The 57671-nt window shown below is 59.8% G+C and carries 52 protein-coding genes (1 of these 52 running past the window's edge); 40 read left to right on the forward strand and 12 right to left on the reverse strand.

The genetic code is table 11. The annotated features are described in order from the left end of the window. Positions 1-303 precede the first annotated feature (303 nt). Genes QVF59_RS18390 through QVF59_RS18400 form a run of 3 tightly spaced genes read left to right on the forward strand, consistent with a single transcriptional unit; the run spans position 304 to position 4009 of the window. Complete coding sequence (locus tag QVF59_RS18390; protein ID WP_287881715.1) at positions 304-2010, forward strand: proline--tRNA ligase; 1707 nt, start codon at positions 304-306, stop codon at positions 2008-2010. Further along, entirely contained in the window at positions 2010-2648 is a 639-nt protein-coding gene (locus tag QVF59_RS18395; protein ID WP_287881717.1) for a lytic transglycosylase domain-containing protein, read from the forward strand. Before QVF59_RS18390 ends, QVF59_RS18395 begins: the two co-directional genes overlap by 1 nt. 53 nt (positions 2649-2701) lie before the next feature. Then, positions 2702-4009, forward strand: a complete 1308-nt coding sequence (locus tag QVF59_RS18400) for an Nramp family divalent metal transporter (protein ID WP_287881719.1) — start codon at positions 2702-2704, stop codon at positions 4007-4009. A gap of 249 nt (positions 4010-4258) precedes the next feature. Here the strand turns inward: QVF59_RS18400 and QVF59_RS18405 are convergent, their stop codons facing one another. The 5 genes from QVF59_RS18405 to QVF59_RS18425 form a co-directional block, all read right to left on the reverse strand. After that, on the reverse strand, positions 4259-4756 hold the full coding sequence (locus tag QVF59_RS18405) for a MarR family winged helix-turn-helix transcriptional regulator (RefSeq protein ID WP_159874625.1): 498 nt from the start codon (positions 4754-4756) through the stop codon (positions 4259-4261). A gap of 238 nt (positions 4757-4994) precedes the next feature. Continuing rightward, positions 4995-5534, reverse strand: coding sequence for an RDD family protein (locus QVF59_RS18410; protein WP_159874626.1), 540 nt, complete (start codon positions 5532-5534; stop codon positions 4995-4997). A 22-nt stretch (positions 5535-5556) separates the two neighbouring features. After that, positions 5557-5946 carry a DUF3106 domain-containing protein gene (locus QVF59_RS18415; RefSeq protein ID WP_287881729.1) on the reverse strand — a complete coding sequence of 130 codons (390 nt, stop codon included), beginning with the start codon at positions 5944-5946 and terminating at the stop codon, positions 5557-5559. Further along, positions 5939-6325: a DUF3619 family protein gene (locus QVF59_RS18420; RefSeq protein ID WP_287881731.1), complete on the reverse strand. Its 387-nt coding sequence runs from the start codon at positions 6323-6325 to the stop codon at positions 5939-5941. The genes QVF59_RS18415 and QVF59_RS18420 overlap by 8 nt, the downstream gene beginning before the upstream one ends. Further along, positions 6322-6888, reverse strand: coding sequence for an RNA polymerase sigma factor (locus QVF59_RS18425; protein WP_287881733.1), 567 nt, complete (start codon positions 6886-6888; stop codon positions 6322-6324). The genes QVF59_RS18420 and QVF59_RS18425 overlap by 4 nt, the downstream gene beginning before the upstream one ends. A 225-nt stretch (positions 6889-7113) precedes the next feature. Between QVF59_RS18425 and ilvB the strand changes: the two genes are divergently transcribed. The 6 genes from ilvB to bioD all read left to right on the forward strand — a co-directional run bounded on the left by ilvB (position 7114) and on the right by bioD (position 14503). Continuing rightward, the gene (gene ilvB, locus QVF59_RS18430) at positions 7114-8880 is read left to right on the forward strand and encodes a biosynthetic-type acetolactate synthase large subunit (protein ID WP_287881735.1); all 1767 of its coding nucleotides are present in this window, start codon (positions 7114-7116) and stop codon (positions 8878-8880) included. A 10-nt stretch (positions 8881-8890) separates the two neighbouring features. Beyond that, the gene (gene ilvN / locus QVF59_RS18435; RefSeq protein ID WP_059284698.1) at positions 8891-9382 is read left to right on the forward strand and encodes an acetolactate synthase small subunit; all 492 of its coding nucleotides are present in this window, start codon (positions 8891-8893) and stop codon (positions 9380-9382) included. Positions 9383-9446: 64 nt separating this feature from the next. Further along, the gene (gene ilvC / locus QVF59_RS18440; protein WP_159874631.1) at positions 9447-10463 is read left to right on the forward strand and encodes a ketol-acid reductoisomerase; all 1017 of its coding nucleotides are present in this window, start codon (positions 9447-9449) and stop codon (positions 10461-10463) included. A gap of 229 nt (positions 10464-10692) precedes the next feature. Continuing rightward, the gene (gene pssA / locus QVF59_RS18445; RefSeq protein ID WP_159874632.1) at positions 10693-11445 is read left to right on the forward strand and encodes a CDP-diacylglycerol--serine O-phosphatidyltransferase; all 753 of its coding nucleotides are present in this window, start codon (positions 10693-10695) and stop codon (positions 11443-11445) included. A 305-nt stretch (positions 11446-11750) separates the two neighbouring features. Next, positions 11751-13547 (forward strand): 2-isopropylmalate synthase, encoded by a 1797-nt coding sequence (locus QVF59_RS18450; protein WP_287881742.1) that lies wholly within the window; start codon positions 11751-11753, stop codon positions 13545-13547. A 314-nt stretch (positions 13548-13861) separates the two neighbouring features. Next, positions 13862-14503: a dethiobiotin synthase gene (bioD, locus tag QVF59_RS18455; RefSeq protein ID WP_287881744.1), complete on the forward strand. Its 642-nt coding sequence runs from the start codon at positions 13862-13864 to the stop codon at positions 14501-14503. Positions 14504-14524: 21 nt separating this feature from the next. Here bioD and QVF59_RS18460 read toward each other — a convergent pair whose 3' ends face one another. Beyond that, positions 14525-15736, reverse strand: coding sequence for an HD-GYP domain-containing protein (locus QVF59_RS18460; RefSeq protein ID WP_287881746.1), 1212 nt, complete (start codon positions 15734-15736; stop codon positions 14525-14527). A gap of 310 nt (positions 15737-16046) precedes the next feature. On the opposite strand from QVF59_RS18460, the gene coxB reads away from it, so the two are divergent. Genes coxB through QVF59_RS18485 form a run of 5 tightly spaced genes read left to right on the forward strand, consistent with a single transcriptional unit; the run spans position 16047 to position 20423 of the window. Next, positions 16047-17180 (forward strand): cytochrome c oxidase subunit II, encoded by a 1134-nt coding sequence (coxB, locus tag QVF59_RS18465; RefSeq protein WP_287881748.1) that lies wholly within the window; start codon positions 16047-16049, stop codon positions 17178-17180. A 10-nt stretch (positions 17181-17190) separates the two neighbouring features. Beyond that, positions 17191-18819, forward strand: coding sequence for a cytochrome c oxidase subunit I (gene ctaD / locus QVF59_RS18470; protein ID WP_287881750.1), 1629 nt, complete (start codon positions 17191-17193; stop codon positions 18817-18819). Between the two features lie 12 nt (positions 18820-18831). Next, positions 18832-19374 carry a cytochrome c oxidase assembly protein gene (locus QVF59_RS18475; protein WP_159874636.1) on the forward strand — a complete coding sequence of 181 codons (543 nt, stop codon included), beginning with the start codon at positions 18832-18834 and terminating at the stop codon, positions 19372-19374. Beyond that, positions 19371-19547, forward strand: coding sequence for a DUF2970 domain-containing protein (locus tag QVF59_RS18480; protein ID WP_287881752.1), 177 nt, complete (start codon positions 19371-19373; stop codon positions 19545-19547). Before QVF59_RS18475 ends, QVF59_RS18480 begins: the two co-directional genes overlap by 4 nt. Before the next feature lie 12 nt (positions 19548-19559). After that, a complete protein-coding gene (locus QVF59_RS18485; protein ID WP_287881754.1) occupies positions 19560-20423 on the forward strand; it encodes a cytochrome c oxidase subunit 3 in 864 nt (287 codons plus the stop codon). Between the two features lie 7 nt (positions 20424-20430). Here the strand turns inward: QVF59_RS18485 and QVF59_RS18490 are convergent, their stop codons facing one another. Continuing rightward, positions 20431-20631 carry a DUF2909 domain-containing protein gene (locus QVF59_RS18490; protein ID WP_159874639.1) on the reverse strand — a complete coding sequence of 67 codons (201 nt, stop codon included), beginning with the start codon at positions 20629-20631 and terminating at the stop codon, positions 20431-20433. A gap of 91 nt (positions 20632-20722) precedes the next feature. Between QVF59_RS18490 and QVF59_RS18495 the strand changes: the two genes are divergently transcribed. The 24 genes from QVF59_RS18495 (at position 20723) to QVF59_RS18610 (ending at position 45383) form a co-directional block, all read left to right on the forward strand. Beyond that, a complete protein-coding gene (locus QVF59_RS18495; protein WP_287881756.1) occupies positions 20723-21331 on the forward strand; it encodes an SURF1 family cytochrome oxidase biogenesis protein in 609 nt (202 codons plus the stop codon). Continuing rightward, a complete protein-coding gene (locus QVF59_RS18500; RefSeq protein WP_159874641.1) occupies positions 21328-21831 on the forward strand; it encodes a redox-active disulfide-containing membrane protein in 504 nt (167 codons plus the stop codon). Before QVF59_RS18495 ends, QVF59_RS18500 begins: the two co-directional genes overlap by 4 nt. A gap of 55 nt (positions 21832-21886) precedes the next feature. Next, entirely contained in the window at positions 21887-22933 is a 1047-nt protein-coding gene (locus QVF59_RS18505) for a COX15/CtaA family protein (protein WP_287881758.1), read from the forward strand. Between the two features lie 13 nt (positions 22934-22946). Beyond that, entirely contained in the window at positions 22947-23849 is a 903-nt protein-coding gene (locus QVF59_RS18510) for a heme o synthase (protein ID WP_159874643.1), read from the forward strand. Between the two features lie 23 nt (positions 23850-23872). After that, positions 23873-24439, forward strand: a complete 567-nt coding sequence (locus QVF59_RS18515; RefSeq protein WP_287881760.1) for an SCO family protein — start codon at positions 23873-23875, stop codon at positions 24437-24439. Positions 24440-24484: 45 nt separating this feature from the next. Beyond that, positions 24485-25249: a flagellar brake protein gene (locus QVF59_RS18520; RefSeq protein ID WP_240902566.1), complete on the forward strand. Its 765-nt coding sequence runs from the start codon at positions 24485-24487 to the stop codon at positions 25247-25249. Positions 25250-25288: 39 nt separating this feature from the next. Further along, a complete protein-coding gene (gene hisG, locus QVF59_RS18525) occupies positions 25289-25930 on the forward strand; it encodes an ATP phosphoribosyltransferase (protein ID WP_287881763.1) in 642 nt (213 codons plus the stop codon). Between the two features lie 16 nt (positions 25931-25946). After that, a complete protein-coding gene (gene hisD, locus QVF59_RS18530) occupies positions 25947-27239 on the forward strand; it encodes a histidinol dehydrogenase (protein WP_287881765.1) in 1293 nt (430 codons plus the stop codon). Positions 27240-27468: 229 nt separating this feature from the next. Continuing rightward, positions 27469-28539, forward strand: coding sequence for a histidinol-phosphate transaminase (gene hisC, locus QVF59_RS18535; RefSeq protein WP_287881767.1), 1071 nt, complete (start codon positions 27469-27471; stop codon positions 28537-28539). A 4-nt stretch (positions 28540-28543) separates the two neighbouring features. Beyond that, positions 28544-29137 carry an imidazoleglycerol-phosphate dehydratase HisB gene (hisB, locus tag QVF59_RS18540; protein ID WP_287881769.1) on the forward strand — a complete coding sequence of 198 codons (594 nt, stop codon included), beginning with the start codon at positions 28544-28546 and terminating at the stop codon, positions 29135-29137. 37 nt (positions 29138-29174) lie between these two features. Continuing rightward, positions 29175-29816, forward strand: a complete 642-nt coding sequence (gene hisH, locus QVF59_RS18545; RefSeq protein ID WP_159874648.1) for an imidazole glycerol phosphate synthase subunit HisH — start codon at positions 29175-29177, stop codon at positions 29814-29816. Between the two features lie 19 nt (positions 29817-29835). After that, on the forward strand, positions 29836-30579 hold the full coding sequence (hisA, locus tag QVF59_RS18550; protein WP_159874649.1) for a 1-(5-phosphoribosyl)-5-[(5-phosphoribosylamino)methylideneamino]imidazole-4-carboxamide isomerase: 744 nt from the start codon (positions 29836-29838) through the stop codon (positions 30577-30579). Positions 30580-30641: 62 nt separating this feature from the next. Then, positions 30642-31409: an imidazole glycerol phosphate synthase subunit HisF gene (hisF, locus tag QVF59_RS18555; RefSeq protein WP_045845852.1), complete on the forward strand. Its 768-nt coding sequence runs from the start codon at positions 30642-30644 to the stop codon at positions 31407-31409. Then, positions 31406-31798, forward strand: coding sequence for a phosphoribosyl-AMP cyclohydrolase (gene hisI, locus QVF59_RS18560; RefSeq protein ID WP_287881773.1), 393 nt, complete (start codon positions 31406-31408; stop codon positions 31796-31798). Before hisF ends, hisI begins: the two co-directional genes overlap by 4 nt. Positions 31799-31922: 124 nt before the next feature. Beyond that, entirely contained in the window at positions 31923-32243 is a 321-nt protein-coding gene (locus tag QVF59_RS18565; protein ID WP_159874651.1) for a phosphoribosyl-ATP diphosphatase, read from the forward strand. A gap of 22 nt (positions 32244-32265) precedes the next feature. After that, a complete protein-coding gene (locus QVF59_RS18570; protein WP_159874652.1) occupies positions 32266-32589 on the forward strand; it encodes a histidine triad nucleotide-binding protein in 324 nt (107 codons plus the stop codon). 57 nt (positions 32590-32646) lie between these two features. After that, on the forward strand, positions 32647-32850 hold the full coding sequence (gene tatA / locus QVF59_RS18575; protein ID WP_089082610.1) for a Sec-independent protein translocase subunit TatA: 204 nt from the start codon (positions 32647-32649) through the stop codon (positions 32848-32850). Between the two features lie 15 nt (positions 32851-32865). Then, positions 32866-33378: a Sec-independent protein translocase protein TatB gene (gene tatB, locus QVF59_RS18580; protein WP_287881778.1), complete on the forward strand. Its 513-nt coding sequence runs from the start codon at positions 32866-32868 to the stop codon at positions 33376-33378. Next, complete coding sequence (tatC, locus tag QVF59_RS18585; RefSeq protein ID WP_287881780.1) at positions 33375-34118, forward strand: twin-arginine translocase subunit TatC; 744 nt, start codon at positions 33375-33377, stop codon at positions 34116-34118. Before tatB ends, tatC begins: the two co-directional genes overlap by 4 nt. Next, entirely contained in the window at positions 34115-34462 is a 348-nt protein-coding gene (locus tag QVF59_RS18590) for a DUF2069 domain-containing protein (protein WP_159874655.1), read from the forward strand. The genes tatC and QVF59_RS18590 overlap by 4 nt, the downstream gene beginning before the upstream one ends. A 231-nt stretch (positions 34463-34693) precedes the next feature. Then, positions 34694-36862: a type I secretion system permease/ATPase gene (locus QVF59_RS18595; protein WP_287881782.1), complete on the forward strand. Its 2169-nt coding sequence runs from the start codon at positions 34694-34696 to the stop codon at positions 36860-36862. Next, on the forward strand, positions 36862-38271 hold the full coding sequence (locus QVF59_RS18600; RefSeq protein WP_287881784.1) for an HlyD family type I secretion periplasmic adaptor subunit: 1410 nt from the start codon (positions 36862-36864) through the stop codon (positions 38269-38271). Before QVF59_RS18595 ends, QVF59_RS18600 begins: the two co-directional genes overlap by 1 nt. Before the next feature lie 5 nt (positions 38272-38276). Continuing rightward, the gene (locus tag QVF59_RS18605) at positions 38277-38876 is read left to right on the forward strand and encodes a helix-turn-helix transcriptional regulator (protein WP_287881786.1); all 600 of its coding nucleotides are present in this window, start codon (positions 38277-38279) and stop codon (positions 38874-38876) included. Positions 38877-39053: 177 nt separating this feature from the next. Continuing rightward, positions 39054-45383: a retention module-containing protein gene (locus QVF59_RS18610; protein WP_287881788.1), complete on the forward strand. Its 6330-nt coding sequence runs from the start codon at positions 39054-39056 to the stop codon at positions 45381-45383. Positions 45384-45512: 129 nt separating this feature from the next. Here the strand turns inward: QVF59_RS18610 and QVF59_RS18615 are convergent, their stop codons facing one another. Further along, on the reverse strand, positions 45513-47429 hold the full coding sequence (locus QVF59_RS18615; protein ID WP_287881790.1) for a bifunctional diguanylate cyclase/phosphodiesterase: 1917 nt from the start codon (positions 47427-47429) through the stop codon (positions 45513-45515). Between the two features lie 8 nt (positions 47430-47437). Then, positions 47438-48106, reverse strand: a complete 669-nt coding sequence (locus tag QVF59_RS18620) for a transglutaminase-like cysteine peptidase (RefSeq protein WP_287881792.1) — start codon at positions 48104-48106, stop codon at positions 47438-47440. A 163-nt stretch (positions 48107-48269) separates the two neighbouring features. Between QVF59_RS18620 and QVF59_RS18625 the strand changes: the two genes are divergently transcribed. Next, positions 48270-49802 (forward strand): TolC family outer membrane protein, encoded by a 1533-nt coding sequence (locus QVF59_RS18625; protein WP_159874661.1) that lies wholly within the window; start codon positions 48270-48272, stop codon positions 49800-49802. Between the two features lie 63 nt (positions 49803-49865). On the opposite strand, the gene QVF59_RS18630 is transcribed toward QVF59_RS18625, so the two are convergent. The 3 genes from QVF59_RS18630 to QVF59_RS18640 form a co-directional block, all read right to left on the reverse strand. Beyond that, entirely contained in the window at positions 49866-51515 is a 1650-nt protein-coding gene (locus QVF59_RS18630) for a methyl-accepting chemotaxis protein (RefSeq protein WP_287881794.1), read from the reverse strand. 203 nt (positions 51516-51718) lie between these two features. Continuing rightward, complete coding sequence (locus QVF59_RS18635; protein WP_287881796.1) at positions 51719-52513, reverse strand: TatD family hydrolase; 795 nt, start codon at positions 52511-52513, stop codon at positions 51719-51721. Between the two features lie 31 nt (positions 52514-52544). Next, positions 52545-55523, reverse strand: a complete 2979-nt coding sequence (locus tag QVF59_RS18640; RefSeq protein ID WP_287881798.1) for a bifunctional diguanylate cyclase/phosphodiesterase — start codon at positions 55521-55523, stop codon at positions 52545-52547. 420 nt (positions 55524-55943) lie between these two features. On the opposite strand from QVF59_RS18640, the gene QVF59_RS18645 reads away from it, so the two are divergent. Next, positions 55944-57671 carry the 5' portion of a TonB-dependent receptor gene (locus QVF59_RS18645; RefSeq protein WP_287881800.1) on the forward strand. The gene runs 483 nt beyond the window's last position, so 1728 of the gene's 2211 nt are visible here — the first part of the coding sequence; the start codon lies at positions 55944-55946; the stop codon falls past the right edge of the window.

Below are 57671 nucleotides of genomic sequence, written 5' to 3' on the forward strand. Positions count from 1 at the left end.
CATGATTTGTGTGTGCATTCTTTATGTAGTTAAGCATGCATGCCATTCGTCTTCCGTGATTGTTGCGGCGCAAGAAAACGGAATGGCCTGTGAGCGCGAAGGTTACTACTGTGTCAGTACAGCGCCAAGCTAATGCTGTAGCGCTGCGTGTTTTCTTTTCGGCCCTGTCGGGGGAAAACGACAAACTCACACATGGTAGCCCATGCGTGAACGGGCAATAGCAGGCCTCCGACAGGATGCTTTCCCGTCACCCGTGCAAACCGCTACAATCAACCCCATTTAGCCGAATACCAAGGACGCATCATGCGCGCATCGCAGTTTTTCATTTCCACCCTGAAAGAAGCCCCCGCCGACGCTGACATCACCAGCCAGAAGCTGATGATTCGTGCCGGATTCATCCGCAAGGTTGCTGCCGGTATCTATTCCTGGATGCCGATGGGCCTGCGCGTGGTGCGCAAGGTGGAAAACATCGTGCGCGAAGAAATGAACCGTGCCGGTGCCATCGAAGTCTCGCTGCCGGTGGTACAGCCGGCCGGACTGTGGCAGGAGTCTGGTCGTTGGGACACCATGGGCGAGGAGATGCTGCGCTTCAAGGATCGTCACGAGCGTGACTTCGCCCTGCAGCCCACCGCCGAAGAAGTGATTACCGACATCGCCCGCAGCGAGCTGCGCAGCTATCGCGCCTTGCCGAAAAACTTTTACCAGATCCAGACCAAGTTCCGCGACGAGCGCCGCCCGCGCTTTGGCGTGATGCGTGGCCGCGAGTTCACCATGAAGGATGCCTACTCCTTCGATCGCAGCGCCGAAGCCGCCGGCGTCAGCTACGACAATATGTACCAGGCCTACTGCCGCATCTTTGATCGCCTGGGCCTGACTTACCGCGCCGTGGCGGCCGATACCGGTGCCATCGGCGGTGACCGCTCGCACGAATTCCAGGTGATTGCCGATACCGGTGAAGATGCCATCATCTACTGCCCGGATTCCGACTACGCCGCCAATATCGAACTGGCCGAAGCCGTGGCCCCGGTTGGTGAGCGCCCGGCCGCCAGCGCCGCGCTGACCAAGGTGCATACCCCCAAAGTCAAGACCATTGCCGATCTGGTCGGCTTCCTCGACATCGACATCAAGAGCACCGTCAAGGCGCTGGTGGTGGAAGGCAGCGAAGGCGAGGCCGTGTTGATGCTGGTGCGTGGTGACCACGAACTAAATGAAGTGAAGGCAGAAAAAGTGGCCGGCATCAAAAAGCCGCTGACCATGGCTGCGCCGGCCATCATCCGTGAGGCTTTTGGCGCCAATCCGGGTTCGCTGGGTCCGGTGGGCTTCAAGGGCCGCATCATTGCCGACCGTACTGTGGCCAAGATGGCCGACTTTGTCATCGGTGCCAACGAAGATGACCAGCACTACACCGGCGCTAACTTTGGCCGCGACTGTGCCGAGCCGGAAGTGGCCGACATCCGCAACGTAGTGGCTGGCGACCCCAGCCCGGACGGCAAGGGCGTGCTGGCCATCCAGCGCGGCATCGAAGTGGGCCATGTGTTCTATCTGGGCACCAAGTACTCGCTGGCCATGAACGCCACCTTCCTGGATGAAGACGGTAAGCCGAAACCTTTCGAAATGGGCTGCTACGGCATTGGTGTCACCCGTATTCTGGGTGCCGCCATCGAGCAGAATCATGACGACAAGGGCATGATCTGGCCGGACAATATCGCACCGTTTGCCGTAGCCATCTGCCCGGTTGGCTATGACCGTTCTGCCGAAGTGAAGGCTGCGGCAGACAGCCTGTACGCCGAGCTACTGGCCAAGGGCGTGGATGTCATCCTCGACGACCGTGGCGAGCGCCCGGGTGCCATGTTTGCCGACTGGGAGCTGATTGGTGCCCCGCACCGCGTCACCATTGGCGACCGCGGCCTGAAGGAAGGCAAGGTCGAGTACCAGCAGCGTCGTGATGCTGCGGCAACAGCCGTTGCCGCAGATGCTATTCTGGAACATCTGCTCGCCAAACTGTCCTGATGAAAATCCTCCTGTCGCTGCTTGCCCTTACCACCATGCTGGCCTGGTCGCCAGCATGGGCTGGTGCGCAGCGTGAGGAGGCGCTGGCTGCCAATGTGGCATCGGCAATGAGCCGTACCATTGCCGATGTCAACGCCCCGCGGCTGGTGTTTGACGCCCCGCAGGAGGGGCAGGCCTGGCTGGCCGAGATGTCGCGCCGTTTGCAAAAACGCATTCCCGACAGCTGGATGCGTGAACGCCTGCTTACCGCCATCCAGTATGAGTCCACCCGTGCCGGGCTGGACCCGCAAATGGTGCTGGGGCTGATTCAGGTGGAAAGCGGCTTCAACAAATACGCCATTTCACCGGTTGGCGCACGTGGACTGATGCAGGTGATGCCTTTCTGGGTAAGGCAGATTGGCAATCCGCAGCATAATCTGTTCGAACTCACCCTGAACCTGCGCTACGGCTGTACCATCCTGCGCCATTATCTGGACATGGAGCGGGGCAATCTCTACCGTGCGCTGGGCCGCTATAACGGCAGCCTGGGCCGTCCCGAATATCCTAATCTGGTGATTGGTGCATGGAAAAAACAATGGGCGTGGACCGCGCCAGTACCAGTCAGAGTGGCAGGCAATAGCCTGCCTTTAGGCCAGTAGATATTGCACGCTATCTGCGTGCATTTTTTTGCCTTTCCGCTTGAGGATGTTGCATGTTTTCCCTCCCCCGCAAGGCAACCGCCCCGTTTTGTCCCGCTGAAGTCCAGGGCAGTATCCGTATCGACGCCCGCGCGCCCTGGTGGCAGCGGCTGCGTCGCTTTGCCGGCCCCGGTCTGCTGGTGGCCGTCGGCTATATGGACCCCGGCAACTGGGCGACCGATATCGAGGCCGGTTCACGCTTTGGCTATGGCCTGCTGTGGATTGTTGTCCTCTCAAGCCTGGTAGCCATTGCCCTGCAGTTGATGGCCGCACGGCTGGGGCTGGTAACAGGACTGGATCTGGCACAGGCCAGCCGGGCTCGTTATGGCCCGCTTGGCCGCTACTTGCAGTGGCTGAGCGCCGAGCTGTCCATCATTGCCTGCGATGTCGCCGAGGTGCTTGGCTGTGCCTTGGCCTTCAAGTTGCTGTTTGGCATTCCGCTGGCTTGGGGCGTCGTGCTGACTGCCTTTGATACCGTGATCGTGCTGGGCATGAAGGGCAAGGGTTTCCGGCAGATCGAGGCCGTGGTGCTGGGCCTGATCGCTACCATCGCCCTGTGCTTTGCCATCCAGGTGTTCATGGTGGGGCCGGACTGGCAGGCAGTTGCCCGCGGCCTGCTGCCGTCCAGTCCGGGGGACGATCTGCACCAGGCCGTGGTGCTGGGGTTGGGTATCGTGGGGGCCACCATCATGCCGCACAATCTCTATCTGCATTCTTCGGTGGTGCAGACGCGCAAGGTGGAGGGTGGTCAGCATGGTCTGCGCGACACGCTGGCCTTGTGTCGTATTGATACCGTGCTGTCCCTGTTGCTGGCCATGCTGGTGAACGGTGCCATTCTGGTACTGGCCGGCTCGGCGTTTCATGCGGTGGGGCAGCCGGTGGTGGATGACATCGAACAGGCCTACCGGTTGATCACCCCGCTGGCCGGTGGTGCGGCGGCTTTGCTGTTTGGCCTTGCCTTGCTGGCATCGGGCCAGAGTTCCACCCTCACCGGCACGGTGGCCGGACAGGTGATCATGGATGGATTCTTGCAAATCCGCATTCCCTGCTATCAGCGGCGGTTGATCACGCGCGGTCTGGCTTTGCTGCCAGCCTTGCTAGGTGTACTGCTACTGGGCGAAGGGGCAGTCGGGCGTATGCTGGTGTGGAGCCAGGTGGTGCTCAGCCTGCAACTGCCGCTGGCGATGTGGCCGCTGCTGCGCATGACGGCCAGTCGGCAACTGATGGGGGAGTTTGTCCTGTCTCCGCTGATGCAGCTGGTGGGCTGGCTGTTGTTTGTGCTGATCTGTGGGGCAAACCTGTTATTGATCATCGGCCTGTAAACGGCAATAAAAAAGCCGCCATAAGGCGGCTTTCAGGCTGCTGAGCAAGTGATTTGGTGCGATTGCTCTGGCCCCGGCAAAGCCGGGCCTTTCGATGAAGTGACTGATTCCGCAGCCTTCCCATCTATTCCCTATCCCCCCGCCCTTAGCCTGTAAGGGAGCCTCGCTTTCTTTTCAGAAAGCGAGAGGGGGTTGTCCAAAATTAGAAAGCCGCCATCCGGCGGCTTTTTTATTGAGTGGGCGTGGTGTTCAGTCTTCCTGGGTTTGCAGTAGCTTTTTCAGCAAACCGGCCAGCTGGATCTTCTCGGCTTCGTCCAGGTTCTCCATCAGTTCAGCCTCTGCGGCCAGGTGATTGACCACGGCCTCTTCAATGACGGCAAAGCCCTTGGCGCTGAGGGTGACGATCACACCGCGGCGGTCTTCCGGGTCGGGCGAACGGTTTACCAGGCCGGCTTCTTCCAGACGGTTGATGCGGTTGGTCAGCGCACCAGAAGAAATCAGCACCATACCTTGCAACTGGTTGGGCGATAGCTGGTAGGGCTCACCACGGCGGCGCAGTGCCGCCAGCACGTCAAACTCGCCGACATTCAGGTTGTAGCGGGCCAGATCCTGCAACACGCGGCGGGTAATGAAATATTCCATCCGCACGATGCGGCCGATAACGTGGGTCGACGAGGGATCGAGGTCGGGGCGTACTTCATTCCAGAGGGCGACGATGCGGTCGATCTGATCAGGCTGTTGATGCATTCTGCGATATTCCAGGTAAGGGAGGGGCATGGCTTTCCGTTCCGGGCGCAAAGCGTATCATGAGTTGTCGGTGAAGTATCTTTCCATGAAGAGATAAGTCTGAGGGCATGTAGCGTGTAAACGGGTCGGCAAGCCAGCAATAGCTGGCCTGGGTGCCGATTTTTCAGATCAAGATACCGTCTGCCTGTTGTCGACTGCCTGTGGGTAAACTTGCGACAGTAGCCGGGCTGAATCGGATTCAGCTGCGGCTTTTCCCCTTGCCTGGATGAGGTGCCTTGGGCAGGGCAATCTGGCGGGTACGGGCCAGCCTATCGTGCAGAAACAGCCGGTCCTTGTCGTAAAAGGCGGCCAGGTAGGGCAGGGCGCACCAGGCGAGAGAGATCAGCAACGCTTCGCGGCCATGCCCCAGATTGCGCGACCAGGCCAGATAAGAAATGGCCGGCATGCCGACGAACAGCAGCAGCCCCACCACATAACGAAAGCCGGCCTGCCGCCAGTCAATCAGTTCCATATTGTCTTGTCTGACCAGTTTCAGCCGCCATGCTTTCATGGCCACGGTCTGGCCGGACTTGACCCAACTGCTACCAAAATAACCGAACAGGCTGCCGGCCAGTGCCAGCTGGGTAAGTACATCCAGTAACAGCGAACGGCCCAGCCAGGCTTGCAGGCCGGTCATCAGGGCGGAAACGGTAAGCAACAGGGCTGCAATCAGCAGCAGTTCGTAAAACTGGCTGCACAGTCGGCGGCCAATACTGGCGTCGGTAAAGGATGAAGACATGAAATGGCGGGCTAGTTGACGGTCAGCCGGAAGCCTGTGGCTTGAGCTGGCCTTGTTTCAGGCGCTGGATGGCTTTTTCCCGGTCGGCCGGAGGTAGGCTTTGCAGCGTTTTCCAATTGTTGCGGATTTGCTGGCGTTGTTCCAGCGTCAGGTCGGACCAGATCTTCAGCTTGCTTTGCAGGCGCAATCTGCCGGCGGCATCCAGGCTGCGGTATTCCGGTACGATGGCCAGCAGGTTTTTCTTCTTTTCCGGCGCGTAGCGATCCCATTCCCCGGCCAGCGGGGCCATCACGATCTGCTGTTCGCTATCCAGCTGATCCCAGCGCGGGTTGGTGAGCGGGCTGGCTGCTGCCGGCAGGGCCAGCAGGCTGCCCAGCAGCAGTACGGGCAGAAGGCGGCGTAGACTAGTCATGCATGCTCCCGGAGAAGTGCGGCTCCATCAGCACCTCCAGCGGCAGCTCGTGCGACAGGATGGCGGCATCGACTGCCTCTTCCTCCACGAGCAAGCCTTCTGCCAGCCACACGCCGGTACCGGCGGCCATGGCAAAACTGAGGGCCAGCATGCTGCGGCGCAGTGCCTGGGTATGACGCAGCAGCCACAGCGCCAGCCGTTCACCATGACCGGCTGGCTGGCGGATGCGCTCGTCAAAGCGGCCCAGCGCCTGTTCGCGCGCCTGCTGCAGGCGTTGCAGCACGGCGGGGTCGGGATCCTGACCTGCCTTGTCGAGTATGGTGGTTACGGTGCGGCTCAGTTTGTCTTCGGTAGCAAGCGCTTTGTTCGAGGGTTTCATAGCACCACTCCTTTTTGCTGCAGGATGGCGGCCAGGGTATGGGTGGCGCGCGAGCAATGTGTCTTGACGCTGCCTTCCGAGCAGCCCATCACCCTTGCCGTCTCGGCAACGTCCAGTCCTTCCCAGTAACGCAGCAGGAAGGCTTCGCGTTGACGGTTGGGCAGTAGTTGCACGGCACCATCAATCAGTTGGGCAACTTCCTTGCGGGCATACCATTTTTCGGGATTGCTGCTGGCTTCATCGGCAGTGATGTTGAGGACTTCCAGCGGATCTGCCGTTTCGTCTTCCTCACGAGTGGGCAGCAGCGAGGACAGCAGGGTGCCAAAGAAATTTCTTACCTTGGCGCGGCGGAAGTGATCGCGAATGGTGTTTTGCAGGATGCGCTGAAAAATCAGCGGCAATTCTGCCGCCGGTGCATGGGCGTAGCGGTCTGCCAGTTTCATCATGGAGTCCTGCACGATATCCAGTGCGTTTTCTTCATTGCGCACGGCGTACAGGGCTTGCTTGAAGGCGCGACGTTCCGCCGACAGCAAAAAGTCGGCCATTTCCTTGCGGCTTGCCATGAGAGAGGGGGATTCGGGTTGATGCCAACGGGAGATAGTAGCAGAGCCTCGACGCCAAGACCACCCTGCGGATTTCCCTGTTTTTACCGTGGCTTAGCGTGTTTTTGCACCTGCACAAAAGCCTTGACCGCTATTTGAGGGATACGCTAAGGTCTTTCATCACAACGGGATGAAACACAAGTCAATTGCCAAGATTGACTGCAAGACAAGACAAAGAGGCAAAAGATGCAGATATCGGGCGCGGAAATCCTGGTCCGTTGCCTGCAGGAAGAAGGAGTCGAATTTCTGTTCGGCTACCCTGGTGGCGCAGTTCTGGAAATTTATGATGCCATCTTCCGGCAGGACAAGTTCAAGCACGTTCTGGTACGCCATGAGCAGGCCGCAGTGCATGCAGCCGATGCTTATTCGCGTTCCAGCGACAAGGTGGGCGTTGCACTGGTGACCTCGGGTCCCGGTGCCACCAATGCCGTTACCGGCATTGCCACCGCCTATATGGATTCGATTCCGATGGTGGTGATCTCTGGCCAGGTGGCCACGCCGGCCATCGGTCTGGATGCCTTCCAGGAAGTGGACATGGTGGGTATTACCCGCCCGTGCGTGAAGCACAACTTCCTGGTCAAGGACATCAACGACCTGGCGGAAACCATCAAGAAAGCCTTTTACATCGCCAAGAGCGGTCGTCCAGGCCCCGTGGTGGTGGATATTCCCAAGGATGTCACCCAGCAAAGTGCCGAATTCCACTACCCGGAAAGCGTGCACATTCGTTCCTATGTGCCTGCCACCCGCGGCCATCCGGGACAGATAAAGAAGGCCATCAACCTTCTGCTGGAAGCCAAGCGTCCCTACATTTATGTCGGTGGCGGTGCCGTACAGGGCAATGCCGCGGCCGAAGTCACCGAGCTGGTGAAATCGCTGGGCCTGCCGTGTACCAACACCCTGATGGGCCTGGGTGCCTATCCGGGTTCCGATCCGCAGTTCCTCGGCATGCTGGGCATGCACGGTACTTACGAAGCCAATATGGCGATGCAGTACTGTGATGTGCTGATTGCCATCGGTGCGCGTTTTGACGACCGTGTCATCAGTGTGCCCTCGCACTTCCTGTCGCAGCCGAAGAAGATCATCCACATCGATGTGGACCCGTCTTCCATTTCCAAGCGCGTGAAGGTGGACGTACCCATCGTGGGCGACGTCAAGCACGTGCTGCGCGAAATGCTGGACATCCTGCGCCAGTCCGGCCAGAAGCCGGATGCCGGCTACCTGGCTGGCTGGTGGAAGCAGATCGAAGAATGGCGTGGCCACAATTCGCTGCTGTACACCCCGTCCACCGAGCTGATCAAGCCGCAATACGTGGTGGAAAAGCTGTACGAGATCACCGGTGGCAAGGCCATTGTCGCCTCTGATGTGGGACAGCATCAGATGTGGGCAGCGCAGTATTACAAGTTCGATAATCCAAAGCAGTGGCTCAATTCCGGCGGCTTGGGTACCATGGGCTTCGGTTTGCCGGCAGCCATGGGCGCGCAACTGGCCAATCCGGATGCAACCGTCGCCTGTATCACCGGCGAAGGCTCCATCCAGATGAACATCCAGGAGCTGTCCACCTGCAAGCAATACCATACCCCGGTCAAGGTGGTGGCGCTGAACAACCGCTACCTGGGCATGGTGCGCCAGTGGCAGGAATTCTTCTACGGAACCCGGTACTCCGAGTCCTATATGGACGCGTTGCCGGACTTCGTGAAGGTGGCCGAGGCCTATGGCCATGTTGGCTTCAAGATCGAAAATCCGTCCGACGTGGAACCGGTATTGCGCGAGGCGTTTGGCCCTGCGCTGAAGGAGCGCCTGGTATTCCTTGATTTCCGTACTGATCAGTCCGAGAACGTGTTCCCGATGATCCAGAACGGCAAGGGCCTGGACCAGATGGACTTGCCGCCGCACATGCGCGATGTCCAGCAGCTTCCTTTCGAGAACAACCGTGACTACGGCAATATGTGCTGAGGCGGACGGTATGAGACATATTCTTTCGATCTTGCTGGAAAACGAGGCGGGCGCACTGTCCCGCGTGGTGGGCCTGTTTTCGGCCCGGGCTTACAATATTGACTCACTGACAGTGTCGACTACCGAGGATCCGACGCTGTCACGGATGACGATCGTCACGCATGGTTCTGACGAAGTCATCGAACAGATCACCAAGCAGCTCAACAAGCTGATCGAGGTGGTCAAGGTGATAGACCTCAACGAATCCGAGCACATCGAACGCGAGATGATGCTGATCAAGGTGCGCGCTACCGGTAAAGACCGGGAAGAAATGAAGCGCATGGCGGATATTTTCCGCGGTCGCATCATCGATGTTACGGAAAAGACATACACCATCGAGCTGACTGGTACGAGCGACAAGCTGGGGGCCTTTATCGAGGCCATTGACCGCGCAGTGATCCTGGAAACGGTCCGTACTGGCGCATCCGGCATTGGCCGTGGTGAACGGGTTCTGAAAATCTGATATATCTATACATCTGGCGGCGGGCCACAGCAGGTGGCCGCCCGGATAACAAGGGACAAAGCAAATGAAAGTGTATTACGACAAGGACGCTGATCTTTCCATCATCAAGGGTAAAAAAGTAGCCATCATCGGTTACGGCTCGCAAGGCCATGCCCACGCCCAGAACCTGAAAGAGTCTGGCGTTGATGTGATTGTTGGTCTGCGCAAGGACGGTGCGTCCTGGAAAAAGGCCGAAGCCGCTGGTCACAAGGTCAAGGAAGTGGCCGAAGCAGTGAAGAAGGCCGATGTCGTGATGATCCTGCTGCCGGACGAATCGCAGCCGGACGTATATCGCAGCGAAATCGCCCCGAACATCAAGAAGGGCGCTGCCCTGGCTTTTGCTCACGGCTTCAACGTGCATTACAACCAGATCGTTCCGCGTGAAGACCTGGACGTAATCATGGTTGCCCCGAAAGGCCCGGGCCACACCGTGCGTTCCGAGTACGTGAAGGGTGGCGGCGTGCCGACCCTGATCGCCGTTTACCAGGACAAGTCCGGCAAGGCCCGTGACGTGGCCCTGTCCTATGCTGCTGCCAACGGCGGCACCAAGGGTGGCGTGATCGAAACCAACTTCCGCGAAGAAACCGAAACCGACCTGTTCGGCGAACAGGCTGTGCTGTGTGGCGGCGCGGTAGAACTGGTGAAAGCCGGTTTCGAAACCCTGACCGAAGCCGGTTACGCTCCGGAAATGGCTTACTTCGAATGCCTGCACGAACTGAAACTGATTGTGGACCTGATGTACGAAGGCGGCATCGCCAACATGAACTACTCCATCTCCAATAACGCGGAGTATGGCGAGTACGTGACCGGCCCGGAAGTGGTGACCTCCGCCACCAAGGAAGCCATGAAAAAGGCGCTGTACCGTATCCAGTCCGGCGAATACGCCAAGATGTTCATCCTGGAAGGCAAGACCAACTATCCGAGCATGACTGCCCGTCGTCGCCTGACCGCCGATCATCCGATCGAAAAGGTGGGTGCCGAACTGCGCGCCATGATGCCCTGGATTTCCAAGAACAAACTGGTCGACCAGTCCAAGAACTGATTTCGAAGTCGGTCAGTGTGCAAAGCCGGGGCAACCCGGCTTTTTTCATGCCTGTGCATCCGGGATGGTGTGGGCTCGCGGTGTTTTTGCCGCCTGTGCTAGCTTGGATTAAACTAGCGGGTTCTGCGCCAAGGCGCCCGATATCCAGATCGTCGACGTATTGACTGCACGGCTTGTGCCGCCGTTGCAATTCAGCGCCGTATCGACCGCTTCGCTTACGGATAACACCATGATCAATGATCCCGTTCCGGGCAAACCCTCCCTGCGCCGCCAGGGCATTTACCTGCTACCCAATTCCTTTACCCTGGCCGCCCTGTTTGCTGGCTTTTATGCCATCGTCCAGGCGATGAACCAGAATTTCCAGATTGCTGCCGTTGCCATTTTTGTTGCCATGATTCTGGACGGCATGGATGGGCGCGTGGCCCGGCTGACGCACAGCCAGAGCGCCTTCGGTGCCGAGTTTGACAGTCTGTCGGACATGGTGAGCTTTGGCGTGGCCCCGGCGCTGGTAGCCTATGAATGGCTGCTGAAAGATATGGGCAAGCTGGGCTGGATGGTGGCTTTCATTCACTGCGCCGGCGCAGCGCTGCGGCTGGCGCGCTTCAATACCATGATAGGTACAACAGACAAGCGCTGGTTTACCGGCCTGCCCAGCCCGGCTGCGGCGGCGCTAGTGGCTGGGTTGGTGTGGATTTGCCATGCCTACGATTACACCGGCCTGCCCGGCCTCAAATGGGTATTGCTGGGTTTCACCGCATTTTCCGGCATCACCATGGTGACCAATGTGAAGTTCTGGAGCTTCAAGGAAATCCACCTGCGCCGTCGCGTACCGTTTGTGATGCTGCTGGCGCTGGTGGTGGCTTTGCTGTTGCTGATGTCCGAGCCGCCGCTGGTGCTGTTCGGCTTCTTTGTCTGCTATGCGCTGTCCGGCTATGTGATGGCGGCCTGGCGCTGGTGCAAACCGAAGCCTGTGATGCTTTGAAGCTGTTGTTTGCTGTACAGATCACCCCGTTGGCACCTGACGCAACGGGGTTTTTTATTGTCCGCTACGATGTGGCTATTGGACAAAATTGTCCAATTTTTGTCTGAATTGTTCTGATGGTCCGATCATGCCGCTGACAGCTCTCGGTGTCTTTGTTAGCTGATTTTAAGAAATATTAGACTTAATGTCCAATATTTGCATATTTGGCACAGAATTTTTGAATTCTCCCCACATGTTGCACTGCGTGTTTGACGAAATATTGTCCAATCGATACATTGGTTAAAACTTTGCTGCAGGAGCACAACATGCAATTGGACATTGAACGACTGATCGAAGACCTGGGTGGCCCCGGTGCGGTGGCTGAAGGCCTGAGTCAGCTGTTTCCCGATGAGCCGGTCAGCCGTGCAGCAATCTACAAATGGAGAGAACGTGGCAGCCTGCCGCTGTCACAGTTGAACAAACTGGCACAACTAGCCGCCAGCCAGGGCAAGAGATTCGATTTCAACGATTACCTGAACGCCGCCGGGACAGCAGCACAGGGACAAGGGAGAGCATTCGACATGGGCGACCGTCTTTACATTTTTGATACCACCTTGCGTGATGGCGAGCAGTCGCCGGGCGCCTCCATGACCAAGGAAGAGAAGATCCGTATCGCCCGCCAGCTGGAACGTCTGGGTGTCGATGTGATCGAGGCCGGCTTTGCCGCTGCCAGCCCGGGTGATGCCGACGCCATCCGCGCCATTGCCGAGGTGATCAAGGATTCCACCGTCTGTAGCCTGGCCCGTGCCAACGAGCGCGATGTGCGTGCCGCCGGTGAAGCCATCAAGCCTGCTGCGCGTGGTCGCATCCACACTTTCATTGCCACCAGCCCCATCCACATGGAAAAGAAGCTGCGCATGAGCCCGGATGAAGTGGTGGCCGCAGCGGTAAAGGCAGTGCAGATTGCCCGTGAATACACCGACGATGTCGAATTCTCTGCCGAAGACGCCTTGCGTTCGGACATCGACTTCCTCGCCCGCATCTTTGGCGAAGTGATCAAGGCCGGTGCCACCACGCTGAACGTGCCGGATACCGTGGGTTACGCCGTACCGCGTGCTACCGAAGCCTTCTTCCGCGAGCTGATCAGCAAGACGCCGGGTGGCGACAAGGTGATCTGGTCCGCCCATTGCCACAACGACCTGGGCATGGCGGTGGCCAATAGCCTGGCCGCCGTGTTGGGTGGTGCCCGTCAGGTTGAATGCACCATCAACGGCCTGGGTGAGCGTGCCGGTAATGCCGCGCTGGAAGAAATCGTCATGGCCGTACGTACCCGCAAGGATGTGTTTGCCGTGGAAACCCGTGTCGATGCCACCCAGATCGTGCCGGCGTCCAAGCTGGTGTCCACTGTGACCGGCTACCCGGTACAGCCGAACAAGGCCATCGTCGGTGCCAATGCCTTTGCTCATGAATCCGGTATCCATCAGGATGGCGTGCTCAAGCATCGCGAAACCTACGAAATCATGTCCGCCGAGAGCGTGGGCTGGAGTGCCAACCGCCTGACGTTGGGCAAATTGTCCGGTCGCAATGCCTTCAAGACCAAGCTGACCGACCTGGGCATCGTGCTGGACAGCGAAGAGGCACTGAACGCGGCTTTCGCCCGCTTCAAGGACCTGGCCGACCGCAAGCGCGAGATTTTCGACGAAGACCTGCATGCACTGGTTTCCGACGAAATGGTGTCCACCTTGCAGGAGGACTACAAGTTCGTGTCGCTCAAGATCAACACCGAAACCGGTGAAGCACCGCAAGCTGCTATCGTGTTTGTCGAGCACGGCGTGGAAAAACGCTGCGAATCCAGCGGCTCCGGCCCGGTGGATGCCGCCTTCAAGGCGATCGAAAGCACGGTTAACAGCGCGGCCGAACTGGAACTGTACTCGGTGAACGCCATTACCAAGGGCACCGAATCGCAGGGCGAAGTTACCGTGCGTCTGGCCAAGGATGGCCGCGTGGTGAATGGCCAGGGTGCCGATACCGACGTGATTGTGGCCAGTGCCAAGGCTTACCTGTCCGCACTGAACAAGCTGAGTAACCGTCAGGAGCGTGTCAAGGCACAAGGCGACGTTTAAGAATTTGATTTTGTTTTCAGCCGGGCTAACTGCCACAGCCCGGGACTGGTCTGACGGATTTTCCCCATCCCGTTCCCGTCAGGCCGGACCCGCCCGGTGGCAGCCATCCGGCAACAGGTTTCAGTTCACCCTTTGATTGAAACCACAGGCTCACAAGGCCGCATCCCATTCAGCCCCGGCTCACAAGGCCAGTGCGGCAGACAGCCGACCCAGGAGGTCGGCGTTGTCGCGCTGGCGGGCTGACTCCAGCCTTACCCTTCCGCGCATCCCGCGTTATCATCGCGCCTGCTTCATTCATGCAAGGTGCGCATATCATGTCCCAGGGATTTTTCATTACCGGCACCGATACCGAAATCGGCAAGACCCATTCCGCTGTCGCGCTGATCCGCCATTGGCAGGCGCATGGCCAGCGGGTATTGGCGATGAAACCGGTGGCCTCCGGCTGCGAGATTCTGCCGGACGGCAGCTGGCTGAATGACGATGTGGCCCGGCTGGTGGCGGCAAGCGGACAGCAGGATCTGGACCTGATGAACCCCTACCGCTTTTTGCCGCCGGTATCGCCCCATATTGCGGCGCGTGAGGCCGGTGTAGAGATTTCGCTGGAGCGTATTGTCAGCCACTACCGGCAACTGGCGGCGCAGGCGGATACCGTGCTGGTGGAAGCCGCCGGTGGCTGGCTGGCCCCTCTGGCCGAAGGCATCTATATGGAGGACATGGCGCGGGCGCTGCAACTGCCGGTGATTCTGGTGGTGGGCATGCGGCTGGGCTGCATCAACCATGCCTTGCTGACGGTGCGGGCGATCGAGGCTTCCGGCCTGACACTGGCGGGCTGGGTAGCCAACCGGGTGGTGCCGCAGCAACTGGCCTACGCCGACAATCTGGCTACCCTCAAGGCAGCCATCTCCGCACCGCTGCTGCTGGAGCTGCCTTACGACGGGGCTGCATCCCAGGGCTAGCTCCTGTCGGCACTGGTCTTGTCAGCTGGCGGTCACCGGCGTGTCGAGCAAGGTGCTGCTGAGTTCCTGAAACAGCATGCAGTCATCCGGTCCCAGCCGGTCCTGGGTCAGGCTCAGGTCCCGGCCCAGATTGCGCAGCCGCCAGTTGATTTCCTGGCTGGCCAGCATGATTTCCAGCTGCAGATCTTCCTCCTGCCCCAACTGATTGCCTGACTGCATGCCCGTGCTGAACAGCGAGCGCTGGATGCCATCAAACTGGCTCATGCAGCGGCTGAGGGTGATCTGACCGGTACTACTCAGTTTTTCTTCTTGTAAATTCAGTAGTTGGTGGGTGATGGTTCCGATGTGCTTGAGCAGGGCGTGCAGGTCTTCCATGGCCTGTGCCATGCCATTGGCGGTGGCATTGCTATGACTTAGCTGACGGATAATGCGGTTAAGCAGGGAGACCGATGGCCGGTGGAATTCACCCGGAATGATGCGCAAGGCAATATCCAGCCTTTGATAGGGGTGGCTTTTGTGTAGCAGCAGCTGGGTGGCCAGGTCAGCTACCGCGATGATCTGACCGGCAATCCCCAGCTCTTTTTCCTTTTCCCGGCGTGGATAGCCGCTGCCATCCAGCCGTTCATGGTGCTGCAAAATGGCCAGCGCTACCGTTTCCTTGTGGGTGAACTGCCCCAGTTGCCGCATCTGGCGGTAGCCGATCAGCGGATGTGCCATGCGGTGGCGCCACAGGGTGGCACTGTTGCCAGCCTCCGGGCTGACTGTTCTGGGGCTCAGATAGAGCTCGCCGATATCATGAAACAGCGCCGCCAGTGCAATTTGTTCCAGCAGGATGCTGGATTGCCCAGTGCGCAAGGCCAGCCCCAGGCTGATCAGGCAGCACAGCAGGCCGTGATCCAGCTGCTCTTGTTCTTCCAGCATGGCCAGGAGAATGGTGAGGGAGTGATTGAGCGGCAGATTCTCCAGCACGGCAAGGCAGGCATGCCGATGTGCTGTTTTTTCCAGTAGCACCTGCAGCAGCCGTTGGTTGGAAAGCAAGTGCTGGCATTTTTCTTGCAGCAGGGCATGTGCTGCAAAATCCGGCAGTGCCAGGCTAGCTTCCAGTGGCGAGCGCAGCAATTGCTGCGGCAATTCCTGTACGTGCTGGTTCTGCAATGTCTGCCCGCTGTTAAGCAGGATGCTGCCATCCGTTGCCGCCAGGCTGTGTTCTACCACAATGGACTGTCTGGCCATCAGCCCCGACAGGGAGGCCAGAAAATGAGGATTTGCACTGTACTGCTCATGGCTTGCATTCGGCATGATGGGTGTTGGCAGTGTGAGCTGGGCAGGTATTCGCCGGGATGATGGTGAATCAGTCATCATTATTTGCCATCGTAACGCAATTACAAGAATATGCTTACGGAATTTACATCCCTGCCGCACTGCGTCATGAAAGATTCTTGTTTTTATTCACGCCTGACCTAGGATTGCAAGCAGCTGTTGATATTTGTTGCCAGTGCTTGAACAGGCCGTCGAGTATCTTGTGGCCGGAAGAGGGGGACGCATGTCCTGCCCGCGCTTGTGCGGCAGTAGCGCCGCGTGGTTGATCCTGAACAGCACGGCGGTGCACGGGCAGAGTGCGGCCTTGAATCTGCAAGCCCCCGCCACTTCCCTGGCCAGGATGGAGTACGACCTGCACACCATGCTACTGCTGGTGACCGGGGCAATCTTCCTGCTGGTGTTGGCCGTGATGCTGTATGCCATCGTGCGGCACCGCAAGTCGGTCGGCCATGAGGCCAAACCCTTCCATGAAAACACCACGGTAGAAATCATCTGGACCGTGCTGCCCCTGCTGATCCTGCTGGCCATCGCCTGGCCGGCCACCCGCGCCGTGTTGAACCAGAAAAGCACGCATGGCGAGGATATGACCATCCGCATTACCGGCTATCAGTGGAAGTGGCGTTACGACTATCTGGACGATAATTTCGGCTTTGTCAGCCATCTGGCCACCCCACGTGCTGCCATGGCCGCCACCGCAGTACGTCCGGAACATTACCTGCTGGAAGTCGATGAGCCGCTGGTGCTGCCAACCGGGCGCAAGGTACGCCTGCTGCTGACGGCCAACGATGTCATCCACTCCTGGTGGGTGCCGCAACTGGGTATCAAGCAGGATGCCATTCCCGGCTTCCTGCGTGATGCCTGGTTCATGGTAGACAAGCCCGGCATTTACCGTGGCCAATGCTCGGAGCTGTGCGGCAAGGATCACGGCTTCATGCCCATCGTGGTGGATGCGCGCAGCCCGGAGGACTATGCCCGCTGGCGTACGGCGCGGCTGCAACAGCTAGCGGCCAGTGCTGACGATCCGTCCAAGGTATGGTCGCTGGCGGCCCTGCGCGAACGCGGCGAGAAGGTGTACGGCCAGAACTGTCTGCCTTGTCATCAGGCCAGCGGCAAGGGCATCCCCGGTAACTTTCCGGCGCTGGATGGCTCACCGATAGTCAATGGTGACAAGGCGGCGCATATCCGCATCGTGTTTCATGGCAGTCAGCGCAATCCGGCCATGCAGGCCTGGGGCAAGCAGTTGTCCGATACCGAAATTGCTGCCGTCATCACCTATGAGCGCAATGCCTGGGGTAACCATACCGGCCAGCTGGTGCAGCCGGCTGAAATTCGCGCCGTGCGTGGCGGTAGCGGTTGAGGAGACGGTCATGGACATGGCAAGCGGTGCAGCAGACAAGCTGCCCACGGCGCACAAGCCGCATGGGCTGGGGCGCTGGTTGTTCGCCACCAATCACAAGGACATCGGTTCGCTGTATCTGTGGTTTGCCTTCAGCATGTTTCTGGTAGGGGGCGTGCTGGCACTGTGCATCCGCGCCGAACTGTTCAGTCCCGGTTTGCAGTTCTTCCAGCCGGAACTATTCAACCAGCTGACTACCCTGCACGGGCTGATCATGGTGTTCGGTGCCATCATGCCGGCCTTCACCGGGCTGGCCAACTGGATGTTACCGCTGATGATAGGCGCGCCGGACATGGCGTTTGCCCGCATGAATAACTGGAGCTTCTGGCTATTGCCACCGGCCATGTCCCTGCTGCTGCTGTCCTTCATCGTTCCCGGCGGTGCGGCGGCGGCGGGCTGGACGCTGTACGCGCCGCTGTCGGTACAGCTGGGCATGGGCATGGATCTCACCATCTTTGCCATCCACATTCTGGGGGTCAGCTCCATCATGGGGGCCATCAACATCGTGGTCACCATCATCAATCTGCGCGCGCCGGGCATGCGCATGATGAATATGCCGATGTTTGCCTGGGCTAGCCTGATTACCGCCTACCTCATCATCGCGGTAATGCCGGTGCTGGCCGGTGCCGTCACCATGGTGCTGACCGACCGTCACTTCGGCACCCACTTTTTCAATGCGGCCGGTGGGGGTGATCCCATCCTGTACCAGCATGTGTTCTGGTTTTTCGGTCATCCGGAGGTGTACATCATGGCGCTGCCGGCCTTTGGCATTGTCAGCCAGGTGATTCCCACCTTCGCGCGCAAGCCCTTGTTCGGCTACAGCTCCATGGTGTATGCCACCAGCTCCATCGGCGTGCTGTCCTTCATGGTGTGGGCGCACCACATGTTTGTCACCGGCATGCCGGCCACCGCCCAGCTGTTCTTCATGTACGCCACCATGCTGATTGCCGTGCCAACCGGGGTGAAGGTGTTTAACTGGATTGCCACCATGTGGCAAGGCAGCATGAGTTTTGAAACCCCGATGTTGTTTGCCATCGGTTTCATCCTGCTGTTCACCATCGGTGGCCTGTCCGGCGTGACGTTGAGCGTGGCGGCGGTGGATGTGCAATTGCATGGCAGCTATTACGTGGTGGCGCATTTTCACTATGTGCTGGTGGCCGGTGCCTTGTTCAGCCTGTTTTCCGCTGTCTACTACTGGTTTCCCAAGATGACCGGCCGCATGTATGTGGAGCGGCTGGGCCAGCTGCATTTCTGGTGGTCCTTGCTGTGGTTCAACGTCACCTTCTTTCCCATGCATTTTCTGGGTTTGGCCGGCATGCCGCGCCGCATCCCGGATTACGCGCTGCAATTTACCGATTTCAACCGTATAGCCAGTATTGGCGCCTTCATGTTTGGCCTGGGGCAGCTGATTTTCCTGATCAATATCCTGTATTCGCTGCGCCACGGCAAAACCGCGCCGCAGCAGCCATGGGGAGGGGCCAATACCCTGGAGTGGCGTTTGCCCACGCCCGCGCCCTATCACAGCTTCAGTCAGCCGCCGCAACTGGAAACGGCTGAAAACGGGGTGGTGCTGAGCATGCGGGATGGCGGGCAGGTTTAGCGGGAGCGGGAAATGGATAGCCGGCGGATGGCCAATGCAGTATTGCTGCGCCGCTTGCTGCTGGCGGCAGTGCTGATGTTCGGCTTTGCCTGGCTGCTGGTGCCGCTGTACCGGGTGCTGTGCGAGGTGACTGGCCTGAACCGGGTGGTGGCTGCCGATGCCTTGTCGGGCGAGGCCGAAGTACAGCCAGCGGCGCGACCGGTGGAGCTGCAACTGGACGCCATGGTGCAGCCCGGCCTGCCCTGGCAGGTGCGGCCGCAGCAATCCCGGCTAAAGGTGGAAACCGGCCAGTTCATCCAGCTGCAGTATGAAATGCGCAATAACAGTCAGCAAAAAGTAGTTGGCCAGGCGATTCCGCGTTATCTGCCGGCTGAGGCCGCCGCCTATGTCAAGAAGCTGGAATGCTTCTGTTTTCGCCAGCAGCTGTTTCAGCCAGGAGAGACGCGGCGTTTTCCGGTGGTGTTGTTGATCGACCGGCAGCTGCCCGCCGGGATTGATCGCATCACCTTGGCCTATAGCGTGTTTGACGTACCGGGGCAGGGGAGCGGGCCGTGAATGGCTGGCGTGGTGTACTGGCCGTGCTGTCGGCTTTTGCCGGCATTCGCAAACGGCAGTCGGTGCAGGGAGACAGTCAGTTGCGGCCATGGCAACTGGTCATCACCGCGTTGTTGCTGGTGCTGATGCTGATTGGCTTGCTGCTGGTGCTGGCCAACTGGATCGGCGCTTGAGGAGAGTGCGCAATGGACATTCGGGAACAACATGCAGCCGGGCAATATTTTGTGCCAGCCCCTTCGCGCTGGCCGGCCCTGGGTGCCGCCGCGCTGTTTTGCCTGGGCCTTGGGGCCGCACTGGCCGTTAACGGCGTGGGGTGGAGTGGCTGGCTGCTGCTGGCCGGCGGCCTGGCCTTGCTGCGCATGTTGTTTGGCTGGTTTGGCGATGTGATTGGCGAAAACCAGCAGGGCCGCTATCAAGGCCAGGAGAGCATGTCTTTTCGCTGGGGCATGGGCTGGTTCATCTTCTCCGAAGTCATGCTGTTTGGCGCATTTTTTGGTGTGCTGTTCTGGCTGCGCCTGGTGGCGCTGCCTACGCTGGGCAGCCTGGATTACAAGTGGCTATATCCTGATTTCTCCCCCAGCTGGCCCTTGCTGACGGCACCGCAGGCGATGGTGAGCTATCAGGCAATGGAAGCCTGGGGCTTGCCGGCACTCAATACGCTGATTCTGTTGTCTTCCGGCGCTACGCTGACCTGGGCGCACTGGGGGCTGCTGCAGGGGCGGCGGCGGCAACTGCAACGCGGTTTGCTGTTCACCTTTAGCCTGGGCGGCCTGTTTCTGATCTTGCAGGCCATCGAATACCACCACGCCTGGACTACGCAGCATTTGACGCTGTCTGCCGGTGCCTATGGCATGACCTTCTACATGCTGACCGGCCTGCATGGCCTGCATGTACTGCTGGGTAGCATCATCCTGCTGGTGGTGTGGTTACGGGTGCTGCGCGGGCATTTCGACCACCAGCACCATTTCGCCTTCGAGGCGGCGGCCTGGTACTGGCATTTTGTGGATGTGGTGTGGCTGCTGCTGTTTGTGCTGGTGTACTGGCTATGAATCCTGCTCAGCCCGGCTGGTGTGGCCGCCACCAGCCAAACAACACACCCAGCAACAGCAACATGAACAGGCCGATGGACAAGCCGACACGCAAGGTCAGCGAGCGGATCAGCCGCTGTGATCCCGAATCCGCCTTGAGCAGGCCGGAAAGCCCCCAGAACAGTACCAGCACGATACAGGCCAGCAAGAACACAATGATGATTTTCATGGCGGAATCCCCCGGTACTGCCCGGACAGCAAACACATGTATTCAGTCTAGTGGCAAAAAACGTGGCCGTGGGTTTCTGTTGTTATGCGTCTTGTTACCTTTTGTACTGGCGTTGTGGCAATGGCAGCGCGGCATGGACAAGCTGCGGCTGGAGCAGATGCTATTGGCACGGCAGGCACCGGCGGTAGTGACTGCCTTGCCGGCAGCAGGAGAGCCCGATATGGCCCGTTACCAGTTGGCGGGCGCTAGTGCCGGTGGCATGCCCATCCTGCTGGACAACAGCCTGCTGGACGGTATGCCGGGCCAGCGCATATTGCAGGTGCTGCGGCTGGATAATGGCAGTCTGGTGCTGGCAGACCTGGGCTGGCGGGCTGCCGCGCAACCTGTGCCGGTGCAGCGCCTGCCGCAGCGTCTGTCCGGTCAATGGTTGCCATGGCACGCACGCTGGACTCTGCCTGGTGCGCGGCAGGGCATTGACGGCGTGGTGGATGATGTCGACCGTGCCGCCTTGCAGCAGCGTTATCCGGGGCGCTGGCATCCGGGAGTATTCATCCTGCAGCCGCCCTTGTCCGGGTTGCAGCCCTGGCCTCTGCAGCCAACCTTGTCGGCCCAGCGCCATTTTGCCTATGCGCTGCAGTGGCTGTTGCTGGCAGTGTGTGTGTTGCTGCTGTGGCGACGCTGGGTGCGGAGTGCGGAATGAATGCGCGCCGCACGGGACAACTGCGCTTGCTGGCCATGCTGGCGCTGTGCCTGCTGCCGGTTGTTGCTGCCTGGTTCAGCTACCGTTTTTTGCCACCTGAGGGTGGCAAGAGTTATGGCGAGATGCTGCCCACGGTGCATTTTGTGGCGGCGGAGCAGCAAGCCTGGCCGCGTGGGCAGTGGGTACTGGTGACGCAGACGGCTGCGGCGTGTCAGCGGTCCTGTCGGCAGCGGCTGTATGCAATGCGTCAGGTTCATCTGGCGCTGGGCGAGGCCGCGCCGCGGGTACGCAGGGTACTGCTGCATGACCGACAGGTTGTTGCTGCCAGCGACGGTGTGTTGCTGTTGCCGCAGCGACAACCCATCCAGCCTGAGCGACAGGGCTTCTACCTGATCGATCCGCAGGGCAACCAGTTGCTGTTTTATGCCGATACCTTGCGGCCGGAACGCATCATCCGCGAACTGGCGATGGTGCTAAAGGTGAACAACGGCATGGGTTGAAGCATTCACCAGCCCGGTAGCGCAAACCTGCTACCGGACTGACCGGGAGGCTGTGATGCGAAAACTGCTGTGCTTGGCCGTGGTGCTGGCCGTGGTTTTGCTGCCGCTGGGCGCTTATGTGCGCCTGTCCCAGGCTGGTCTGGGCTGCCCGGACTGGCCTGGTTGCTACGGTCGCCTGTCTCCTGCCCATGCTGCTGCCGAAATTGCCCATGCCATGCAGTTGCAGCCGGATGGCCCGGTCAGCCCGGACAAGGCCTGGAAGGAAATGACTCATCGCTATCTGGCAGGTGTGCTCGGCATGCTGGTGCTGGGGTATTGGTGGCAAGCCTGGCGGCAGCGGCAGCGCCTGGCAGCAGCCAGCCTGCTGCTGGTCTTGCTGCTGCTGCAAGCTACGCTGGGCATGTTGACGGTTACATTGCAGCTGCGACCGCTGGTGGTGACCACCCACCTGCTGCTGGGCATGTCCTTGTTTGCCCTGCTGTTGCGAGAGGCGATCGGGCGATACCAGCCACGGGTGGCCGTCTTGCCCTCACCGTGGCGGCTGGCGGCTTTGCTGGTGTTGCTGCTGCTGGGACAGATTGCTCTGGGTGGCTGGATGGCGGCCAACCAGGCCGCACTGGCCTGCCAGGGCTTCCCGCGCTGCAATGGCAACTGGTGGCCGGACATGCAACTGGCGGCAGCGCTGCCGGGTTGGCCTCTTGCTGCGGGTGGACATGTCGCGCTGCCAGCTGCCGCACTGGTGGCGGTGCACTGGCTACACCGGGTAGGGGCCTTGTTGCTGCTATGCGTGCTGGTTGCCGTGATCTGGCGCTTGTGGTGCTACCCGGCCTTGCGCAGAAACCTGTGCCTGCTTGGGCTGCTGGCCGGGCTGCAGCTGCTGTTGGGCATTGCCAATGTCTTGTGGTTGCGGCCTTTACCGGTGGCCCTGGCCCATCATGTACTGGCCATGCTGCTACTGGCCTTGGCTCTGGGCTTGCTGTGTCGTTTGCAGCCAGTGGCATCCTGGCGTGGCCGGATTACGATCCGGGAGCAGCAGGCCCAGCCTGCCGCCATCTTGGTGCGCAACTGGCCGGGCAAGCGTTCCGGCATGCATGGCGAATGATGGCGGAATCAATATGAAACCAGCCGGAACCCTGCCGCAGTACCATTGGCAGCATGCACGCGCCATGCTGCAGCTGGCCAAACCACGGGTGCTGGCGTTGATTCTGTTCTGTGCCGTCAGTGGCATGCTGCTGGCCCAGCCGAGCTTGCCGTCGCCAGGGCGGATGGCGATCGCCAGCCTGGGCATTGCCCTGATGGCTGCGGCGTCGGCCATGCTCAACTGCATGCTGGAGAAGTCGCTGGATGCGCGCATGCAGCGCACTGCCTGGCGGGCGACCGCCCGGGGCGAGGCTGGCCGGGTGGAAACCCTGTCGCTGGCTCTGGTGCTGGCCGGTAGCGGCATGCTGTTGCTGATCGGCATCAATGTGCTGACTGCATGGCTGACACTGGGCGGACTGCTGATCTATGTGCTGGTCTACACACTATGGCTCAAGCCGCGCACCCCGCAGAATATCGTGATCGGCGGCCTGGCCGGTGCCCTGCCTCCCTTACTGGGCTGGACAGCAATGACGGGTGAAGTCAGCCCGCATGCCTTGCTATTGCTATTGATCATCTACGTGTGGACGCCCCCCCATTTCTGGGCGCTGGCCTTGTACCGGCGCAGCGACTATGCCCGCGCCGGCCTGCCCATGCTGCCGCTCACCCACGGCCAGTCGTTTACCACGCTGTCCATCCTGCTCTATACCCTGTTGTTGGGTGCCGTCAGCCTGTTGCCGCTGGCCATCGGCGTAGCCGGCCTGATCTACTTGCTGCTGGCGCTGCTGCTGGATGCGCGCTTCTTGTTTCTTGCTGTGCAACTGCATCGTCAGTATGCTGACGCCTTGGCGCGTCGCACCTTCCGCTGGTCCATCTGGTATCTGGCCGGCTTGTTTGGTGCAATGCTGCTTGATCACTATTGTTTGCTACCGGTTATCTGATGCGCTTCCTGTTACGAATTCTGATGCTTTCCTGCCTGCTGGCGGCACTGGCCGCCTGTGCGCCCCCGGCTGCGGCCAAGCTGGACCTCAAGGGTACCGACATGAGCGAAACCCAGCTGGGTGGCGATTTCAGTCTGACCGACCATCTGGGCAAACCACGCAAACTGTCCGACTTTTCCGGCAAGGTGGTGGCCCTGTTCTTTGGCTACACGCATTGCCCTGATGTCTGCCCCACCACCATGCTGGAATACGCTGCGGTGATGAAAAAGCTGGGAGCGGATGCCGACAAGGTGCAGGTGTTGTTTGTTACCGTGGACCCGGAACGGGATACCAGTACGGTGCTGGCCGGCTATGTGCCGCATTTTGATGCCCGTTTTGTCGGCCTGACCGGCAGTACGGCACAGATAGAGCCGGTAAAGGCCGCCTACAAGGTGGTGGCGCAGAAGGTGGGCGACACCAATGGGGCTTACACCGTGGATCACAGCGCCGGATCCTATCTATTCGATAAAAGCGGAAAATTGCGGGTTTATGAGGCGTATGGCACGCCGGCAGACAGCCTGACTCATGATATTCGTCAGCTGTTACGCTAGAATTCAGGCAACGATTCACATTTACAGCGGAAAGAAGCACCCATCGTGAGCCAAGACAACACCGCCGGTATGCCGCATGGCGACCATGCCCAGCCCGATCTGACCAGGTATACCCTGGCCACACCGGTTGAGGTGGTGCACCATCTGGCCTCCATCGCCAAGTCTGGTCATATGGTGACGGTGTTTTCCAATAAGGGAAAAACCTTCATTCTCACCCGCTTTCTGGAAGTAGACGCCAAGCGTGGCGTGCTGTTGCTGGATTGGGGTGCGGATCCGGCTACCAACGAGCAGTTGCTGGCCAGTGAGCGCAATGTGTTTGTCTGTTCACCCGAGGGGGTGAAAACCCAGTTTGTCACCACCGCCGCACGCAAGGTGATGCTGGACAGCGGCCCTGCCTTCGAGGTGGACCTGCCGGAGCAGGTGATCAAGCTGCAGCGCCGCGAGTTTTTCCGCATCCAGACCCCGGTGGGTAACCCGGTGAATTGCCATATCGCCGACTACCCGAACCGCCCGCTGGACCTGGTGCTGTTCGACATCAGTCTGGGCGGCTGCAGCCTGTGGCTGCCGGCAGCACAAACGCCAGGCTTCGAGCTTGGCCAGAAATACCAGAATTGCACTTTCGAGCTCAAGCCCATGGGCAGCCTGCGGGTGAGCATTGAAATCCGGCACCATCTGAGTACCCGTTTGCGTAACGGTAACGATGCAGTGCGTGTCGGCTGTGCCTTTCTCAACATGACGCCGTCGTCAGAAACGCTGGTACAGCGTTATGTCGGTCATCTGGAGCGGGAACGCCGTGCTCTGGTCGGCTGATGATGGCCTTCTTACCCATTCCATTGCCTGTCTAATATCATGACCCTGACTATTGCCCTGTCCAAAGGGCGCATCTTTGAAGAAACCCTGCCCCTGCTGGCCGCTGCCGGCATCGTCCCGGCGGAAGATCCGGAATCCTCGCGCAAGCTCATCATCGGCACCAACCATGCCGACGTGCGGCTGGTGATTGTAAGAGCCTCGGATGTCCCCACCTATGTGCAGTACGGCGCAGCCGATCTGGGTATTGCCGGCCGTGATGTGCTGATCGAACATGGTGGCGAGGGCCTGTACCAGCCGCTGGACCTGAACATTGCCAAGTGCAAGATGATGGTGGCGGTGGAAAACGGCTTTGACTACCAGAATGCCGTGCGCCAAGGCGCACGCCTGAAAGTGGCCACCAAGTACCCCAAAATCGCCCGTGAACACTTTGCCGCCAAGGGCGTGCATGTGGACATCATCAAGCTGTACGGCTCGATGGAGCTGGCTCCGCTGGTGGGTCTGGCCGATGCCATCGTTGACTTGGTATCCACTGGCGGTACGCTGCGCGCCAACAATCTGGTGGCGGTGGAACACATCATCGACATCAGTTCGCGTCTGGTGGTGAACCAGGCCGCGCTCAAGCTCAAATACGACCGCATCCAGCCGGTGCTGGATGCCTTTGCTTCTGCCGTACCGGCATGAGGCGGAACGGAATCCCATGCTGAAACTGTCTTCGACCCAAGCTGATTTCCAGCAGCAACTGCAAGCACTGCTGGCCTTTGAAACCGCGCAGGACCCGGCAGTGGACAGCGCCGTGGCGGCCATCTGTGATGACGTCAAGGCGCGCGGTGACGCTGCGGTACTGGAATACACCAACCGTTTTGACCGCATGCAGGCCACTTCCATGGCCGATCTCACCCTGTCGCGTGAGCAACTGGAAGCAGCCTGGCTGCGGCTGTCCGCCGAAGTACAGCAGGCACTGAGTGCTGCCGCCGAGCGCGTACGCCGTTACCACGAAAAACAGCTGGCGCATTCCTGGAGCTACGAGGACGAAGACGGCACTCTGCTGGGCCAGCAAGTCACCCCGCTGGACCGCGTGGGCATCTACGTGCCCGGTGGCAAGGCCGCCTATCCCAGCTCGGTACTGATGAACGCGATGCCGGCCAAGGTGGCGGGTGTGGGCGAAATCATCATGGTGGTGCCCACTCCGCAAGGCGAGCGTAACGACCTGGTGTTGGCCGCTGCCTTCATCGCCGGTGTGGACAAGGTATTCACCTGTGGTGGTGCCCAGGCTGTGGCCGCGCTGGCCTATGGTACCCAAACCATCCCGCAGGTAGACAAGATCACCGGCCCGGGCAATGCCTATGTGGCCGCTGCCAAGCGCCGTGTGTTCGGCGTGGTGGGCATCGACATGGTGGCCGGCCCGTCCGAAATTCTGGTGATCTGCGATGGCAACACCCCGGCCGACTGGATTGCCATGGACCTGTTCAGCCAGGCCGAGCACGACGAAATCGCCCAGGCCATCCTGCTGTGCCCGTCGGAGGAATACATTGCCGAAGTGGAAGCCAGCATTGAAAAGCTGCTGCCCACCATGCCGCGCCGCGCCATCATCGAAGCCAGCCTGGGCAACCGTGGCGCGCTGATCCAGGTGCGCGACCTAGCCGAAGCCTGCGAGATTGCCAATTACATTGCGCCGGAACATCTGGAGCTGTCGGTGGCCGATCCGGACGCCAGCCTGCCGCTGCTGCGCCATGCCGGTGCCATCTTCATGGGCCGTTTCACCTCGGAAAGCCTGGGCGACTACTGCGCCGGCCCCAACCACGTGCTGCCCACCAGCCGCACCGCGCGCTTTGCCAGCCCGCTGGGGGTGTACGACTTCCAGAAGCGCTCCAGCCTGATTCGCGTGTCTGCTGCTGGTGCACAGAAGCTGGGCAAGATTGCCAGCGTACTGGCCCATGGCGAAGGCCTGACCGCCCACGCCCGCGCTGCCGAGCTGCGGCTGGAACCCTGAGCAAAATTGCTTCAGCTAAAGACAGGGCCGCGCCAATGCCGGCCCTGTTTTTTTTGGGCGATGGAAATGTCGTTTTCCTGCGCCAGCATGGCGGTCCGGCACCGGGCGCTGCTAGCCCAAAACGACCGAACACGGTAGGATAGCCCCCTCCAGCGTTGTACTGACAACGCCCCTGTTGACCTGCATGGCCGGGTCGGTTGCGCAAGATAACCGGCACAGCCCCATCATCATGACATTGACTGCCAAGCAACTGGTCCGTCCGGAAATTGCCGGAATCAAGGCCTACCACGTGGCCGACGCCAGCGGCCTCATCAAGCTGGACGCCATGGAAAATCCGTACGCACTGCCATCTGCACTGCGTGCCGAGCTGGGCCAGTGCCTGGCCGAGGTGGCCATCAACCGTTATCCCGATCCGCATGGCGGCGGGCTGAAGGACGAACTGAAGGCGGCGTTTGACATCCCGGCAGCCGCCAGTGTGCTGCTGGGTAATGGCTCGGACGAAATCATCACCCTAATTGCCCAGGCGCTGGCGCGACCCGGCGCGGTGATGCTGGCGCTGGAACCGTCCTTCGTCATGTACCGCATGAATGCGCTGTTCTCCGGCCTGCAGTATGTCGGCGTGCCGCTGAATGCCGACTTCAGCCTGAATCTGCCAGCCTTGCTGGAGGCCATTGCCACCCATCAACCGGCGATGGTGTTCCTGTCTTATCCCAATAATCCCACCGGCCCGCAATTTTCCCGCGAGCAGGTATTGGCGGTGCTGGATGCCGCGCCGGGACTGGTGGTGGTGGATGAGGCCTACCAGGCCTTTGCCAGCGACAGCCTGATGGATCTGGCCGGCAGCCGCCCTAATCTGCTGGTGATGCGTACCCTGTCCAAGCTGGGTCTGGCCGGCCTGCGCCTGGGCTATGCCGCAGGCTGCGCCGAATGGATAGACGAGCTGGACAAGGTACGCCCGCCCTACAACATCAATGTGCTGACCCAGGCGGCCGCCCGCTTTGCGCTGCGCCATCTGGCTGTGTTCATGCAGCAGGCACAAACCCTGCGCGACGAACGCCAGCGCTTGCTGCAGGCCTTGCGCCAGTACAGCGCGCTGACGGTATTTGATTCACAGGCCAATTTTGTCACCATCCGCGTGCCGGATGCCGCAGAACTGTTTGCCTTTCTGAAGAAAAATGGCATCCTGATCAAGAACTTGCATGGCAGCCACCCGCTGCTGGACCAATGCCTGCGCCTCACCGTGGGCAGCCCGGATGAAAACACGGCCGTGCTTGCTGCACTGGCCGGCTACTTTGCCTGAAACCATGAGAACAGCCTCCGTTACCCGCAATACCCTGGAAACCCAGATCACCGTCACCCTGAACCTGGATGGCAATGGCCGCAGCCATTTCGATACCGGCGTGCCCTTTCTCGACCACATGATGGACCAGATTGCCCGCCACGGCCTGATCGACCTGGACATCGTGGCTAAGGGCGATTTGCATATCGATGCCCACCACACGGTGGAAGACATCGGCATCACGCTGGGCCAGGCTTTTGCCAAAGCCATTGGCGACAAGAAAGGCATCCGCCGTTACGGCCATGCCTACGTGCCGCTGGACGAAGCGCTCAGCCGCGTGGTGATCGACCTCTCCGGCCGTCCCGGCCTGGTGTACAACGTGGAATACACCCGCGCCAGCATCGGCCAGTTCGATGTCGACCTGTTCTCCGAGTTTTTCCATGGCTTCGTCAACCACAGCATGGTGACCCTGCATATCGACAATCTGCGTGGGGTAAACAGCCACCATCAGGCGGAAACCATCTTCAAGGCCTTTGGCCGCGCGCTGCGCATGGCCTGTGAAGTGGACGAACGCATGGGCGGTGCCACGCCGTCCACCAAGGGCACGCTGACGGCCTGAGCCGCAGCCTACCTTCACCCGAACAGTTAGGGGCATGATGAAAGTCGCAGTAATCGACTATGGCATGGGCAATCTGCACTCGGTGCTCAAGTCCATCCAGGCAGTCAACGACCAGGGCGCGGACATTTTCCTCAGCCGCGACCCGGAAGCCATCGTCAAGGCGGACAAGGTGGTGTTTCCTGGTCAGGGCGCCATGCCGGACTGCATGCGCGAGCTCAACAGCTACGGTCTGGCCGAAGCCGTACGTGAAACCACGCAGACCAAGCCGTTTTTTGGCATCTGCGTGGGTGCACAGTTGCTTTTCCAGCACAGTGAAGAAGGCGATACGCCAGGACTTGGCTTGTTTCCGGGCAATGTGGTCCGGTTTTCGGCTAACCTGACAGATGCCGCTGGCGAGCGCCTCAAAGTGCCGCACATGGGCTGGAACCGTGTTTACCAGACTTCGTCCCATCCGCTGTTTGCCGGGATCGAAAATGGCGAACGCTTCTATTTTGTCCACAGCTACCACTTTGCCCCGGCTGATGCAGCGCTGACGCTGGCGGAAAGTGAGTACCCGGACAGGTTTTCCTGTATCGTCGGGCGTGGCAATATTTTTGCGACGCAGTTCCATACCGAAAAGAGCCACCGTGCCGGTCTTCAGATGATGAAGAACTTCCTGGCATGGGACGGCAGTGTTTAACTTACGTTGATCTAGCACCATGCTGCTTATACCCGCTATCGACCTCAAGGATGGTCAATGCGTACGCCTGAAACAAGGCGTCATGGACGATGCCACCGTCTTTTCCGATGACCCGGTCCAGGTGGCCGCCCACTGGCGAGACCAGGGTGCGCGCCGTCTGCATCTGGTGGACCTGAACGGTGCCTTTGCCGGCAAACCCAAGAACCTGAATGTCATCCGCTCCATCCTGCAGGAAGTGGGCGATGACATGCCGGTACAACTGGGTGGCGGCATTCGCGATCTGGACACCATCGAAAAATACCTGGACATGGGCCTGTCCTACGTCATCATCGGGACGGCCGCGGTGAAAACCCCGGGCTTTCTGCATGATGCCTGCGATGCCTTCCCCGGCCAGGTGATTGTCGGCCTGGATGCCAAGGACGGCATGGTGGCCATCGATGGCTGGGCCAAGATCACCAATCACAATGTGATCGATCTGGCCAAGCGTTTCCAGGACTACGGTGTCAACTCGGTGATCTACACCGACATCGGTCGTGACGGCATGATGAATGGCGTCAATATCGAAGCCACCGTCAAGCTGGCCCAGGCACTGACCATTCCGGTGATTGCCTCCGGCGGCCTGACCAATCTCGACGACGTGCGCAATCTGTGTGGCGTTGAGGACGAAGGCATCGAAGGCGCCATCACCGGCCGCGCCATCTACGAGGGCAGCATTGATTTTGCTGCTGCGCAGACGCTGGCCGACGAACTGTCCGAGGCCTGATCCTGCCTTAAACCCCAGCTTGGCCGAATCCATTTCGGCCAAGCTTTTTTTGTGTCGTGAACATGACTCTGGCCAAACGCATTATCCCCTGCCTGGACGTGACTGCCGGTCGCGTCGTCAAGGGCGTCAACTTTGTCGGCCTGCGCGATGCCGGCGACCCGGTAGAAATTGCCCGTCGCTACAACGAGCAGGGTGCTGACGAGCTTACCTTTCTGGACATTACCGCCAGCTCTGACGACCGCGACCTGATCCTGCACGTGATCGAATCGGTGGCCGAGCAGGTGTTCATTCCGCTGACCGTGGGTGGTGGCGTGCGCAAGGTGGAAGACATCCGTCGTCTGCTTAATGCCGGTGCCGACAAGGTCAGCATCAATACCGCCGCTGTCACCAATCCGGAACTGGTGCGCGAAGCCGCGGCCAAGTTTGGCAGCCAGTGCATTGTGGTGGCGGTGGATGCCAAGGCCGTGACGCCGGAAAACGACCGCTGGGAAGTGTTTACCCATGGCGGTCGCAACCGTACCGGCATCGATGCCGTGGAATGGGCGCAGAAGATGCAGGAATACGGTGCCGGTGAAATCCTGCTCACCAGCATGGACCGCGACGGCACCAAGATCGGCTTCAACCTGCCGCTGACCCGTGCCGTGTCCGAAGGGGTGGGCATTCCGGTGATTGCCTCCGGCGGCGTGGGTAATCTGCAGCATCTGGTGGATGGGGTGAAGCTGGGCAAGGCCGATGCCGTACTGGCGGCCAGTATCTTCCACTTCAGTGAATACACGGTGCGCGAGGCCAAGGAAGCCATGCGTGATGCAGGTATCGAGGTGCGGCTATGAGCAACTGGCTGGATGAGGTGAAGTGGGATGCCCAGGGCCTGGTAACTGCCATTGCCCAGGACAGTGCCACCGGCCGCGTGCTGATGGTGGCCTGGATGAACCGCGAAAGCCTGCAACTGACGGCTGACACCGGCATTGCCCACTACTGGAGCCGTTCGCGCCAGAAGCTGTGGAAAAAGGGCGAGGAATCCGGCCATCTGCAAACCGTGCAGGAACTGCGCCTGGATTGCGACGGCGACGTGATCGTGATGCAGATCCAGCAAGCTGGTGGCATTGCCTGCCATACCGGCCGCGAGAGCTGCTTCTACCGCCGGTTTGAAAACGGTGGCTGGACGGTCGTGGATGCAGTGCTGAAAGACCCGGACGCCATTTATCAGCACAAGCATTAAATTGCTCCGTATCAATTCATTATCACGCGCAGTCGCTACAATGGCAGGCCGTGTCCTGCGCTAACGGCCGATGAGCGAATCGGCCTATACTTGCCGAATTCCCAGTATGCAAAGGTGAAGCATCATGACTTTCGATGTGCTCAAGACGGTTGCCGATACACTGGAAGCCCGCCGCGAGGCGAGTCCCCAGTCGTCCTATGTCGCCTCCCTGTTCCACAAGGGCGAAGACGCCATCCTGAAAAAAGTGGCCGAGGAAGCTGCGGAAACCATCATGGCCTCCAAGGACAAGGACAAGCTGCACCTGGTGCGTGAAGTTGCCGACCTGTGGTTCCACACCATGGTATTGCTGACTTATCATGGCTTGCGTCCGGAGGATGTGCTGATGGAGCTGCATCGCCGCGAAGGTATTTCCGGCATCGACGAAAAAGCCTCCCGTCCTTCCTGAATTCTGCGTACAGGACCACGTTATGAGTGACTGCATTTTCTGCAAGATCGCAGCAGGGGATATTCCCTGCAACAAGGTTTACGAAGACGACGATGTCGTGGCATTTCACGATATCCGTCCGCTTGCACCGGTACATTTTCTGATCATTCCGAAACTGCATGTGGCCTCGCTGGCCGACTGCGGTCCGGAGCACGAAGCACTGCTGGGTCGCATCATGGGCCTGGTGCCGCGTCTGGCCGCCGAGCAGGGGCTGGAAGGTGGCTTCAAGACCGGCATCAATACCGGTCACGGTGGCGGCCAGGAAGTGTTCCACCTGCATGTACATGTTTTTGGCCACAAGGGCTGACGGTTTGCCGGCGCGCCGCATGCCGGGCGCGCCTGATCATTTTGAAAGGAAGTAGCAATGGGTTCTTTCAGTATCTGGCACTGGCTGGTTGTGTTGCTGATCGTGGTGCTGATTTTCGGTACCAAAAAACTGAAAAACGTGGGTGAAGACCTGGGCGGTGCTGTGCGCGGCTTCAAGGAAGGCATGAAGGGCGAGAATGAGAAAGCCGACAAGCCTGCCGAAACCGGTCGCATCATCGACAACGAATCCGACAAGAAATAAGCCGCGGGCCGCATCGTGTTCGATATCAGTTTTGGTGAAATCCTCCTGATCGGCATCGTCGCCCTGGTGGTACTGGGGCCGGAGCGCCTGCCTACCGTTGCCCGCACCCTGGGTGCGCTGGTAGCGCGGGCGCAGCGCTTTGTTTCCAGCGTCAAGGCCGACATCCACCAGCAAGCTAATCTGAACGGGCTGGATGGCCTGCGCAACGATATCCAGGATGCCGCCAACAGCTTCCGTTCCCAGATGGAAAGCGAAGTGCAGGGCGTGCGCGAGGTGATGGCCGAGCAGTCCGCCCAGCTACAGCAGCTTTCCGGCGAGGCGGTGGCACCCTTGCAGGAAGCTGCCCACACCATTCATGGTGGGCTGGACCTGCAGGCCGAGGCAGCACCGGCTACCGTAGCCTCCGCTGTGGTGGAAGAGAAAGCTGCCGTCGATGCGCCGCCGCGTGACGAAAATCAGCTTGATCTGTTCGATACCCCGCCAGCGGTTGCCAGTCAGCCTTCTACCGAGTCCCGTCCCCACGCATGAACGAACAACCTCTGCTTGCCCACCTGCTGGAATTGCGCACACGGCTGGTGCGCGCAATTCTGGGCCTGATGCTGGTTTTCCTCGGCCTGTTCCACTGGTCTGGCGACATCTACCACATACTGGCCAAGCCCTTGCTGGATGCGCTGCCCAATGGTGGCAGCATGATTGCCACCGAGGTGACGGCCACCTTCTTCGTGCCGATGAAGCTCACCATGCTGGTGGCCTTTCTCATCTCACTGCCCAATACCCTGTACCAGGTATGGGCCTTTGTGGCACCGGGTTTGTACAGCCATGAAAAGCGACTGATCCTGCCCCTGGTGGTGGCCAGCGTGCTGCTGTTTTTGCTGGGCATGTCCTTTGCCTATTTCCTGGTATTTCCGGTGGCTTTCCACTTTTTCTCGATGATGACACCAAGCGGCGTCAGCATGATGACCGACATCGACAAGTATCTGTCTTTCGTGATGGGCATGTTCATTGCGTTTGGTGTCACCTTCGAGGTACCCATCATCGTCATCGTGCTGGTGCGCATGGGCGTGGTGTCGGTGGCCAAGCTGCATGAAGGCCGGCCTTATGTCATCGTCGGGGCTTTTGTGGTGGCTGCGGTGGTGACGCCGCCGGATGTGTTGTCGCAAACCATGCTGGCCGTGCCTTTGTGGCTGCTGTACGAGGTAGGCATCATCATGGCCGTATTCATGTCGCGCCCGGGGCGTGCCATCACGGTCGGAAATCAGGAAAAATGAACCGAAAACTGTTTCACTATGGCGCGGCCGCCAGTCTGGTAGCCCTGATTCTGCTGACCCTGGCCTGGGAGCTGTGGCTGGCCCCGGTACGGCCGGGTGGTTCCTTTCTGGCACTCAAGGCAGTCATCCTGCTGGCACCGCTGATGGGCATTCTCAAGGAACGGCTGTATACCTATCAGTGGTCCAGCATGTTCATTCTGGCCTTTTTTACCGAGGGCATCATGCGCAGTTGGGGAGACCATGGCCTGTCGCAGACGCTGGCGCTGTGGGAAGTGGCAATCAGCGTACTGTTTTTTGCCTGCGTGCTGGGCTTTGCCCGCACCTTCAAGCGCAAGCCGGCCTAGACATCGGCTGGTCTGGCAACTCAAGAAAACCTGCCTATGGCAGGTTTTCTTGTTTCTGAATGGCAGAATTGAAATTTCCTGCTGAAAATAAGCCAGTAAATCAGTTGTATTTTAAAGTAAATATTTTAACTGTTCTTAACATCTTGCTGGCTTTAGAGCTTCGATTAGAATGTCGTCATTAAGGGCGAACCAAACTCATCGCTCACGACAAAAGCATCTAAAGGGCAGCGCATGCATTCCCCGTCCCAGGCTGGACAACATGATTCCATTCCCCTGCAGGCAACACATCTCGATCCCTTGCTGGATTGTCTGTTTGCCCTGGCACGTGGCTACGGCATCAACGCCACCCGCGAGTCGCTGGTAGCCGGCATTCCGCTGAGCAATAACCGGCTTAATCCGTCGATGTTCTCGCGCTCGGCACGGCGGATCGGCCTGACTTCGCGGGTGGTGCGTCAACCGCTGGACAAGCTGCGTGATGCGCTGTTACCGGCGGTGCTGCTGCTGGAAGGGGACGAAGCCTGCATCCTGCGTGCCATCGACCCGGTCAGCGGCATGGCACGGGTGAGCTTCTCCGAGCTGACCGAGTCGGAAGTCAGCATCTTGCTGGATGAACTGGCTGGCAAATACCTGGGGCTGGCCATTTTTGTCCGTCCCCGCTTCAATTTTGAACGCCGTGCGCCGGAGCTGGGTGAAATCCGCTCGCGCCACTGGTTCTGGCAAACCGTCTACGGCGGCCTGCCGCTGTATCGCGACGCCATGATCGCCGCCTTGCTGATCAACCTGTTTGCGCTGGTCATTCCCTTGGTGTCGATGAATGTCTACGACCGGGTGGTGCCCAATATGGCCACCGAAACGCTGTGGGTGCTGGCCATTGGCGGCCTGCTGGCGCTGGTATTCGATTTCCTGCTGAAAATGACCCGCGCCTACCTGATCGACCTGGCCAGCAAACGGGTGGATGTGACGCTGTCCAGCCTGATCATGGAACGGGTGCTGGGTATTCGCATGGAGGCCCGCCCGGCCTCGGTGGGCGCGTTTTCCTCCAATCTGCGTGCCTTTGAAACTGTGCGCGACTTTATCGCCTCGGCCTCCATCACCGCCCTGATCGACCTGCCTTTCGTGCTGATCTTCCTGCTGGTGATCCTGTGGATTTCCCCGCTGCTGACCGTACCGGTGCTGGTGGGTGGCTTGCTGATGATTGTGTTTGCCCTGCTCATCCAGGAAAAGATGAAGGAGCTGACCGAGGCCACCTTGCGTGCCTCGGCTCAGCGCAATGCCCAACTGGTGGAAAACCTGGCCGGGTTGGAAACCATCAAGATCCTGGCCGCCGAAGGCCAGCAACAGGGGCGCTGGGAGCAGGGCACGCTGTTTCTGGCCCAGGTGGGTGCGCGGCTGAAGCTGCTGGCCACCTCGGCCAATACCTTTGCCGGTTTCATCACCCAACTGGTGTCCATCGTGATGCTGGTGCTGGGGGTGTACCAGATCATGGATGGCAATACCTCGCAAGGTGGTGTCATTGCCGCCGTGATGCTGTCCGGACGCGCCATGGCCCCGCTTGGCCAACTGGTGGGCTTGCTGACCCAGTATCACAACGCCAAGACCTCGCTGTCCTCGCTGGACGGTTTCATGAGCATGCCGGTGGAGCGGCCGCAGGATGCCAACTTCTTCCACCGCACCAGCTTCCAGGGTGAGATCGAGTTCCGCAATGTGTCGTTCAGCTACCCGGACAATCCGCAGCTGGCCTTGCGTAATGTCTCGTTCAAGATCAAGGCTGGCGAGCGGGTGGCCATCATCGGCCGGGTGGGTTCCGGCAAGTCCACGCTGCAGAAGCTGATTCTGGGGCTGTTCCGCCCGACGGAAGGCTCGGTGCGTGTTGATGGTATCGACATCAACCAGATCGATCCGGCAGAACTGCGCCGCCATATCGGCTATGTGCCGCAGGATGCCGTGCTGTTTTACGGCACCTTGCGGCAGAACATCGCCATGGGTGCCCCGCATGCCTACGACGCCAGCGTGGCCGCTGCCGCCGAGCTGGCCGGGCTATCCGACTTCATCAACGGTCACCCGCAGGGTTTTGACATGATTATCGGCGAACGTGGAGATTCGCTGTCCGGTGGTCAGCGCAAGGCGGTGACCATTGCCCGTGCGCTGCTCAATGCACCACCTATCCTGCTGATGGACGAGCCCACCAGCAATATGGACAACACCACCGAAGGGCAGATCAAGCAGACGCTGCAGAAGGTGATGGTTGGCAAGACCATGATCATGGTCACCCATCACAACGCTTTGCTGGAGCTGGCGGACCGCCTGATCGTGATTGATAACGGTGCCATTGTGGCCGATGGCCCCAAGGCCGCGGTGATTCAGGCTCTGCAGCAGGGGCAGGTGGGGAGGGCAGGCTGATGAAAACGACTTGGAAACAACGCCTGCAAGGCTGGATTCGTGGTGGTCAGGGCCGTACTTCTCCCTACTGGGACAAGCTGATGGACTGGGCGGCGGCGCGCGATCTGCAGGATAGACAGGACTTTGCCACCGATGGTGACTGGGCGATTCTGGAGCAAAGTCCGGGCCGGCCACGGATATTCGTTTGGAGCATGCTGGCCTTGTTGCTGGTAGCACTGTTGTGGGCGGCACTGGCGCAGATTGACGAAGTGGCGCGCGGTGAAGGCAAGGTGGTGCCGGTATCGCAAAACCAGCATATCCAGAGCCTGGATGGCGGCGTGGTGTCGAAGATCCTGGTCAAGGAAGGCCAGATCGTGCAGAAAGGCCAGCTGCTGCTGAATATCGACAACACCCGCTTTGTGTCGTCGCTGAACGAAAATCAGGCGCAGTATCTGTCCTTGCTGGCCAAGGCGGCGCGCCTGCGCGCCATTGCCAACAATGTGCCGTTCGAACTGCCCAAGGAAGTGGTGCAACAGGCAGCCGACATTGCCCGGCAGGAAACCGACCTCTACCAGACCAAGCGCCGCGAACTGGATGCCAATGTGTCCATCGCCCGGCAGGAGCTGACCCAGCGCTCGCAAGAACTGAGCGAGGTACGCGCCAAGCTGACCCAGGCGCAGCAAGGCTACCAGCTGACTCAGCGCGAACTGGCTGTCACCAAGCCCTTGAAGGAATCCGGTGCGGTATCGGACGTGGACCTGCTGCGCTTGCAGCGCGACGTGTCGCGTTATCAGGGTGAGCGTGACATGGCCAGCGCACAGATTCCCAAGCTGCAGGCTGCCATCAGCGAAGCCAACCACAAGATCCAGGAAGTGGAACTTAACTTCCGCAATCAGGCCAGCGCCGAGCTGTCCGAAACCATGGGCAAGATCAACAGCCTGTCTGCCGGCAGCTCCGGCCTGGCCGACAAGGTGAAACTGTCCGAGGTGCGCTCGCCGGTCAAGGGCGAGGTCAAGCGCCTGTTCGTCAATACCATTGGCGGCGTAGTGCAGCCGGGCAAGGACATTCTGGAAATCGTGCCGCTGGAAGATTCACTGATGATCGAAACCAGGGTGTCGCCGCGTGACATCGCCTTTCTGCGCCAGGGACAACACGCGATGGTGCGCTTTACCGCCTACGACTACACCGTGTACGGCGGCATGGAAGGCAGCCTGCAGGAAATCGGTGCTGATACCGTTACCGACGACAAAGGCAATGCTTTCTATATCGTGAAAGTGCGTACCAAACAGGGCGCACTGGGCGAGAAGCATCTGCCCATCATCCCCGGTATGGTGGCGCAGGTGGACATCATGACCGGCAAGAAGAGCATTCTTTCCTATCTGCTGAAACCGGTACTGCGTGCCAAGGCAGAGGCCTTTACCGAGCGATGAGCGATATGGTGATACTGATTACGGCCAGTAGTGCGCTGGCGGATGGCTGGGCAGACAGCCTGCAACTGCAAGATGCCGTGCGCCTGCCTGATCTGGCGGCGCTCAACCGCAGCAGCGTGCCAGCGGACAGCCTGGTCTTGCTCGACCTGGCCGGCGCCGTGGCAGGCGAACAGGACATCCTGTACGCCTGCCGGCATTGCCGGGTGCTGGCGCTCAGCTCGCTGCCGCAGGACGAAGAGGGCTTGCGCTGGTTGCAGTGGGGGGCCGTGGCATACGCCCACGCCATGAGTACGCCAGATCTGCTGCTGCAGGTATTTGACACGGTGCAGGCCGGTGGCACCTGGGTGGGGCGCAGCATCATGCAGCAGCTGTGCGCGCGCTTTGGTCGACAGCTGCCGGCGGCTGCCGCGCCAGACTGGCGTACCCGGTTGTCAGAGCGGGAACAGGATGTGGTGGCTGCCCTGCGTGAGGGGCGGGCCAATAAGGACATCGCCCGTTTGCTGGAGATTTCCGAACGTACGGTGAAAGCCCATCTCACCTCGGTATTCCAGAAATTTGGCGTGGAAGACCGCCTGCAACTGCTGCTGAAGCTGACGGGCCACTAGGATGTATGCCACAGCACAGGACACAGCCGCCTTGCTGGTTTGCAATGCGGCTATTTTTTCAAATGTGCATGTGAATTTTCTGAAAATAAAAGAATATCTGCCCTTCAGTACAATATATTTCTCTGACATCACTGCATAAGCTGACCGAAGTGCATATTGCGTCTTCAGGAGTCAGTCATGAGTACCCCCGCTATCCAAGGTCAGGTTGTCGCCGTCAACGGTGTGGTCAAAGCCATCGATGCCCAAGGGCATGAACGCATTCTCAAGGCCGGCGACATCATCCAGCCGGGTGAGCATGTGGTGCTGCTGGATGGCGCAACGCTATCGGTAGGTCGCGCTGACGGTGCAGTGCTCAATGTCGATGGCCCGCGCGAAATGGCGCTGACTGACGAAACGCTGCAGCCGCAGACCACGGATAAAAGCGAAGCTGCTGTAGCCAAGCTGGCTCCGGAAGCACAGCAAGTGCTGGCCGCGTTGGAAAACGGCCAGGATCCGCTGGCCCAGCTTGATCCTGCCGCCGCCGGCCTGAACGGAGCCGGAACCGGTGATGAAGGTAGCCACGGCTTTGTGCGGCTGATGCGCGTGAGCGAAACGCTGAACGGCCCGCTGCCAGACACCGCTGGCGCTGCGGTGCTTGGCACCCAGTCGGTACAGGCAGATACCACCCCGAATGCTGCCGCACCCATCAGCCTTACCATCGACAATATCAGTGCCACCAATGATTCCACGCCCACCATTCATGGCACTGGCATTCCCGGCCTGACCGTAGTTGTGACCAATGCCGCCGGTGCGGTGGTGGGTAGCACGGTAGTCGGCAGCGATGGCAACTGGTATGTCACGCCCACCACGCCGCTGCCGGATGGCACCGATACGCTGATTGCCACCAGTACCAATACGGCAGGGGCTACCGCTAACGCCACCGCTACCGCCATCATCGATACCACGCCGCCGGCCGTACCGACCGTGGCCATCAGCGAGCATGGAACGCCCGATGGCATCATTAATGCCGCCGAGCTGGTCAATGGCAAGGTAGAGGCCACCGTCAAGCTGGATGCCGCCGACCTGGCCAAGAACGGCAGTGCCACCATCACGGTGAATGATGGCGGCCATGTCACTACCCTGGTGGTGCATGCTGATGGCAGCGTGACCGGCACTGACACCGCTGTTACCGCCAGCTATAGCAATGGCACCGTGACACTGGACATTGCCAAGCCAGCCGATGGCAGTACCGTTACCGTGACCGCCACCCAGACAGATGCAGTGGGCAATACGTCCGGGCAGGGCATGGACGATGCCACGCTGCACAGCACGCTGCCCACGGCAACCATTACCGTTGACAATGTCACTGCCGACAACATCCTCAACCTCAATGAGTACTATGGTGATGTCGTTACCATCACCGGTACGGTGGGTGGCGATGCCAAGCTGGGCGACAAGGTGACGCTGACCATTGGCGGTGCCACCTATACCACCGAAGTGATCGAGATCAACGGCCATCTTGGCTTCTCCCGCAATGTGGGAACGGGCGATCTGTCCAGTGCCACCAGCATCCATGCCACGGTGGCGGTGAGCGACAGCTATAACAACACCGCGACCGCATCGACCGATCATGACTATCTGGTCGACTTGTCCACGCCCAAAGCCAGCATCACGGTAGATCCGCTTACCGCCGATAATGTACTGAACATCCAGGAAGGCAGCGGCAACACCGTCACGGTCACTGGCACCGTTGGTAGCAATGTGAAGGTGGGTGACACCGTTACCCTGACCGTGCATGGCCACGACACAAGCGGCCAGGTGATCGATCTGGGCAACGGCAAGCTGGGCTACAGCATTCCGGTCAGCAGTGATGACCTCAAGAACGACAGCAATATCCACGCTAGCGTCACCACCAGCAGCATTGGCGGTAATACGGCCGATGCCAGTGCAGACCACAGCTATGGCGTTGACTTGCAGGCACCCACCGTCAGCATTGATAGTGGCCTGGCAGGCGATGACATTGTCAATGCAGTTGAACACAAGCTGGCGCTGACTATCAGTGGCAGTACCAGCGCCGAAGACGGTCAGACTGTGGATGTCGTGCTCAATGGCCAGCATTACAGTGCCACAGTGAGCAATGGCAGCTGGAGTACCGAAGTCCCGGCCGCTGATGTTGCCAAGCTGGCGGATGCCACCAGCTATACCATCACTGCCGATGTCCATGATGTGGCCGGTAACCCAGCCGCACAGGCCAGCCATGAACTGGCCGTGGATATTACCGCCAGTATCACCATCAGCAATGACGGCAGCGGCAGTGACGGCGTGTTCAACAAGAGCGAAGCCGCCGGTGCCGTGGTCAGCGGCAGCACCACGGGCGTGGAAGAAGGCCAGACGGTAACGGTGACCTTTACTGATAGCCAAAGCCATGTTGTCAGTGTCGATACCACGGTGGGCAAGGACGGCAGCTGGAGCGTGCCGTCCAGCAGCCTGAGCGGCCTGGTGGACGGTGCGGTGACGGTAAAAGCGCAAGTCAGCGATGTGGCCGGCAACACCGCCAGCGACAGCCATGCCGATAAGCTGGACACCCTGGCCACTATCACGATTACCAATGACGGCAGTGGCAGTGACCAGACCTACAATCTGGTCGAATCCGGCAATGTGGTGGTAAGCGGTACGACCACGGGTGTCGAAGAAGGCCGCACGGTTTATATCACCTTTACGGATGGTGCCAATGCCGAAATGGCCGCCGTGACGGTTCAGAAAGATGGCAGCTGGACAACGGCAGGGGTAAAGGTGGAGCTGGGCAGCCTGAATCAGGGCAGCATCAGTGTCAGTGCCAGCGTGGTGGACAAGGCAGGTAACCTTGCCGAGACCAGCCATGACGACAAGCTGGATACCATCGCCCCCACCATCGTGATCAACACGGTTGCCGGTGATGACATCATCAATGCCAAGGAGTACGCACTGCCGCTGACCATCAGTGGTACCACCAGTGCCGAGGATGGCCAGCTGGTCGATGTGGTACTCGATGGCAAGCATTACAGCGCAACCGTCAGCAACGGCAGTTGGAGTACCGAAGTCCCGGCTACTGCCGTGTCCAAGCTGACCGATGGCCAGAGCTACACCATTACTGCCGATGTCAGCGACAAGGCCGGTAACCCGGCCACAGAAGCCAAACACAGCCTGGCCGTGGATATCACGGCACCGGATGCACCGCAAGTAAGCTTTGTTTCCAGCGGAACTTACAGCTATAGCAACTACTTCGGTATCGATGATGCCCATATCAGTACGCCGGTAAACGGCCAGAGCGCCCTGGCGACCGTACTGGGGGATCTGGTCAATCTGAACCCGACCGCCACCTTTATTGCCCAGTCGCTCAATTTCGGTACCAGTACCGGTGCCTGGCAGGATGGTTCGCTGGCGGTCAACAGCAATCTGGGTACGACAGGAGCGCTGGCCGACTTCATCAGCAACAGCAATGGCAGTACCGGTACCGGCCTGCAACTGGGCAGCAGCTATGGCACCACTTCGCGCGCCATCGTGGAAACCGGCGGCGTATTTACTGCCACGGCCGGCAACTACACCATCGCGGTACGTGCCGATGATGGCTATATGTTGTTGATCGATGGCAAGGTTGTGGCCCAGGAAACCAATAACCAGTCGCCGGCTACAGCCGGGTACAACATCCATCTGGACAGTGTGGCCAACAACCAGCACACCATCCAGGTGGTGTACTGGGATCAGGGTGGACTGGCTACGCTGCAAGTCAGCCTGGAGCAGAACGGCAACAATATCGTCAACCTGCTGCAACCGGGCAGCAGCGTCACCGCACAGGTCACACTCAATGCCAATGACCAGGCGGTACTGGTGGATGGTGGCTCGGTGCATTTGACCGGCAGCGGCAATACCGACCTGACCTTGCATCTGGATGCCAGCGGTAAGCTGGTGGATGCCAGCAACAATAGCTACAGCTATCAGGGTGGTGTCATCTCGCTGAGCATGGCTGCCCCGGCTGCCGGTGCTGCCATTGCGCTGACCGCCACGGTCTCCGACAAGGGCGGCAATACCTCGCCGTCGGCGGAGGCAAGCTATACCCAGCCGGGCATTCCCACCGGCCACCTGCAACATGATGCCGCCAACGATACCGGCAGCAATGCGGCAGACAGCATCACCGCCGACAAGACCCCGGTTCTTACCGGTACGGCGGACGCTAACAGCCAGATTACGGTCAGCCTGAACGGCCACAGCTATACCACCACCGCCGATGCCAGTGGCAAATGGTCGGTCAGCGTCACTGACAGCCTGGGCGACGGTGTGTACATTCCGCTGGTCAAGGCAGTAGATGCCAACGGTGCCACGGCTACCGGCTTTGGTACCGCTTTTGCGGTGGATACCCAGGCCATCATCACCATTGCCAATGACGGTAGCGGCAGCGACGGCGTGTTCAACAAGAGCGAGAGCATGGTCGCGGTGGTCAGCGGCAGCACCACGGGCGTGGAAGCAGGCCAGACGGTGACGGTAAGCTTTACTGACAGTGCCAGCCATGTGGTGACTGTGAGCAGCACGGTTGCCGCCAACGGCAGCTGGAGTATTCCGGCCAGCAGCCTGTCTACGCTGGTGGATGGTGCGGTGACCGTGAAGGCGCAGGTGAGCGATCTGGCAGGCAATGTTGCCACTGCCGAAAACAAGGACAAGCTGGATGCCACGGCTCCGACGCTGACCATTGGCAAGATCGCCGGTGATGATGTCATCAACGCGCTTGAGCACAAGCAGGTACTGACCATCAGTGGTAGCACCAGTGCCGAAAACGGGCAGACCGTGGATGTCGTGCTCAATGGCCAGCACTATAGTGCCACCGTCAGCAATGGTAGCTGGAGCACATCGGTACCAGCTGGCGATGTGGCCAAACTGACTGATGCCAAGAGCTATACCGTGACCGCCGATGTGAGCGACAAGGCAGGTAACCCGGCAGTAGAAGCCAGCCATGTACTGAAGGTGGATACAACAGCCACCATCATCATTACCGATGATGGCAGCGGCGGCGACCAATACTTCAACAAGTCCGAATATGGTGCGGTAACGGTCAGCGGTACTACCCATGGCGTGGAAGCGGGCCAGATTGTCTACGTAACTTTTACCGATGGTGCAAACTCCGAGACCAGCGCCGTTATCGTCAAGGCAGATGGCAGCTGGAACACCGCGGATGTGAAACTGGACCTGAGCAATCTGAACCAGGGCCAGATCACGATCAGCGCCAGTGTGATCGACAAGGCTGGCAATGCAGCCAGCGATAGCGGCTTCGACACACTGGATACCATTGCACCGACAGCGGCGGGCATGTCGGCTGCCACCTCGGCGGCAACCATCTCCAATCTGTTCAACACCGGGGTGAACAACGGCGGCAATGCATTGTCTGCCGGCAAGACCGATGGTCATTACACCCTGGTCAGCGCGCCGGACAAAGCTAACCTGACGTCGGCCACGGTGGTGGGCCAGTCCGATGCCAGCGGCAAGAACTGGGTGACCGATGACTACAACAAATCGCAGTGGATTGGCGATATGGATGACAAGAACGGTAGCTACAGCTACCAGACTACTTTCAATATATCGTCTACCGCAGTGCTGGCATCGGTGCTGCTCAGCTTCGACCTGTCGGCCGACGATAATGTACACATCTGGCTGAATGGCAAGGATACCGGTCTGTCCTACAGCAGCCTGTGGACCACCGTACAGCATGTTGACCTGAGCGGTGCCAGCGGTCTGTTTGTCAGCGGCAACAATACCCTGACCTTCGTGGTGGACAACTCGGGTGGCGGAGCAACCGGTCTGAAAGTGGACAATATCACCGGGACGGCCCAAGGCAGTAACCTGGAAGTAGATGTTTCCCTGGCCGGCACTGGTGCAGTGGCGGGCGATACGCTTACCTTTACCGCGCTTGAGGGCGGTGTGAGCACAAGCTCCAGCCACCTTATCACCAGCAGCGACATTGCCCATGGGGTCATCAGCGAGGCACAGCACCTGCCGACAGGCAGCGGGGTGTCCACCTACACTTCCACCCTCACTGACAAGGCGGGCAATGTCTCCACCCTGGCGACTGAAACGGTGTTCGGTTCCGGCAACCATAGCGTCAGCGATGGTGTCGGTGTGGATACCTTCAAGTGGACGCTGGCTTCCAATGGCAGTAGCAGCACGGCGGCAAGCACCACAATCAGCAACTTTGATCTGGCCGACCACAACAGTGCTGGCGGTTCGGCGCTGGACCTGAAGGATCTGCTACAGGGCGAGAACCATGCCAGCAGTACCGGCAATCTCACCAGCTACCTGCACTTCACCCAGAGCGGGGCGGATACCATCGTGCACGTGGATGCATCCGGTGGCTTCAAGACGGGTGCCGGTGCCGGCAGCGATACCGTGGACATCGTACTCAAGGGGGTGTCGCTGGCTGACCTTGGTGGCGGCATTGCCAATACCTCGGACACGCAGATCATCCAGAACCTGCTCAATCACGGCAAGCTGATCACCGACTAATCCCTCCTCACCCGACAGGCCGACAGCCTTGCCCGCTGTCGGCTTTTTTATTGCCCAGTGCCTGGTGGGCTCGGCAGCAAAAAGCCCTGCCAGCAAGACGGGCAGGGCTTTGTGTTGCAATGTGCTTGCTCAGCTGATGGCCGGGCCGGTCAGGCTGTGCACACCCATGTCAATCAAGGCTGCCGCATCCTCCGGGCTGGCAATGCCCTTGGCCTCCAGCTGAACGCCCATCAGCGCAGCCATGCGCAGCAGGCCGCGCAGCAGGGCAGAGCGCCCTTCGTCGGCATGAATGCCCAGCGTCAGGGTATTGTCCAGCACCAGATAGCTGATGCTGGCCTCATGAGTACGGGCTACCAACGCCAGATTATGCCCCTGGATTTCCACAGCCAGCTGGTGGCCTGCCGGGCGAATGGCGCGGCTGAAGGCGACAAAGTGCTCCCAGTGCTCATCCAGCCCGGTTTCATGGAATTCAAAATTGATCTTGCGTTCCGGGTAATGCTGCAACAGCTGCAGGATGGACGGCAGGAAGTCAGGGTGCTGCAAGGAAGCGGGCGACATGTTGACGGCCAGTATCCCGGCCGGGCCGCGGCGCAGGGCCAGGCTCAGCGTATTGATATCCAGCCGGTGTACCAGTCCCAGCCGTGCGGCCTGTGAAACCAGGCGCAGCGCGCCCATGGCGGCAACGCTGCCCTGTTGCGGCCGGAACAGCATGCCCTCATGCCACAGCACGGTTTTGTCAGCATCGCATACCGGATACCAGCGCAAGCGCAGCGAATCATCCTGGCAGGCGGTTTCCAGCAGGGCTTTCCAGTCTGGATGGATTTCATGGCTGGCTGTTTCATCCGCCTTGTCCATGCTCCAGCTGTTAAGCGGCTGGGTTTCGGCCAGAGTCAGGCTGTCACTGGCGCGGCTCAGCACCTCGGCCAGCTGGTCGCCACTCTGGAAGGGGGTGATGCCGATATGGCCCAGCCCCGGCTGATCGGAAAGGTCCATCGTCCAGTACACCGGCCACAGCAGGCAAAGCTCATCGGCCAGCTTGCCAGCTTCGTCGTGACCCAGTTCCGGGCAGAACAGGGCAAAGTCGGCCCCACGCAGGCGGGTGGCCATCCAGCCACGGTGAGTCTGGCACTGGGTGGACAGATCATCAGCCACCCGCTTGAGCAGGGCATCGGTACGCCGTCCGCCCAGGCGCTGGTTCAGCTCGGCCAGGCCGGCCACCCGGATAAGCAGCAGATGGCCGCTGGCCGGGTCTGCTTGCGGGTCGAGCAGGCTGGCAAAGCGCTGTTCAAAGGCTTCGCGGTTGGGCAGGCCGGTACTGCTGTCGGTCAGCACTTCACGACGCAGGCGGTCCACCTCGTCGCGCAGACCCAGCAGGTAGTTTTGCAGCCGTTCCACCATGTGGTTCATGGCCATGCCCACTTCCGCCAGCTCCGGAATGCCGGGCACGGGAATGCGCATGAAACGCTGTTCGCTGATGGCGTGGGCTTGTGCCACGACGGCATGCAGTTCGCGACGCAGGCTGCGGATGTCGAAAAATCCAAGCAGCCCGGCGGCAACGCCGATGATCAGCAGCCAGAATACGGTTTGCAGTGCGCCCTGCCACAAGGAGCTGTAGGCATAACCCAGATGCGCACTGACCACGATGCGGCCTGCCTGCAGCCAGCCATTGCTGACTTGTGCCATGCCAGTTTGCGGTTTCAGCGGCAGTAACTGGCGGAACCACGCCGGGGTGTCTTCAAAGCCGTTGCGGTTGCGCAGATGGATGGCCTGTTCGGCTGGTACGCCTTCCCAGCTGATCTCGGCAAAGTGGCCTTGTTCGAAGGCTGCGCCCAGCAGGGTTTGCGCCATCACCGGGTCCGCCTTGTACTGGGTCACCATCAGGGCCAGTGCATTAGCGGTGTCAGCGCTTTGCGCGCTCAGCTGTTGTTCCAGATAGCTGCGTGCATTAAGCAGATTGGCAATCAGCGCACCGCCAATGGACAGCGCTACCAGCAACAGCAGCAACAGCCACAGGCGCTGCACCAGGGAAAGCTTGCGTGATTTCACGGGGGTGCTCAAAAGGTAAAACCTTCCGTTTTCAGTTTGTCCAGCAGCTGTTTCCAGCGGGTCAGCCGGTTGACATTGTTGTTCTGTGTTCCACCCACCCAGATGCTTTCCATATTGAAGCTGAACACTGGGATCAGGTCTGGGCGCTGCGAGGCTGGCTGGATGCTGGTGATCAGGTTATCCAGAATCAGCGGCTCCACCATCGGACTAGGATAGTATGCCAGCACCATATGCGCCTGGGTGACATTGCTGGAAGGGCCGCCAATGCGGGCCTTCACATAAGTCAGCCGGATCTTGTCCGGGGCCACGCCCAGCATGCGCAGGGACACGTATTTGCCTATCACGAAGCCCTTGCAGTCCGCCATGCCCTTGCCAAAGGTTTCCAGCGGTGTTGCCCAGTAATCTTCCTGCCGCCACACCTGGCTGTTTTCGGCATAGGTGATGCGACGGTTGAAAAATTCATTCACTTCTTTCAGGCGCTGATTATCGCTGCTGCCGGCATTGTTCAGCATGGTTTGCCAGTCGCGGTACAGCCGCTGTGCCTGCGGGCCATAGCGTGACACTGTCTGCTCGCTGGGCAGGCTGCTGCCGGTTACTCCCAGGCACAGCAAGCAGCTGAACAGCACAGGCAGCAGCAGGCGCAGCCAGCCCCACGCCGTGCAAGGCAGGTTGTGCACGGGCATTTTGCGGAGTGTGGCAGGCCGGGAACAGATCAATCGCATGGCATTATTTATGTAAAAAACTGGCAGCGTCAGTAAAAATCCGTGTGTATAATTTGATTGTATTGTGTTTTAACTTTTTGTTTAAAAAAAATCATATATTTCATATGGGATAGTATCGATGAGAAATTTGCGCAAATCCATCAGTTTGTCGGTAGCCATCGGCCTGGCCGGTGTTGCTGCATTGCTGCCACAGCAGGCCAGTGCCATTGAAGTCACAGCTGCTGTGCAGCAGGCTATTCTGAACAACCCGGAAGTGCTGGCCAAACTGCACCAGTTTCGCGGAGCCGGCCAGGATGTAAACGTAGGCCGGGCGGGTTACATGCCAACAGTTGATCTGAGTTACGAATCCAATCGTCAGCGTTACGACTACCCCAGCACCGTGGCCGTAGCCGACCAGAACTACACCACCCGTGGCTGGAAGCTGAGCTTGAGCCAGAACCTGTTCCAGGGCCTGCAGACCTATAACACGGTCAAGCAACTGGGTTATGACGAACAGGCGAAATATTTCGATTTCCTCGATTCCACAGAAAGTATGGCCTTGCAGACTGTTCAGGCCTATCAGGACGTGCTGCGCTACCGTCAGCTGCTGGATAGTGCCCAGGAAAACTACGCCATCCACAAGGGAATCTTCGAGCAGATTTCCCAGAAGGTCCAGGCAGGGGTTGGCCGTCGCGTGGATCTGGAACAGGCTGCCGGCCGTCTGGCACTGGCGGAAAGCAATCTGATTACCGACACCTCCAACCTGCATGATGTCTCGGTGCGCTATGCCCGTCTGACCGGCAGCGATGCGCCGGCCCAGCTGAGCGAGATTCCGTCGATGAAGGCTGCGCTGCCGGCCAGCCCGGACCTGATCAAGAATGCCGTTGTGCGCAATCCGGCTTACCTGAGTGCGCTGTCCAGCGTACGTTCGGCTCAGGCCGAGGTGAATGTGCGCCGCGGTGCCTTCTCGCCCACGCTGGACTTGCAGGCCAGCAAGGCACCTACCGATAACTACGATGGTTACAATGGCCGTACCAAGATCAGCTCGGTGGCCGTTATCTTCAACATGAATTTGTTCCGTGGTGGTGCCGACCGTGCCCGCCTGGGCTCGGCTGCCGAAAAGCTGAACACCACCAAGGATCTGCGCGACAAGGTATGCCGCGACATGCGCCAGACCCTGAGTATTGCCAACAACAATATCGTCAAGCTCAAGGATCAGATGGAGTCGCTGCGTCAGCATCAGTTGTCCACGGAAAAGGCGCGCGATGCCTATCGCAAGCAGTTTGATATCGGCCAGCGTACCCTGCTGGATGTGCTGGACAGCGAAAACGAGCTGTTTGATGCGCAACGTGCCTATATCAACGCCCAGTCCGATTACAAGCTTGCCGAAGCAACCGTGCTGGCCAATTCGGGCAGCTTGCTGCAAACCCTGAAGCTCAAGCCGGTGGAAGACTTCAAGACCGATAGCAGCCTGAACGAAGAAGAGCAGAATGCCTGCAACACCGCTTACACCCCGCCGGCAGTGGTGGATGTGAAGTCGATTGCGGCACGTCAGTACACGGCAGCCGCTGCCGAACCGCTGGCGGCTGCAGTACCGGCAGCCCCGCTGACCGCCAAGCCGCTGAAGGCCAAGGCCAAGGCGAAAAAACCGCTGGCCTCTGCCGCCAACTGAGTGGCTGACCTTGCATGAAAAAGCCGCCTGTGAAGGCGGCTTTTTTTGTGGCGCTACGGGTGGTCATACCCTGAAACGGTTCAGGCTCTCGTCCAGGGCCGCGGACAGGTCCTTCAGTTGCTGTGCCAGTTGGTGGGATTCCTGCACTGAACGGTTGGTGCTGTCGTTCATCTGGGCAATCTGTTCCACATTGCGGGCTACATCCTGACTGGCCTGGCTCTGTTCCTTGATGGCGCCGGCCACATCGCCGATCTTGTCTACCGAGCGCTGTGACAGATCCCGGATCAACTGCAGTGATTGCGCTACTTGCTGGGTGCTGCTGACGCCAGTTTCAATGCGGGCATTGGCTTGCTGCATGCTGACAAAGGCCTGGCGGGTATCGGTCTGCACGCCGGAAATGCGTGCAGAGATTTCTGCGGTGGCCTCGCTGGTGCGCTCGGCCAGCTTGCGCACTTCGTCGGCCACCACGGCAAAGCCGCGTCCCATCTCGCCAGCGCGGGCAGCTTCGATGGCGGCATTAAGGGCCAGCAGATTGGTCTGGTCGGCAATGTCGCGGATCACTTTGACGATATCGCCGATTTCACCGGAGCGCTGGTTGAGCTGTTCGATCACCTGGGCGGTATCGGTAATGCTGCTGGCAATGTGGCGGATTTCTTCTGCGGCCTGTGTTGCCAGCTGGCTGCTGCGGGTGGCTTCGCTGGTGGCATTGCGGGCCTGTTCTTCCACCCCCAGGGTATTGTCCGACACCATCTGGATGCTGACGGTCATCTGTTCGATGCTGGCGGCACTGGCAGAGGCTGCTTCGGACTGCCGGTGCGAGGCCTTGGCCACATAATCGCTGACATCACCCAACTGGTCGGCTACGCCCACCAGTTGCGAGGAGTAGCCGTGTGATTCCTGGATCAGCGTCCGTACCGTACCAACCAGATCAGATACCGAGCGGCCCATGCTGCCCAGCTCGTTACGGCCCAGATCGGGCAGTTGGTGGGTCAGGTCACGGCTTTGGGCCAGATGCTGGCTGCTGTCGCGCATGCTGTTGAGCGGGTGGCGGATGGAACGGATGATCAGCCAGGACAGGGCAATGCCCAGTAGCAGGGCAATGGCCAGCAAGGCCATGACCGCATTGCGTACCGAGGACGAAGTGGCGTTGATCTGGCTGCCCAGTGCATTGACGGCGTCTACTGCCGCCGTGCTGATGGTTTGCAGCATCTCCTCCATCTGATGCACGTTTTCCTTGAACTTGCTGATGGCGGCATTACCGTCTGCCGGTGTGGTGATGGTGCCGGCTTCCACCTGGCTGCTGACGCTGTTGAAGCCGTCGGCATAGGCTTGCAGCAATTCACCCTGCTTGCGCACCGGGCCGGACAAGCTGCTGCTCAGGCTGTTATTGCCATCGGCCAGCGACTGCGACAGCTTGCCCACCGTGTCCTGGGCCTTGGCGTAGGTTTCCTTCCACTTGGCCAGATATTCCGCCCGCTTGCCGCTGCTGGCGATATTCAGGTAGTAGTCTTTTTCAAAACGCCGCAGATTGCCCATGTGTACGCGCAGCTGCGACACATCGCGAAAGAACACCAGTTCGTGGCTGGAGACCTCCTCGACCCGGTGGTCGATACGGCCCAGTCCTTGCAGGGTGATGCTGCCGATAATGGCGAGCGCAAGCAGCAGCAGGCCAAAGCCCATGGTGATGCGTGCGGCGATGGATAGATTTTTCATGATATTCCCCGTACCTCTTCTTCAGGCTGCAGGCAGAGGATGCTGATGCATTCTGCTTGCCTGTTACTTCATGCCGATGGCCGGAAGCTGCTGTCAGGATGGCGGGTGATTGCGGCCATCTATTCTGTCTGGTGCATCCGGTCTACACAGGGCCCGCACATTAGCATGGTATTGCTTGATAATCACCCCGCACCGCCACATTGTTATGTTGGCAATGGCAGGCCGATGGCCTGGTAAGTATTGCGCCACAGGGCGAGCCTTAACTCATTCAAGTCGATGTTGCGCAATTCGGCCATGACAAATGAAAATTTTTCCACATTGGCCGGAACATTGGGCTGCTGCTGTGCCCATTCCGGACGGATATCCGGAGCATCGGTTTCCAGCACCAGGGCGGACAGCGGGAGGGTGGTGGCCAGCTCGCGGATGCGCCGTGAACCGCTGTAGGTCATGGCACCGCCAAAGCCCAGTTTGAAACCCAGCTGAATGAAGGCGTCCGCCTGCTGCCGGCTGCCGTTGAAGGCATGGGCAATACCGCCGGGGACGGGAATCTGGCGCAGGTATTTGAGAATGCGGTCTTGCGCGCGCCGCACATGCAGCAGCACGGGCAGATTGTATTTGCGTGCCAGTTTCAGCTGTTCCACCAGCAGGCTTTCCTGCCTGGCGGCATCCAGCCCCGGCAGGTAGTAATCCAGCCCGATTTCACCCACCGCCAGCGGGGCATGCTGCTGCAGGTGTTCTTCCAGTATCTGCAGATGATCGTCCAGATGACGCGACAGGTAGATGGGATGCAGTCCAAAGGCAATCCAGCAGCCATAGCGTGCGCGCATGGCCAGGCTGTCGGCAAAGCTGTCGCTGTGGATGGATGGCAACAGCAGTTGCCCGACGCCGCTGGCCTGAGCGGCAGCAACGATATCATCGCGCTGGCCATCAAATTCCGGAGCATCCAGGTGGCAGTGGGTGTCGATCAGGCAGGGGCCGGGTGCGCTGTGGAAATGCATGCGAAACTCCACGGTGTTAAGGCTGGTGTAGCTAGCGGTCTTGCAGCAGCTGCAGGAAATCGGTAATCGGCATGGGCCGGCCAAACAGATAGCCCTGAAAAGCGTAGCAGTGCTGTTGTAACAAAAACGCGCGCTGGCTGGCGGTCTCCACGCCTTCGGCAATCACCTGCAATTGCATGCTGCTGGCCAGGGCCACAATGGTACGGATGATGGAGACATCATTCACATTGCTGTCGATGTCCCGCACGAAGGACTGGTCGATCTTGAGCTGATCCAGCGGCAAGCGCTTGATATAGGACAGCGAGGAGTAGCCGGTGCCGAAATCATCCAGCGAGAAACACACGCCATCCTGTTTCAGTGTGTTCATTTTGTGGATGGTATCGTCTACGTCCTGCAGCAGCAGGCTTTCGGTCAGCTCCAGTTTCAGGCGCTGTGCCGGCGCACCGCTCAAGCGCAGCGCATTACGTACCATGTCGACAAAACCGGCCTGATGGAACTGGCGGGCGCTGACATTGACTGCCAGTTCCAGTCTGGCTGTGGCCGGGTTTTCCGCCCATTCGGCCAACTGGTGGCAGGCGGTGTGCAATACCCATTCGCCCAGCGGCACAATCAGGCCGGATTCCTCGGCCAGCGGGATAAAGCTGACCGGTCCCACCAGTCCATGCTCTGGCCTCTGCCAGCGCAGCAGGGCTTCGGCTCCGCTGATGTGTCCGTCGGCATCCACTTGCGGCTGGTAGTAGAGCACGAATTCCTGCTGTTGCAGCCCGCGTCGCAGTGCTGCTTCCAGCTCGGCGCGGGCGGTAACGGCCTGCTGCATTTCCGGGTCGAAAAAGCGCAGGGTGTTGCGACCGGCGGCCTTGGCCTGATACATGGCCAGGTCTGCCCGCTTGAGTAGTTCCTCCACCGAACTGGCCTCACCGTCAAACAATACCGCCCCCATGCTGCAGGTGCTGTGGTGCATGCCATCCAGCATGGGATAGGGGCGGGCCAGGGCTTCCAGAATCTGCTGGCCGATGCCGCGTGCCAGCTGGGCAGCCTGAGCCGCTTCGCTGTCCAGGCTTTCCAGCATCACCACGAATTCGTCGCCACCCAGGCGTGCCACGGTATCGCCCGGTCGCAGGCAGTCATTCAGCCGCAGTGCCACCTCTTGCAGCAGCCGGTCGCCCATATCGTGGCCCAGGGTATCGTTGAGCGTCTTGAAATTATCCAGATCAATAAACAGCAAGGCACCGGTTTGCTGGTGGTGCAGGCTGTGTTCCAGAGCCATTTGCAGCCGGTCTTGCAGCAGGCGGCGGTTGGGCAGTTGGGTGAGCGGATCGTAGAAGGCCAGCCGCTTGATCTTGTCTTCAGCTGCCTTGCGCTGGGTGATGTCGCTCATGGTGGCCACATAGTGGCTGACGCTGCCGTCGTCACCCAGTACCGCGCTGATGCTGAGCCATTCCGGATAGATTTCCCCGTTTTTACGCCGATTCCAGATTTCTCCCTGCCATGCCCCCAGTTCCTGCAGGCTTTGCCACAGGCGCTGGTAAAAGGCGCTGTCGTGACGGCCAGATTGCAGCAGGCTGATCTTGCGCCCCACCACCTCATCTGCGGTATAGCCGGTGATGCGGCTGAAGGCTCCGTTTACCCGCAGGATGACGGTGTGGCAATCGGTTACCACCATGCCTTCTTGGGCTTCGAATGCCGTGGCAGCAATACGTAGCAGCTGTTCGGCGTGCTTGCGTTCGCTGATATCGCGGGCTGATGCATAAAGATAGGGCCGGCCGCCGATGGTGACGGTCTTGGCATTGATTTCCACGTCCAGCAAGCTGCCATCCTTGCGCCGATGGCGGCTTTCAAAGCGCTGGCCGTGGGTGCCGCTATCCCTGATCAGCTGCTGCAGTTGCTCGGGCGGGATTTCCCTGTCCCAGTCGGCCAGGACAAACTGACGCATTTCCTCCATGTCATAACCCAGCATGCTGGCAAAAGAAGGGCTGTATTCGGTCAAGCGGCCATGTTCATCCAGAATGTGAATGCCGTCGGATGCCGTTTGCAGCAGTGCGGCCTGGCGCATGGTTTCCGACAGCGCGGTATGTTCGGCGGCTTCCCGGTCTGAGGTTTCCTGCTCCAGTGCACGGGTGCGCAATGCCACCAGCAAGGCCAGCTCGGCACGGCGGCGACGCAGTTCTACCATCTGCCAGGCCAGCCAGCCCAGCAGGCCGCTGATTACTAGTACCAGCAGGCTGTTGATGGCAATGCGCTGCTGGTTGTGCCAGCCATCCCTGGGCTGGACATCCAGCAGCCATGTCCCGTTAGGCATGTTGATCTGGTAATGCACCGGGTCGTTCAGGGTGGGGGGGATGTGCTCTGAGGTTGCCAATATCTGTACCTGGCGGGTGTCCGGGTGCTGTCGCCACAGGCTGTAGCGGTAGCCGCGCTGTGACAGCCAGTTCAGTCCGGCGCTGTGCAACACATCCGGAAAGCGCAGTAGTGCAATGGCAAAGCCCCAGAATACCGGCGCACTGTGCTTGTCCGGGCTCAGAAACACCGGCAGCCGTCCCACCGCGCCAATTCCGCCTTGCACCAGTGGAAAGGGGCCGGCCAGGGTCATCTGCCCGCTGTTGCGGGCGATAAAGGCTTCCTTGTTGCGTGTGGGGTCGGCCAGCAGATTATGGCCCAACGCCTTTTCATTGCCCTTGAACGGATAGATTTGCTGCACCACCCCACCCGGGGCCAGCTGCAAGGACATCACGCCCGGATAGTAGGTAATCAGCGGGCGGGCAAAGGTTTCGAAATCATCCAGCCGGCCACGGCCCTGGCGCACCATGGCGCTGAGCGCATAGGTAGAGGACAGCGCCCGATCGATGGCCACCTTTACGGCATTGCCACGGTCGGTGGCATCTGCCAGCGCCTGGGAGCGGGCAAGCTCTTCATCCTGTCGTGCGGCCACGCATACCGCCGCCATGCCAACCAGGCCGGCGAGCAGGGTAATGAAAAGGCTGATCAGCCAGGTGTGCCAGATCTTGTTCACGGTGGTCGCTACGGGGTGGTGGAAAGTAACAGCGCCAGGATGGTCGGGTGCAGGATATTGCCCTGTCCGCACACGAGATGGTACGGCCCAAGCCAAGTCCCCGGGCCAAGTCCTAGTGTACTGAGCAAGTTTGTCAGATGTCATGCTAAACGCAAAGAAACTCACTTGCGCGTTTCAGACTACATGACGTGGCATCTCCAGGACATGGGCAAGGCCGCCTGCTGCGGCAATTGGTCACATCCCAGCTCCGCGTCAACTTGCTACGCTCGCCCTGGCAAATGTCAAACAGCTGTTTGGTCATTGCAAGCAAGCCTGAGTGCTGGATGAACAGCCAGCCCAGGTTGGCTGATAACACGGCCAGACAAGACCCGGCTCTTGATCCGGCATGCCTTCCTTTCCGTCGCTCACTTGGGAATAACCATGCAATTCCACGCCAAACCGGCCGTCCTGGCCGTTACCCTTGCCCTGTCCGCCTTTCCCCGCATGGCACAAGCAGCCGACAGCAGCACCGAACTTGTACAACTGCCGGATGTTGTGGTGCATGGCAGGCGCAGCAACAGCCAGGCCGATGGCAGTACGCTGCGCCTGCCGCAACTGGCTGGTCAACAAGCCCGCAGCAGCGACAGCGCCCAGCTGCTGCAAGACATCCCCGGCCTCAATCTGCATGCCGCCGGTGGCTTCTCCAGCCTGCCGGTACTGCGCGGCCTGGCCGACGACCGCCTGCTGGTAAAAACCGATGGTGCCAGCCTGATTGCGTCCTGCCCCAATCACATGAACTCCCCGCTGTCGTATATGGATGCCAGCAAGGTGGACAGCGTGCAGGTGTATAACGGCGCAGCCCCGGTCAGCGCCGGGGGCGACAATATCGGCGGGGTGATTGTGGCCAGATCCGCCGCCCCGCAATTTGCCGAGCCAGGCCAGATATTGCAGACCGGCAGCGTGGGCGCGTTCTATCGCAGCAATGGTGACGCCCGTGGTGCCAATGCCAGCGCCACCCTGGCCAACGACCATGTCAGCATCAACTACACCGGCTCCACCGCCCGCAGCAACAACTACGACGCCGCCGCCGATTTCAAGAAATCCGGCCTCGCCGCCACTGGCCGCGCCTGGATGGATGGCAAAACAGTAGGCTCCACCGCCTACCAGACCGAAAACCACGAACTGGGCGTGGCCTGGCGCGACAACTACCAGCTGCTGGAAGCCAAAGTGGGCGTGCAACGCACCCCGTACGAAGGCTTTGCCAACCAGCGCATGGACATGACCGACAACAGCAGCAACCAGCTGAACCTGCACTACAACGGCCAGTTTGCCTGGGGCGAGCTGGACGCCCGCCTGTACAGCCAGTATGTGCGCCACAGCATGGACTTTGGCGATGACAAACAGCTGAATTACATGGGGGACATCGGCATGCCGATGGACTCTGCCAGCCACACGCTGGGCGGCAGCCTTAGTGCCGAGCTGGCGCTCAACGCGCGCGACAAACTGAAACTGGGCAGCGAAATCCAGCGCTACAGCCTGAACGACTGGTGGCCGCCGGTGGCCGGGGACACCATGATGATGGGGCCGGAAACCTTCTGGAACATCAAGAACGGCAAGCGCAACAAACTGGACGTGTTTGCCGAATGGCAGGCGGACTGGACAGCACAATGGCGCAGCATCATCGGCGCACGGCTAAGCCAGGTGAAAACCGATACCGACAATGTTTCCGGCTACAGCAGCATGTACGCCTCCAATGCCGCCAGCTTCAACGCACAAAACCACGCCCGTACCGACCTAAACCTCGACCTGTCCGCACTGGCCCGCTACACCCCGTCGGCAACAGAGCAATACGAACTGGCCTACGCGCAGAAAACCCGCTCCCCCAATCTGTACGAGCGCTACACCTGGTCCAGCAACACCATGGCCGCGGTGATGAACAACTTTGCCGGCGACGGAAACGGCTATGTCGGCAATGCCAACCTCAAGCCGGAAGTGGCCCACACCCTCAGCAGCAGCGCCAACTGGCACGCCGCCGACGGTGAAGCCTGGCAGCTCAGGCTCAGCCCCTACTACAGCTATGTGGAAAACTACATCGACGCCCAGCGTTACGGCACGGCCAACAACAACCAGACCGCCACCACCGGCTACGTGGTGCTGCAATACGTCAAC

Source organism: Aquitalea sp., assembly GCF_030150775.1.
Taxonomy (GTDB): Bacteria; Pseudomonadota; Gammaproteobacteria; order Burkholderiales; family Chromobacteriaceae; genus Aquitalea; species Aquitalea denitrificans.

Bases quoted from the DNA above. Each gene is read 5' to 3' on its own strand.
- QVF59_RS18630 (WP_287881794.1), bottom strand. From the start codon at position 51,515: ATGAAAAATCTATCCATCGCCGCACGCATCACCATGGGCTTTGGCCTG.
- QVF59_RS18390 (WP_287881715.1), top strand. From the start codon at position 304: ATGCGCGCATCGCAGTTTTTCATTTCCACCCTGAAAGAAGCCCCCGCC.
- QVF59_RS18610 (WP_287881788.1), top strand. From the start codon at position 39,054: ATGAGTACCCCCGCTATCCAAGGTCAGGTTGTCGCCGTCAACGGTGTG.
- QVF59_RS18420 (WP_287881731.1), bottom strand. From the start codon at position 6,325: ATGAAACCCTCGAACAAAGCGCTTGCTACCGAAGACAAACTGAGCCGC.
- hisB (WP_287881769.1), top strand. From the start codon at position 28,544: ATGAGAACAGCCTCCGTTACCCGCAATACCCTGGAAACCCAGATCACC.
- QVF59_RS18410 (WP_159874626.1), bottom strand. From the start codon at position 5,534: ATGTCTTCATCCTTTACCGACGCCAGTATTGGCCGCCGACTGTGCAGC.
- QVF59_RS18395 (WP_287881717.1), top strand. From the start codon at position 2,010: ATGAAAATCCTCCTGTCGCTGCTTGCCCTTACCACCATGCTGGCCTGG.
- QVF59_RS18505 (WP_287881758.1), top strand. From the start codon at position 21,887: ATGCGAAAACTGCTGTGCTTGGCCGTGGTGCTGGCCGTGGTTTTGCTG.
- hisG (WP_287881763.1), top strand. From the start codon at position 25,289: ATGACCCTGACTATTGCCCTGTCCAAAGGGCGCATCTTTGAAGAAACC.
- tatC (WP_287881780.1), top strand. From the start codon at position 33,375: ATGAACGAACAACCTCTGCTTGCCCACCTGCTGGAATTGCGCACACGG.
- QVF59_RS18405 (WP_159874625.1), bottom strand. From the start codon at position 4,756: ATGCATCAACAGCCTGATCAGATCGACCGCATCGTCGCCCTCTGGAAT.
- QVF59_RS18570 (WP_159874652.1), top strand. From the start codon at position 32,266: ATGAGTGACTGCATTTTCTGCAAGATCGCAGCAGGGGATATTCCCTGC.
- hisF (WP_045845852.1), top strand. From the start codon at position 30,642: ATGACTCTGGCCAAACGCATTATCCCCTGCCTGGACGTGACTGCCGGT.
- QVF59_RS18400 (WP_287881719.1), top strand. From the start codon at position 2,702: ATGTTTTCCCTCCCCCGCAAGGCAACCGCCCCGTTTTGTCCCGCTGAA.
- bioD (WP_287881744.1), top strand. From the start codon at position 13,862: ATGTCCCAGGGATTTTTCATTACCGGCACCGATACCGAAATCGGCAAG.
- hisD (WP_287881765.1), top strand. From the start codon at position 25,947: ATGCTGAAACTGTCTTCGACCCAAGCTGATTTCCAGCAGCAACTGCAA.
- QVF59_RS18490 (WP_159874639.1), bottom strand. From the start codon at position 20,631: ATGAAAATCATCATTGTGTTCTTGCTGGCCTGTATCGTGCTGGTACTG.
- QVF59_RS18425 (WP_287881733.1), bottom strand. From the start codon at position 6,888: ATGGCAAGCCGCAAGGAAATGGCCGACTTTTTGCTGTCGGCGGAACGT.
- ilvB (WP_287881735.1), top strand. From the start codon at position 7,114: ATGCAGATATCGGGCGCGGAAATCCTGGTCCGTTGCCTGCAGGAAGAA.
- QVF59_RS18415 (WP_287881729.1), bottom strand. From the start codon at position 5,946: ATGACTAGTCTACGCCGCCTTCTGCCCGTACTGCTGCTGGGCAGCCTG.
- QVF59_RS18510 (WP_159874643.1), top strand. From the start codon at position 22,947: ATGAAACCAGCCGGAACCCTGCCGCAGTACCATTGGCAGCATGCACGC.
- QVF59_RS18460 (WP_287881746.1), bottom strand. From the start codon at position 15,736: ATGGCCAGACAGTCCATTGTGGTAGAACACAGCCTGGCGGCAACGGAT.
- hisI (WP_287881773.1), top strand. From the start codon at position 31,406: ATGAGCAACTGGCTGGATGAGGTGAAGTGGGATGCCCAGGGCCTGGTA.
- pssA (WP_159874632.1), top strand. From the start codon at position 10,693: ATGATCAATGATCCCGTTCCGGGCAAACCCTCCCTGCGCCGCCAGGGC.
- hisC (WP_287881767.1), top strand. From the start codon at position 27,469: ATGACATTGACTGCCAAGCAACTGGTCCGTCCGGAAATTGCCGGAATC.
- QVF59_RS18500 (WP_159874641.1), top strand. From the start codon at position 21,328: ATGAATGCGCGCCGCACGGGACAACTGCGCTTGCTGGCCATGCTGGCG.
- QVF59_RS18590 (WP_159874655.1), top strand. From the start codon at position 34,115: ATGAACCGAAAACTGTTTCACTATGGCGCGGCCGCCAGTCTGGTAGCC.
- tatA (WP_089082610.1), top strand. From the start codon at position 32,647: ATGGGTTCTTTCAGTATCTGGCACTGGCTGGTTGTGTTGCTGATCGTG.
- ctaD (WP_287881750.1), top strand. From the start codon at position 17,191: ATGGACATGGCAAGCGGTGCAGCAGACAAGCTGCCCACGGCGCACAAG.
- QVF59_RS18600 (WP_287881784.1), top strand. From the start codon at position 36,862: ATGAAAACGACTTGGAAACAACGCCTGCAAGGCTGGATTCGTGGTGGT.
- ilvC (WP_159874631.1), top strand. From the start codon at position 9,447: ATGAAAGTGTATTACGACAAGGACGCTGATCTTTCCATCATCAAGGGT.
- coxB (WP_287881748.1), top strand. From the start codon at position 16,047: ATGTCCTGCCCGCGCTTGTGCGGCAGTAGCGCCGCGTGGTTGATCCTG.
- QVF59_RS18485 (WP_287881754.1), top strand. From the start codon at position 19,560: ATGGACATTCGGGAACAACATGCAGCCGGGCAATATTTTGTGCCAGCC.
- QVF59_RS18595 (WP_287881782.1), top strand. From the start codon at position 34,694: ATGCATTCCCCGTCCCAGGCTGGACAACATGATTCCATTCCCCTGCAG.
- QVF59_RS18605 (WP_287881786.1), top strand. From the start codon at position 38,277: ATGGTGATACTGATTACGGCCAGTAGTGCGCTGGCGGATGGCTGGGCA.
- QVF59_RS18625 (WP_159874661.1), top strand. From the start codon at position 48,270: ATGAGAAATTTGCGCAAATCCATCAGTTTGTCGGTAGCCATCGGCCTG.
- QVF59_RS18515 (WP_287881760.1), top strand. From the start codon at position 23,873: ATGCTTTCCTGCCTGCTGGCGGCACTGGCCGCCTGTGCGCCCCCGGCT.
- ilvN (WP_059284698.1), top strand. From the start codon at position 8,891: ATGAGACATATTCTTTCGATCTTGCTGGAAAACGAGGCGGGCGCACTG.
- QVF59_RS18450 (WP_287881742.1), top strand. From the start codon at position 11,751: ATGCAATTGGACATTGAACGACTGATCGAAGACCTGGGTGGCCCCGGT.
- hisH (WP_159874648.1), top strand. From the start codon at position 29,175: ATGAAAGTCGCAGTAATCGACTATGGCATGGGCAATCTGCACTCGGTG.
- QVF59_RS18475 (WP_159874636.1), top strand. From the start codon at position 18,832: ATGGATAGCCGGCGGATGGCCAATGCAGTATTGCTGCGCCGCTTGCTG.
- QVF59_RS18635 (WP_287881796.1), bottom strand. From the start codon at position 52,513: ATGCATTTCCACAGCGCACCCGGCCCCTGCCTGATCGACACCCACTGC.
- QVF59_RS18565 (WP_159874651.1), top strand. From the start codon at position 31,923: ATGACTTTCGATGTGCTCAAGACGGTTGCCGATACACTGGAAGCCCGC.
- hisA (WP_159874649.1), top strand. From the start codon at position 29,836: ATGCTGCTTATACCCGCTATCGACCTCAAGGATGGTCAATGCGTACGC.